43 protein-coding genes and 4 tRNA genes are annotated in these 47,785 nt (G+C 60.0%); 28 read left to right on the forward strand and 19 right to left on the reverse strand.

Annotated elements, in window-relative coordinates:
* Nucleotides 1-30 precede the first annotated feature (30 nt).
* From acs (U9R81_RS01805) to U9R81_RS01820, 4 genes are all read right to left on the reverse strand, one after another.
* Nucleotides 31-1,965: an acetate--CoA ligase gene (gene acs / locus U9R81_RS01805; RefSeq protein ID WP_322493831.1), complete on the reverse strand. Its 1,935-nt coding sequence runs from the start codon at nt 1,963-1,965 to the stop codon at nt 31-33.
* A gap of 218 nt (nt 1,966-2,183) precedes the next feature.
* A complete protein-coding gene (gene prpE / locus U9R81_RS01810) occupies nt 2,184-4,082 on the reverse strand; it encodes a propionate--CoA ligase (protein WP_322493832.1) in 1,899 nt (632 codons plus the stop codon).
* A 269-nt stretch (nt 4,083-4,351) separates the two neighbouring features.
* Nucleotides 4,352-5,155 (reverse strand): universal stress protein, encoded by an 804-nt coding sequence (locus tag U9R81_RS01815; RefSeq protein ID WP_322493833.1) that lies wholly within the window; start codon nt 5,153-5,155, stop codon nt 4,352-4,354.
* Between the two features lie 77 nt (nt 5,156-5,232).
* A complete protein-coding gene (locus U9R81_RS01820; RefSeq protein WP_322493834.1) occupies nt 5,233-6,393 on the reverse strand; it encodes a hypothetical protein in 1,161 nt (386 codons plus the stop codon).
* Between the two features lie 98 nt (nt 6,394-6,491).
* On the opposite strand from U9R81_RS01820, the gene U9R81_RS01825 reads away from it, so the two are divergent.
* Nucleotides 6,492-6,980 (forward strand): MOSC domain-containing protein, encoded by a 489-nt coding sequence (locus U9R81_RS01825; RefSeq protein WP_322493835.1) that lies wholly within the window; start codon nt 6,492-6,494, stop codon nt 6,978-6,980.
* Between the two features lie 63 nt (nt 6,981-7,043).
* Here U9R81_RS01825 and U9R81_RS01830 read toward each other — a convergent pair whose 3' ends face one another.
* Together U9R81_RS01830 and U9R81_RS01835 are read right to left on the reverse strand one after the other, a co-directional pair.
* The gene (locus U9R81_RS01830) at nt 7,044-7,916 is read right to left on the reverse strand and encodes a universal stress protein (RefSeq protein ID WP_322493836.1); all 873 of its coding nucleotides are present in this window, start codon (nt 7,914-7,916) and stop codon (nt 7,044-7,046) included.
* Between the two features lie 25 nt (nt 7,917-7,941).
* Nucleotides 7,942-8,418: a hypothetical protein gene (locus tag U9R81_RS01835; RefSeq protein ID WP_322493837.1), complete on the reverse strand. Its 477-nt coding sequence runs from the start codon at nt 8,416-8,418 to the stop codon at nt 7,942-7,944.
* A 191-nt stretch (nt 8,419-8,609) separates the two neighbouring features.
* Between U9R81_RS01835 and U9R81_RS01840 the strand changes: the two genes are divergently transcribed.
* The 7 genes from U9R81_RS01840 (at nt 8,610) to U9R81_RS01870 (ending at nt 16,429) form a co-directional block, all read left to right on the forward strand.
* Nucleotides 8,610-9,863, forward strand: coding sequence for a glucose-1-phosphate adenylyltransferase (locus U9R81_RS01840; RefSeq protein ID WP_322493838.1), 1,254 nt, complete (start codon nt 8,610-8,612; stop codon nt 9,861-9,863).
* Nucleotides 9,864-9,904: 41 nt separating this feature from the next.
* Nucleotides 9,905-11,146 carry a glucose-1-phosphate adenylyltransferase family protein gene (locus U9R81_RS01845; protein ID WP_322493839.1) on the forward strand — a complete coding sequence of 414 codons (1,242 nt, stop codon included), beginning with the start codon at nt 9,905-9,907 and terminating at the stop codon, nt 11,144-11,146.
* Between the two features lie 129 nt (nt 11,147-11,275).
* Nucleotides 11,276-12,463, forward strand: a complete 1,188-nt coding sequence (locus tag U9R81_RS01850) for a class I SAM-dependent rRNA methyltransferase (RefSeq protein WP_322493840.1) — start codon at nt 11,276-11,278, stop codon at nt 12,461-12,463.
* A 41-nt stretch (nt 12,464-12,504) separates the two neighbouring features.
* Nucleotides 12,505-13,713 (forward strand): glycosyltransferase family 4 protein, encoded by a 1,209-nt coding sequence (locus U9R81_RS01855; protein ID WP_322493841.1) that lies wholly within the window; start codon nt 12,505-12,507, stop codon nt 13,711-13,713.
* Between the two features lie 42 nt (nt 13,714-13,755).
* Entirely contained in the window at nt 13,756-14,850 is a 1,095-nt protein-coding gene (aroC, locus tag U9R81_RS01860) for a chorismate synthase (RefSeq protein ID WP_322493842.1), read from the forward strand.
* On the forward strand, nt 14,843-15,445 hold the full coding sequence (locus tag U9R81_RS01865) for a hypothetical protein (protein WP_322493843.1): 603 nt from the start codon (nt 14,843-14,845) through the stop codon (nt 15,443-15,445). Before aroC ends, U9R81_RS01865 begins: the two co-directional genes overlap by 8 nt.
* 15 nt (nt 15,446-15,460) lie before the next feature.
* Nucleotides 15,461-16,429, forward strand: coding sequence for a prephenate dehydrogenase (locus U9R81_RS01870; RefSeq protein WP_322493844.1), 969 nt, complete (start codon nt 15,461-15,463; stop codon nt 16,427-16,429).
* A 203-nt stretch (nt 16,430-16,632) separates the two neighbouring features.
* Here the strand turns inward: U9R81_RS01870 and U9R81_RS01875 are convergent, their stop codons facing one another.
* Both U9R81_RS01875 and U9R81_RS01880 read right to left on the reverse strand, forming a co-directional pair.
* Nucleotides 16,633-16,815 (reverse strand): hypothetical protein, encoded by a 183-nt coding sequence (locus tag U9R81_RS01875; protein ID WP_322493845.1) that lies wholly within the window; start codon nt 16,813-16,815, stop codon nt 16,633-16,635.
* 51 nt (nt 16,816-16,866) lie between these two features.
* Complete coding sequence (locus tag U9R81_RS01880) at nt 16,867-17,598, reverse strand: hypothetical protein (protein ID WP_322493846.1); 732 nt, start codon at nt 17,596-17,598, stop codon at nt 16,867-16,869.
* 1,139 nt (nt 17,599-18,737) lie between these two features.
* On the opposite strand from U9R81_RS01880, the gene U9R81_RS01885 reads away from it, so the two are divergent.
* The 3 genes from U9R81_RS01885 to U9R81_RS01895 all read left to right on the forward strand — a co-directional run bounded on the left by U9R81_RS01885 (nt 18,738) and on the right by U9R81_RS01895 (nt 19,002).
* A tRNA-Leu gene (locus U9R81_RS01885) sits at nt 18,738-18,827 on the forward strand.
* A gap of 8 nt (nt 18,828-18,835) precedes the next feature.
* A tRNA-Val gene (locus U9R81_RS01890) sits at nt 18,836-18,910 on the forward strand.
* 16 nt (nt 18,911-18,926) lie between these two features.
* A tRNA-Phe gene (locus U9R81_RS01895) sits at nt 18,927-19,002 on the forward strand.
* 435 nt (nt 19,003-19,437) lie between these two features.
* Here the strand turns inward: U9R81_RS01895 and U9R81_RS01900 are convergent.
* Entirely contained in the window at nt 19,438-20,133 is a 696-nt protein-coding gene (locus U9R81_RS01900) for a CPBP family intramembrane glutamic endopeptidase (protein ID WP_322493847.1), read from the reverse strand.
* Nucleotides 20,134-20,291: 158 nt separating this feature from the next.
* Between U9R81_RS01900 and U9R81_RS01905 the strand changes: the two genes are divergently transcribed.
* The 3 genes from U9R81_RS01905 (at nt 20,292) to fahA (ending at nt 22,972) form a co-directional block, all read left to right on the forward strand.
* Nucleotides 20,292-20,367: transfer RNA gene (locus U9R81_RS01905), tRNA-Arg, on the forward strand.
* A gap of 68 nt (nt 20,368-20,435) precedes the next feature.
* Nucleotides 20,436-21,602, forward strand: coding sequence for a homogentisate 1,2-dioxygenase (locus U9R81_RS01910; protein WP_322493848.1), 1,167 nt, complete (start codon nt 20,436-20,438; stop codon nt 21,600-21,602).
* A gap of 113 nt (nt 21,603-21,715) precedes the next feature.
* Nucleotides 21,716-22,972 (forward strand): fumarylacetoacetase, encoded by a 1,257-nt coding sequence (gene fahA / locus U9R81_RS01915; RefSeq protein WP_322493849.1) that lies wholly within the window; start codon nt 21,716-21,718, stop codon nt 22,970-22,972.
* A gap of 574 nt (nt 22,973-23,546) precedes the next feature.
* Here the strand turns inward: fahA and U9R81_RS01920 are convergent.
* From U9R81_RS01920 to U9R81_RS01945, 6 genes are all read right to left on the reverse strand, one after another.
* Nucleotides 23,547-24,329 (reverse strand): APH(3') family aminoglycoside O-phosphotransferase, encoded by a 783-nt coding sequence (locus tag U9R81_RS01920; protein ID WP_322493850.1) that lies wholly within the window; start codon nt 24,327-24,329, stop codon nt 23,547-23,549.
* A 91-nt stretch (nt 24,330-24,420) separates the two neighbouring features.
* Nucleotides 24,421-26,109, reverse strand: coding sequence for an FAD-binding protein (locus U9R81_RS01925; RefSeq protein ID WP_322493851.1), 1,689 nt, complete (start codon nt 26,107-26,109; stop codon nt 24,421-24,423).
* A 127-nt stretch (nt 26,110-26,236) separates the two neighbouring features.
* On the reverse strand, nt 26,237-26,605 hold the full coding sequence (locus tag U9R81_RS01930) for a DUF2255 family protein (protein WP_322493852.1): 369 nt from the start codon (nt 26,603-26,605) through the stop codon (nt 26,237-26,239).
* Nucleotides 26,606-26,675: 70 nt separating this feature from the next.
* Nucleotides 26,676-28,757: a cation-translocating P-type ATPase gene (locus U9R81_RS01935; protein ID WP_322493853.1), complete on the reverse strand. Its 2,082-nt coding sequence runs from the start codon at nt 28,755-28,757 to the stop codon at nt 26,676-26,678.
* Nucleotides 28,750-29,100 (reverse strand): metalloregulator ArsR/SmtB family transcription factor, encoded by a 351-nt coding sequence (locus tag U9R81_RS01940; RefSeq protein ID WP_322493854.1) that lies wholly within the window; start codon nt 29,098-29,100, stop codon nt 28,750-28,752. The genes U9R81_RS01935 and U9R81_RS01940 overlap by 8 nt, the downstream gene beginning before the upstream one ends.
* A 741-nt stretch (nt 29,101-29,841) precedes the next feature.
* Nucleotides 29,842-30,978 carry a M20 family metallopeptidase gene (locus U9R81_RS01945; protein ID WP_322493855.1) on the reverse strand — a complete coding sequence of 379 codons (1,137 nt, stop codon included), beginning with the start codon at nt 30,976-30,978 and terminating at the stop codon, nt 29,842-29,844.
* A gap of 134 nt (nt 30,979-31,112) precedes the next feature.
* Between U9R81_RS01945 and U9R81_RS01950 the strand changes: the two genes are divergently transcribed.
* From U9R81_RS01950 to U9R81_RS02000, 11 genes are all read left to right on the forward strand, one after another.
* Complete coding sequence (locus U9R81_RS01950) at nt 31,113-31,610, forward strand: ferritin (protein WP_416180926.1); 498 nt, start codon at nt 31,113-31,115, stop codon at nt 31,608-31,610.
* Nucleotides 31,611-32,467: 857 nt separating this feature from the next.
* Nucleotides 32,468-33,232 (forward strand): putative photosynthetic complex assembly protein PuhE, encoded by a 765-nt coding sequence (puhE, locus tag U9R81_RS01955; RefSeq protein ID WP_322493857.1) that lies wholly within the window; start codon nt 32,468-32,470, stop codon nt 33,230-33,232.
* Nucleotides 33,233-33,507: 275 nt separating this feature from the next.
* Nucleotides 33,508-35,598 carry an acetate--CoA ligase alpha subunit gene (acs, locus tag U9R81_RS01960; RefSeq protein ID WP_322493858.1) on the forward strand — a complete coding sequence of 697 codons (2,091 nt, stop codon included), beginning with the start codon at nt 33,508-33,510 and terminating at the stop codon, nt 35,596-35,598.
* 12 nt (nt 35,599-35,610) lie between these two features.
* Nucleotides 35,611-36,681 carry a phosphotransacetylase family protein gene (locus U9R81_RS01965; RefSeq protein WP_322493859.1) on the forward strand — a complete coding sequence of 357 codons (1,071 nt, stop codon included), beginning with the start codon at nt 35,611-35,613 and terminating at the stop codon, nt 36,679-36,681.
* An 8-nt stretch (nt 36,682-36,689) separates the two neighbouring features.
* Nucleotides 36,690-37,040 carry a hypothetical protein gene (locus tag U9R81_RS01970; RefSeq protein ID WP_322493860.1) on the forward strand — a complete coding sequence of 117 codons (351 nt, stop codon included), beginning with the start codon at nt 36,690-36,692 and terminating at the stop codon, nt 37,038-37,040.
* Complete coding sequence (locus U9R81_RS01975; RefSeq protein WP_322493861.1) at nt 37,027-38,112, forward strand: quinone-dependent dihydroorotate dehydrogenase; 1,086 nt, start codon at nt 37,027-37,029, stop codon at nt 38,110-38,112. The genes U9R81_RS01970 and U9R81_RS01975 overlap by 14 nt, the downstream gene beginning before the upstream one ends.
* On the forward strand, nt 38,112-38,549 hold the full coding sequence (locus U9R81_RS01980) for a hypothetical protein (protein WP_322493862.1): 438 nt from the start codon (nt 38,112-38,114) through the stop codon (nt 38,547-38,549). Before U9R81_RS01975 ends, U9R81_RS01980 begins: the two co-directional genes overlap by 1 nt.
* Before the next feature lie 16 nt (nt 38,550-38,565).
* On the forward strand, nt 38,566-39,306 hold the full coding sequence (gene pyrF / locus U9R81_RS01985; protein ID WP_416180927.1) for an orotidine-5'-phosphate decarboxylase: 741 nt from the start codon (nt 38,566-38,568) through the stop codon (nt 39,304-39,306).
* A complete protein-coding gene (locus U9R81_RS01990; protein WP_322493864.1) occupies nt 39,303-39,932 on the forward strand; it encodes a phosphoribosyltransferase family protein in 630 nt (209 codons plus the stop codon). The genes pyrF and U9R81_RS01990 overlap by 4 nt, the downstream gene beginning before the upstream one ends.
* 43 nt (nt 39,933-39,975) lie before the next feature.
* Nucleotides 39,976-40,665: a Yip1 family protein gene (locus U9R81_RS01995; protein ID WP_322493865.1), complete on the forward strand. Its 690-nt coding sequence runs from the start codon at nt 39,976-39,978 to the stop codon at nt 40,663-40,665.
* Between the two features lie 10 nt (nt 40,666-40,675).
* A complete protein-coding gene (locus U9R81_RS02000) occupies nt 40,676-41,416 on the forward strand; it encodes a Yip1 family protein (RefSeq protein ID WP_322493866.1) in 741 nt (246 codons plus the stop codon).
* A gap of 56 nt (nt 41,417-41,472) precedes the next feature.
* On the opposite strand, the gene U9R81_RS02005 is transcribed toward U9R81_RS02000, so the two are convergent.
* The 3 genes from U9R81_RS02005 to U9R81_RS02015 are packed head-to-tail and all read right to left on the reverse strand — an operon-like array spanning nt 41,473 to nt 43,420.
* A complete protein-coding gene (locus U9R81_RS02005) occupies nt 41,473-42,420 on the reverse strand; it encodes a polymer-forming cytoskeletal protein (protein WP_322493867.1) in 948 nt (315 codons plus the stop codon).
* A complete protein-coding gene (locus tag U9R81_RS02010; RefSeq protein WP_322493868.1) occupies nt 42,417-42,866 on the reverse strand; it encodes a hypothetical protein in 450 nt (149 codons plus the stop codon). The genes U9R81_RS02005 and U9R81_RS02010 overlap by 4 nt, the downstream gene beginning before the upstream one ends.
* On the reverse strand, nt 42,839-43,420 hold the full coding sequence (locus U9R81_RS02015; RefSeq protein ID WP_322493869.1) for an RNA polymerase sigma factor: 582 nt from the start codon (nt 43,418-43,420) through the stop codon (nt 42,839-42,841). Before U9R81_RS02015 ends, U9R81_RS02010 begins: the two co-directional genes overlap by 28 nt.
* Before the next feature lie 140 nt (nt 43,421-43,560).
* Between U9R81_RS02015 and U9R81_RS02020 the strand changes: the two genes are divergently transcribed.
* Nucleotides 43,561-43,815, forward strand: coding sequence for a UPF0158 family protein (locus tag U9R81_RS02020; protein ID WP_066787381.1), 255 nt, complete (start codon nt 43,561-43,563; stop codon nt 43,813-43,815).
* A gap of 69 nt (nt 43,816-43,884) precedes the next feature.
* On the opposite strand, the gene U9R81_RS02025 is transcribed toward U9R81_RS02020, so the two are convergent.
* A complete protein-coding gene (locus U9R81_RS02025; protein WP_322493870.1) occupies nt 43,885-45,162 on the reverse strand; it encodes an ABC transporter permease in 1,278 nt (425 codons plus the stop codon).
* Nucleotides 45,163-45,252: 90 nt separating this feature from the next.
* Between U9R81_RS02025 and scpB the strand changes: the two genes are divergently transcribed.
* Both scpB and dnaA read left to right on the forward strand, forming a co-directional pair.
* Nucleotides 45,253-45,834, forward strand: a complete 582-nt coding sequence (gene scpB, locus U9R81_RS02030) for an SMC-Scp complex subunit ScpB (RefSeq protein WP_322493871.1) — start codon at nt 45,253-45,255, stop codon at nt 45,832-45,834.
* Nucleotides 45,835-46,311: 477 nt separating this feature from the next.
* Complete coding sequence (gene dnaA, locus U9R81_RS02035; protein ID WP_322493872.1) at nt 46,312-47,754, forward strand: chromosomal replication initiator protein DnaA; 1,443 nt, start codon at nt 46,312-46,314, stop codon at nt 47,752-47,754.
* Nucleotides 47,755-47,785: the final 31 nt, after the last annotated feature.

Genomic DNA, 47,785 nt, shown 5'->3' on the forward strand with positions numbered 1-47,785 from the left:
GATACGTCGCCCCCGCTACACTACTGATGTTTATTCCTCGAGGGTTGACACGTCGCCTTCGGGCAGGCCCAATGCGCGCGCCTTCAGCACGCGGCGCATAATCTTGCCCGACCGCGTCTTGGGCAGCGAGGTCACGAAGGTGATCGAGTCGGGGCGGGCAATCGGGCCAAGCTCGTGGCCGACATGCGCGCGCAGCTTCTCTTCCAGCTCGTGGCTCGGCTCGTGGCCGGCGCGCAGGATCACGAAGGCGTGGATCGCGTTGCCCTTCACCTCGTGCGGCAAGCCGATTGCCGCCGCCTCGGCCACCGCCGGGTGGCTGACCAGCGCGCTCTCGACCTCGGCGGTGCCCAGCCGGTAGCCCGAAACCTTAATCACGTCGTCGAGGCGGCCAATCACCCAAATGTAGCCGTCTTTGTCCTTGCGCGCGCTATCGCCAGCGGCGTAGTACGGCGGCACCTTCTGCCAGTAGCCCTCAACATAGCGTTGCGGATCGTTCAGCACCGTGCGCATCATGCCCGGCCATGGATTCTTAATCACCAACAGACCGTCTTCATCGGGAGCGCAAGGGGTGCCATCTTCATGCACCACATCAACATCAATACTGAGGAACGGGCGGGTGGCCGAACCGGGCTTGAGCGGCACCGCTGGGGTCGGCGTAATCATAAAGTGGCCAGTCTCAGTCTGCCACCACGTATCCATGATTGGGCAGCGGCTCTTGCCGATCTTTTCATAGAACCACTTCCACGCTTCAGGGTTAATCGGCTCGCCGACCGAACCGAGCAAGCGCAGCGTGCTAAGATCGTGGCGCGAGGGCCAGAGATCGCCAAAGCGCATGAGACCGCGGATCGCAGTGGGGGCAGTATAGAGGATGGTAATGCCGTGCTTGGCTACCATGCTCCACCAGCGATCAGGGTAGGGATAGTTGGGAGCACCCTCGTACATAAACGAGGTAGCGCCATTGATCAGCGGCGCGTAGACGATAAACGAGTGGCCAGTGATCCAACCGGGGTCGGCGGCGCACCAGTAGCGATCTTCGTCTTTAATGTCAAAGACGTACTTCAGCGCGGTATAGGTGCCGACCATATAGCCGCCGTGGGTATGCACCACCCCTTTGGGTTTGCCGGTCGTGCCCGAGGTGTAGAGGATAAACAGCATATCCTCGGCATCCATCTGCTCGGTGGGGCAATAGCCGTTGGCGATCGGCAGCCCAAGCAGATCGTGCATCCAGAAGTCGCGGCCCTGCTCCATTGGCGCGCCGTGGTTGGTGTGGCGGAAGACGAGACAGGTCTGTACCGTGGGAGTGCGCGACAGCGCCTCGTTGACGATCTTCTTCAGCTCGACCACCTTGCCGCGCATATAGCCGCCGTCGGCGGTGATCAGCACCTTGCTCTTGGCGTCGGCCAAGCGGTCGGCGAGGGCCGCTTCCGAAAAGCCGCCATAGACCACGCTGTGGGCGGCGCCGATCTTGGCGCAGGCCAGCATGCTGAACATCAGCTCAGGGATGCGGGGCATATAAATGGTGACAATATCGCCCTTCTTTACCCCCATGCTCTTCAGCACATTGGCAATCCGCGACACTTCGTAGTTAAGCTGGTAATAGGAATAGGTGCGCTGGCTGCCATCCTCGCCTTCCCAAATCAGCGCCAGCTTATTCTTGCGCCATGTCTTGAGATGACGGTCGATCGCGTTGTGAACGATATTGGTCTTAGCACCAACAAACCACTTGTAGAAGGGCTTGTTGCTGTCGTCAAGTACCTTCTCCCACGGCTGGAACCACTCCAGTTGATTGGCCATATCGGCCCAGAACTCCTCGCGGTTCGCGATTGTCCACTGGTACAGCTCGTCGTAAGAGCTGAAGCCCTTGTTGCGGGCATAGGCCATCACGTTCGATTGCTCAACCAGCGCCGGATCGGGATAATACATCTCGCTGGTGTCGGGCAGCGCCACATCGCGGGTCTCGGTCATGAGTCGAACCTCCTTGTTGCGTGTCTGCGCGGCAATGCGTTATCACAGCGGATACAACAATTATAGGCGTGGCCGCGCCGGCATGTCAAACCAATGCTATGTGGATATTTTCACGATAGCGAACAATTGTGAGCAGAGATTAAAGATCCGGTAAAGTTTTGCACAACCATTGTGCGGGCGCGCTACGCAACGCGATGCTAGGTGGCGCGCCGGAGCGACTAGAGATCGCCGCGCAACAGCTCGATCGCCTCGCGCACCATATCGACGGTGGCGTCGTCTTCGATCGTGCTCAGGTCGCCGATATTGTCGCCTTGGTACACGGCCCGGATAACGCGACGCATAATCTTGCCCGACCGCGTCTTAGGCAGCATACTGACGAAGTGAACGGCTTTCGGCGTTGCGATCGGGCCGATCCGCTCGCGCACCAGTTGCCGGATTTCGTTGGCGATGTCATCTTGCATTTGCGGCGTGATGTGCTGCTTGAGCACGGCAACGACTAGCACATCTTCGCCCTTCAGCTCGTCGCGCACGCCGATTACGCTCGCCTCAGCCACGGCTGGGTGGGCCGAGACCACCTCTTCGATCTCGCGGGTGCCGAGGCGGTGGCCGCTCACGTTGAGCACCTCATCGGCGCGGCCCAGCATGAACAGGTAGCCGTCCTCATCTTCGATGGCGTAGTCGCCGGTCATATAGAGCAGCTTGTCTTTGAAATAGCCCCAATAGCCCTTCACAAACCGCTCATCGTCATTCCACAGCGTAAGCAAGGTACCGGGGGGCAGCGGGCCATGTTCAACAAGGAAGCCTTTCTCGCCGGGAGGCACCCGGTTGCCATCGGCATCAACCACTTCGAGGCGATGGCCGAAGGCCGGCTTGGTCGGCGAGCCGGGTTTAATCGGCAGCAGCTCGACGCCGACCGGGTTGGTCACCATCGGCCAGCCGCTCTCGGTCTGCCAGTAGTGGTCGATCACCGGTACACCGAGGGCTTGTGTTGCCCACTCGTAGGTTGGCGCATCGAGCGGTTCGCCAGCAGCGTACAGAATCTTGAGCGAGCTAATGTCAGCGTTGCGCATCCACTGTTCGGGGAACTTGCGCAGGGCGCGCAGCGCCGTCGGCGCGGTGAAGACGTGGGTGACGCCGTATTTCTCGATCACCCGCCACCAGATACCGGGATCGGGGTGATCGGGACGGCCTTCGTAGACTACGGTGGGCACGCCTTTGAGCAACGGCGCGTAGACGATGTAAGAGTGGCCGACCACCCAACCGATGTCGCTCGTGCTCCAGAAGACATCGCCGTCGCCGCAATTGTAGATGGTGCTCATGCTGGCGTAGAGCGCCACCATATAGCCGCCGGTATCGCGCACCACACCCTTGGGCTTGCCGGTGGTGCCAGAGGTGTACAGGATGTACGAAGGATCGGTGCTAGCCATGCGGGCCGGCTCAACGTACCGTTCGCCGCGCTTGGCGAGTTGCTCGTGCCAATCGAGATCGCGTCCCTTCTTCATCTCAACCGGGACGATCCCGCGGTTGAGGATAAGCACATCGCGCACGCTATCGACATTCGCTTCGTCGAGCGCCTTATCGACCACCTCTTTTAGCGGCACCGGCTGGCCCTTGCGCATCCCGGCGTCGGCGGTGACAATCAACACCGGTTCGGCGTCGTCGATGCGCGAAGCGAGCGATGTAACCGAGAAGCCGCCGAAGACCACCGAGTGGATGGCGCCAATGCGCGCGCAGGCGAGCATCGCAAAGATCGCTTCGGGTACCATTGGCATGTAGATGATCACCCGATCGCCTTTGCGTACGCCAAGGTTGAGGAACAGACCGGCCAGCCGGTTGACTTCGCGGTACAGCTCGAAGTAGGTGAGCGTGCGCGATTGCCCGGTCTCGGCGCTTTCCCAGATGATGGCAGCCTGCCCACGCTTGCCGCCGAAGGCATGGCGGTCAACCGCGTTGTAGCAGAGATTCGTCTCGCCGCCGACAAACCAGCGCGTAAAGGGAGCGTTGCTGTTGTCGAGCACTTTATCCCATGGCTTATACCAGTGCAATTCAGCGGCGAATTCGGCCCAATATCCTTCGGGGTCTTCGATTGATCGGCGATAGACGGCTTCGTAGCCCACAGCGATCCTCCTCTGCGAGTGTACGCATCATAATGCGAGGGAGACAAATGGTTGCCTTATTATACCATCGCCGAGTCACAGATGGGTGACGATAAAAACGTATGGGGTATCATTGAGAAACCACAACGATGGTTGTTAGGGTGATACAACCTCCTACTAGTCTAGAACATACTGTGATTCCCCTCCCAACCTTCCCCTGCTGAGATTCTCGTCTTTGCGCCGGGCAGAGGGTGAAGCATTGGGCAACGCCTCCGTTTTGATCTGATGAGTTAGATCACGAGCACCGGGATCGGGCTGCGATCGAGCAAATCGTGGGTGACGTCTTGCAACGACAGGCGCTGGAGCAGACCCTGCCAGCTTCCTGCCGGCGTGGTTGGCGCGAGGGCGGCCTGATGGCTGCCGATCACCAGCAGGTCGTATTGGTGACATGCGGCCAGTATGGTCTCTTCAACCAGACCATACACCACCTCTAAGCGCGCCGTCGACCCTTGGTCGTTGATGGCTGCCACCAAGCGTCGCAAGGTGGTTGCCGCGGTTTCGTCACGGGGCGGTATTTCAGTGAACCCATCGAAATAGACTACTTCCTGCGACGTTACGTGCAGCACCGTCACCTCAGCTTGGCACGCGCGCGCCAATTGGCTGACCAGCGGCACGCAGCGCAGCGACTGCTCGCCACCGGCGCTAGCGGCCATGATCCGGCGGATGGGCGTGACCCGGCCATACACACGCAAAAACGGGATGGGGAGCGAACCGAGCAGGCTGAACTCGAGTTGCCGCCGGCGCCAGCTCATAGGGGTGATGTGGGCAGCGAAAGCCGGCACGAGCAGCAGATCGGGTCGCTCGCTGGCAATCGCCGTGAGAATAGCCGCGGCGAAGTTGTCACCCTGACACCAACGGCGCAACTGGATCGCTGGTGCGGGTTGGATCTGCGCAATGGTGTCATCGATCGTCGTTGCTTCGCTCACCGGCGCGATGAGGGTCAAGCGTTCAGCTAGCGCAGCGATGAGCGGCGCGGCAAAGCTCAGCAGCTCAGCGTGCTGCAAGCTGGTTCCGGCGTAGAGCGCAAGGTGCATAGGCATTCTCAAGCGGGGAGGAGGGATTGGGGAGTAGGGAGCAGGCCTCTTGACCAACTCCCGCTCGTCCGGCTTTCCTACCTCACCAGCAACAGCAAGAGTGGCACAATCAACATGACTCCTACAAAACCGATCAGGCGTGGCGTGGAACTAACAATCCATTCTTGCAAACCGAGCAGCACGCGCGCGAATGGGCGATAAAACAAGAGCAAGGCTAGCAGGGAAAAGAAGGCAACACAGAGCATTTCAACCAGCACAATCGTAAATGCGGCGGCGCCGCCGACGATCAGGGCTGCTACTAGCGTATCGATAAAGGTGGTGATGTTTGCTCCCATAATGTAGGGCAGCGCATTCTCGCGCCGAATAATTCCTCGCACGGTCAGCGGCACCAGCATCGACAGCGACACCGATACCGACAGGGTGAACGAAGTAATAGCTGCGCCGAGCAGAAACATCACCCATGGCCGGTAGAGCAATTGACCGGCCTTGCCAAACACCGCTTGCCCGCCGGGCATGTTGGGAATCGCGCGGTCGAGCAGGCTGAAGGCGCCGAGCAGCGTCAATGCGCCTACAATCAACAACGACCATTCCGGCAAGATGCTGACCAAGAGCGCCACGATCGAGTCAATGACCAGATCAATCACCGAGCTGAGCGGGCTATCGGCGCTGGCGGAAATGACTCCCACCAATTGCGAACTGAGCAGCCAATACCCTAATGCCAATGCCGGCAGATAAATAGCGGCAGTTGTTAACAACGCCAGCACGCCAATCGAGACGCTGGCGGCGCGCCGGTGGCCGCGCAGATGGTACAGAAAGCCAACGAAGAGCACAATGAACGAAGCCCCCAGCCGCGAACCGGTGATCATCGTAAAGGTTTGCAAGCCGTCGATCGTACCTGAAGCAAAAAACGCGACTGCGACGGCGGCCACCGGCGAACCGCTGAGAAAGATATAGGCCAGCAACCAGCCAAACCCAAGCGCGTTGGCTGCTGACGAGATGTCAAGCCACGCGATCAGGGTTTTCCCGTAGCCGGCAGCGCCGCGCTTGAGCAATTCGAGCGCCAGCACAAAGACCAATAACCCAATGAGGGCAAAAACGGTTCGTTGGGTTACGGCCCGCCAACGCGGTTGAACAGTTACCGGTGCTGCTTCACGGAGCTCCAGTTGGCCGGCAGCCGTAGGCTCGGTGAGCGTAGTGGCGGTTGGCGGGGTTGGTTTACGGGGTGGTGAGAGTTCCATAAAAGGTGTTTCCTTAGCCTGCAAACGGTTGGTGTGGAACGGAGTTGGTAATCTGGTATGATAGCCGATAGCCGTCTGTTTGAGAAGAGGTGAATCCCATGACTTCAGCGAATGCGCAGGGTCGAGTCGTTCAGATCAACATCAGTCCCAACGGTGGCGTTCCCAAGCATCCGGTGCCTGCGGCCGAAATCGCGATCGATGGCGTGCGTGGTGATCGCCAGCGCGACCGCGAACACCACGGCGGGCCGCGCCGCGCCGTTTCACTCTATTCAGCCGAACGGATTGCGGCGTTACAGGCTGAGGGCCATCCCATTGCGCCGGGCACAACCGGCGAAAATCTGACCATTAGCGGTCTCAATTGGGATCAATTGGCAATTGGCGATCGCTTGCTGATCGGTTCATGGGTTGAACTCGAAATTACTGAATACACCACGCCGTGCAACACGATCGCCGGTTCGTTTCAACGCGGCTGGTTCAGCCGGATCAGCCAGCGTCTCTACCCCGGCTGGAGCCGGCTCTATGCGCGGGTGATCAGCGAAGGTGAGGTGCGGGTGGGTGATCCGGTGATCCACCTGCGTGTCAGATGATATGGGGGGCATACCGACGTATGCCCCTACCGTATGCCCTTCTGGCCACGTCGCAGCAGGCGCCTACGGGCGCACGGCCAACACTGGGATCGGGCTGGCGCGGATAACCTTGTCGGCGGTGCTGCCGACCATGATCTGTCGCCAACCGCCTTGCCCGCGGGTCGCCAATGCAATCGCATCGACCTGCAAATCACGGCTGAGCGTGAGCAATGCGCGCGCCGGTTGTTCGGCAGCGCCAACTGCAATGTCGGCAGGCACGCCTTGCGCTTCAAGCCGGCTGGCGACCTCTTGCAGATATGCCTCAATCTGTTGTTTCTGCTCAGCGTCGCTCAGTTCCTCGCGACGCCGGCGGCGCATCATCACCCGCGCTAGGATCAGCCGCGCATCATCGAGTGACGCCAACGCTTGCGCGTGCGGCAACACCTGCTCAGATAGCGCAGAACCATCAAGCGGCACGAGGATGCGGCGGAGCGGTTGGGCGGCTCGTTGCGCCGGTTCACCCGGTCGCATCAACCAGAGCGGCGTGTGCGTCATCCGCAGGAGTGATTCAGCGACGCTGCCGAGCCAAAAGTGTTCAAACCCGCTCCAGCCATGGGTCGTCATAACGATCAGGTTAGCCTGAATCGCTTGGGCGTGCGCGGCTAAGGTCTCGGCGATCTCGCCTTCGAGTACAGTCGTTGCCGTCTGAATGCCCCGCATCACCGGTGCGGCGGCAATCTGTTCGAGGTAGAACTGCTCGTGCTGAGTGGCTAGCGAGTGCAGTTTGGCGTCAATGATCGGCAACGTCTCGATCACGATGGGCGTTAGTGAATTGGGGTAATGGACATGCGCCAGATGCACGGTTGCATGCACCGCGCGCGCCAGCCGGGCAGCGGCGGCCAAGGCTTGCTCGCCAACCGGCGAGCCGTCAAGCGGAACGAGAATGGTACGAAACATGGCGCGCCTCCTTATGCCGGTAATCTTAGCGAAAATTGATCCGGATCAATCGCCATTGGTCGTTCTCTTTTTGCAATTGGGCCGAAAACGCTTCGGTCGAACCATCAGCGTAGTTCAACTGGCCGGCAATCTCGGCGGTTGTGCCTTCGACATCGCTCTTGATATTGAAACTTCTGAGTGAAACGCTGCTAACCTCGCGGAAGAGTTGGCGGTTGGCAAACAGTCGTTCCAAATCGTTACGTGAAACGACGCTCTGCGCTGAATCGGCGAAGAGGGCGAGCGCCGCATCGGTATCGTTGCGCCTGCCGGCATCCATAAACTGCTTGATCACCTGCTCGATCGCTTGCGTTTCCCCCATCACCCCCGTGAAGAGGCGCCAGCCGCCGAAGACAAACAGGCCGCAACAGAGCGCGATGCTGAGCACGATGATCGCCATGCCGATCAATACCCAACGTTTCCAGCCGGTCGATTGCGGTTGAGGCGGGGCAGGGTAGAGAACCATGCCAGACTCCTGCATCCATGAGACAGTTAATTGTATGATAGCAAACCGCTGGCAGCCGTCTAGAGCATGTTCACGAATTGTTAGGCGGCAATTCACAACCTATCGCTGGCAATCAGCGCGCGTTGCGTGATTGCCAGCTTGGGTTTACAATCGATAGCGCAGCCGGATCTTAGCAATGTTACGGGGGGCGTATGCGCATTGTAGCGATGATTATGGCAGGCGGCGAAGGCACGCGCCTCAGTGTGCTCTCAGAAAAGCGCGCGAAACCATCAGTGCCCTTTGCCGGTAAGTTTCGCATTATCGATTTTACCCTCTCGAATTGCGTCAATTCCGGCATTTTCGATGTGGCGGTATTGACACAATACCGGCCCCATTCGCTCAATGAACATATCGGGATTGGCAAACCGTGGGATCTTGACCGGGCGCGGGGCGGGGTGCGGTTGCTGCAACCCTACCAAGGCCGGCGCGATGAGTCATGGTACCGGGGCACGGCTGATGCGATCTACCAAAATCTGAATTACATCCAAGAACGCCGCGCTGATCTGGTGCTGATCCTTTCTGGTGATCATATCTACAAGATGAACTACAACGACATCATCGACACCCATCTGCGCAAGCGTGCTGATCTGACGGTGGCGGTGATGGAGGTGCCGATTGAAGAGACCGATCGGTTCGGGATTATGACTACCGACGAGCACGATCGAGTGATTGAGTTTACTGAAAAGCCCAAAGCGCGCGATAAGGGCAATCTTGCTTCGATGGGCATCTACGTCTTCAACGCCGATATCTTGATCCGGCGGCTGTCGGAAGGCGGCCCGGAGAAGCCGCGGATCGATTTCGGCAAAGATGTGATTCCGGCGATGGTCACCGAGGATCGCGTCTTTGCCCACCGGTTCAAGGGCTATTGGGTTGATGTCGGCACCATCCAATCGTATTGGGAAACGAGCATGCAACTGCTCGATCCCTCGCTCGAATTTGATCTGTTCGACCCGAATTGGCTCGTCCGCACGCGCAGCGAAGAGCGCCCGCCAGCCAAGATCGGGCCGCAGGCGCGAGTTGCACAGTCGATCATCTGTAACGGCTGCACCATCCGCGGCACGGTGGTGCATTCGGTGCTGTCGCCGGGGGTGTATGTCTCGCCGGGGGCGATTGTGCGCGATAGCGTGGTGATGAACGATACATGGATCGGCCCCGGCGCGGTGCTTGATCGGGTGATCATTGATAAGAAGGTGGTGGTCGGCGCCGGCGCCCGCCTCGGTTTTGGCGATGATCTGACCGTGCCGAACCGCAAGCAGCCTGATAAGATTAACACGGGGATTACGGTGGTCGGCAAAGCGGCCCACATTCCAGCCGGCATAACGATCGGGCGCAATGTGGTGATCAACGCCGATCGCGACGCCGAGGATTTTCCGGCCGGTGATGTGCCTTCCGGCGAGACGATTTGATGTGCGGGTAGCGCACGCTATGCCCATACAGGGGAGTTGGTATGTTGCGTACGTTGGTGATGATATTGGCTGGTGGTGACTCACCGGCGTTGAGTGTGCTGACCGCGGAACGCACCGAGGCAGCGGTGCCGTTTGGCGGTAAGTATCGGATTATCGATTTCGCGCTCTCGAATTGTGTCAATTCGGGGTTGTACAATGTGGCGGTGCTCACCCAGTATCGCCCACGCTCGCTGCACGCGCACCTCGGCGTTGGCCGTCCGTGGGATCTCGACCGCGCGCAGGGTGGTTTGCGCCTGCTCCATCCCTCGCCGACGCCCGACGGTGGCGGCTGGCAGCGCGGCACGGCCGATGCGGTGCGCTACAATCTCGATGTGGTTGAAGATCAGCCGGTTGATGCCGTGCTGTTGTTGGCCGGCGATCACATTTATAAAATGGATTATCGCCCGCTGCTCGAATGGCATGAAGAGCGCAGGGCCGATCTGACCATGGCGGTGCGCAGCGTGAGTCCGCACGACGCTCATCGCTATGGGATCGTCTCGGTCGGCAGCGATGGCCGGATCGATCGGTTTGTCGAAAAGCCGCGCCGGGCCGACTCGAATCTCGCGTCAATGGGGATCTACGTCTTCCGCAAGCAATATTTGATAGACTTGCTCCGCTCGACTGATGCGGTTGATTTTGGCCGCCATCTGCTGCCCAAGATTGTCACGAGCGCTCGCGCCTTTGCCTACAATTTCCAAGGCTACTGGGCCGATGTCGGTACGGTGCAGGCCTATTATGAAGCCAATCTGGCTCTGCTGGCCGAAACGCCGGCGCTCGATTTGTACGATCCGGAGTGGGTCATCCATACTGTTAGTTCTGACCGGCCGGGAGCTGAGATTGGCGAACAGGCGCGGGTTGAGAATAGCCTGCTGAGCGATGGCTGCCGGGTGTATGGCGCTGTGATCGGGTCGGTGTTGTCGCCGGGTGTGGTCGTGGCGCCGGGGGCCGTAGTGCGCGATTCGGTGGTGCTCGGCGATGCGGTGATCGAGGCAGGCGCTGTCCTCGACCGTTGTATCGTCGATGAAGGGGTGCGGATCGAGGAGGGAGCGCGGGTTGGCGATGGCGATGACAACACGCCCAATGCCGAAGCCCCAGAACGGCTCAATACGGGGCTGACGATTGTTGGTCTGAAAGCGCATATTCCTGCCGGCGCGCGGATTGGGCGCAATGTGGCGATCCGGCCACGCACGCAGCCGGCTGCCTTCCCTGCCGATGGTTGCGTGCCGAGCGGGGCGACGATATAGCTCTTTAAAAAGCGGTGACATGTTGCATTGCGAGGGCGCGCAGCCCCCGAAGCAATCCCCCGCTTCAGCGGGAACATTGCCCTTCCCACCTTGTATAAAAGCGTCTTGGCATCTTTACACTGGTTCTTTATGCCGTCACTTGCCGACATCACGATTGATCCCGCCATTCGCGCGCGGCTGCAACAAGGCCATCCGTGGGTCTATCGCAACCATTTGATCGGAACGGAACGGTTGCGTTCCGGGCAATGGGTGCGCGCCCGCTGCGGCGGGTTGGCTGTCTATGGTCTGTACGACGAACAAAGCCCGATCGGGTTGCGAATCTTTAGCCGGAATGGCCCGCCCGATCAGGCGTGGTTCCGCGAACGGGTTTGGGAGGCATGGGAGTTGCGCGCGCCGCTCCGCGATAGCGGGCAGACAACAGCTTACCGTTGGATCTACGGCGAGGGCGATGGTCTGCCCGGTATCGTGGTCGATCGCTACGGCGATTACGCCGTTATCCAGACCTATGCCGAAAGTGTGCAGACCTTGGCGCCGGCCATTGCCGCGGCCCTGCGCGCTGTCGATCCTGAACTGCGCGGGGTGGTGCAGCGCCCCCGCCTTCACGATGATGATGAAGGCGAAGCGCAGCCGGTGTTGTTGTGGGGCGAAGCGCCGCCGCGCGATTTGGTGGTGCAAGAGAACGGCCTCTTCTTTCAGGTTGATATGCTCTATGGCCAAAAGACCGGCCTCTTTCTCGATCAGCGCGATAACCGGCGCACCGTCGAGGGTTTAGTAGCCGGCGCGAGCGTGCTCAACTGTTTTGCCTACACTGGCGGGTTTTCGCTCTATGCACTGCGGGGTGATGCGGCTGAGGTGGTGAGTTGCGATGTCGGACGTGGATTGGCTGAAGCAACGGCTGCCAATCTCGCCCTGAACCGGTTGCCGGCAGAGCGCCACCGGTTCGAGACGGAAGATTGTTTTGCCTTGCTCGATCGGTACGCCAAAGACGGGCGCACCTTTGACGTAGTGATTCTCGATCCGCCAAGTTTTGCCCGCACGCGGGCCAGCCAGCACGCGGCGCTGCGGGCTTATGTGCGCCTCAATGCGCTCGGTATCCGTTGCGTAGCGCCCGGTGGCTTGTTGGTGAGCGCCAGTTGCACGGCCCAGATTGGTCCCGAACAGTTTCGCGCCTTGCTTGGCGACGCGGCAGCGCAAGCGCACCGCCGCCTGCAAATCATTCACGAGGCCGGCCAGCCGCTGGATCATCCGGTGCCGGCCGGTTTTCCCGAAGGGCGCTATTTGAAATTCATTGTTGCGCGCGTGCAGTCGTTGGTGTAAGGCGCTGCCGGTTACGCCTCGGCTATGCTATAATTTCGACTATGCACATACTTCAGATTTCGTGGGAATACCCTCCTCATATTGTGGGTGGTTTGGGCCGGCATGTTGCCGATCTTGCGCCGGCGCTCATCGAACACAAAGCAACCGTTACCGTCATTACTCCGCAATTACGTGGCGGTGAGACGTTCGAGCGCCAGCACAACCTCACGATCTGCCGGGTTGCGATCCCGCCGTTTGATACCGATGATTTTCCTAGCTTTGTCCGTCATACCGGCCGTCACCTTGAACACGCCGCGCATGCGCTCTTTCCCGGCGGCAGGCCCGATCTCATTCACGTCCACGATTGGTTAACGGCTGAAGTAGGAATTGCGCTCAAACACCATTGGCGAGTACCGTTAATTGCGACCGTTCATGCGACTGAGCGGGGGCGTGGCCGGGGTGATCTCAATGGCCATCGATCACAGCAGATTAACGATCTCGAGTGGCGGCTCACGTATGAAGCGTGGCGGGTGATTGTCTGCTCGCACTTTATGGCCCGCCAAATCCGCGAGTACTTTGCCACCCCGCCTGATAAGATTGATGTTATCTCGAATGGCGTCCGCATCCCGCCGCAACCCTTCGCCACGCCGGCTGAATGGGTGGCGTTTCGACGCCGCTTTGCCGCCGACAATGAGGCGCTGGTGATCTTTGTCGGGCGGTTAGTGTATGAGAAAGGCGTCCATATTCTGCTCGAAGCGTGGCCGCGGGTAGTGGCGGAACTGCCGGCCCGGCTGGTGATTGCCGGCGCTGGCAGCGCCTCCGATGAATTTAGACTACGCGCCGCCGAATTGGGGGTCTCGGTTGAGTTTCTCGGCTTTATTAGCGATGAAGATCGCAATCGGTTGTACGCCGTCGGTGATGTCGCCGTCTTTCCCTCGCTCTACGAGCCGTTTGGGATTGTGGCGCTCGAGGCGTTCGCCGCCGGCTGCCCGGTGATCGTTTCAGATGCCGGCGGCTTGGCCGAGGTGGTACAACACGAGCTGAATGGGTTGGTGGTGCCGGCTGGCGATGCGGTGGCGCTTGCTAATGCGCTGTTAGCCAGCTTGCACGCCCCCGCCGAGTCGCGCCTGCGCGCTGCGCGGGGAGCGGCGCTGGCCCGCGCCTACTATACGTGGAACCGGATTGCCGGCGAGGTTAAAGCGGTGTACGATCGAGTGTGGACGGAGTGGAAGGCCGGCGCATGGGGCAAAGAGATTATGCGCCGGGCGTAAGGCAACGTAAAGGCGTTGCGGTGTCATTGGCGGAGTGTACAGATGCCCGGAAATAATTTTGGTCACGTTTTTCGTTTAACGACATGGGGCGAGTCACACGGCCCGGCTGTTGGTTGTACGGTTGACGGCTGCCCGGCCGGTTTGCCGCTCGATGTGGCCGATATTCAACGCGAACTCGACCGCCGTCGGGTTGGCCAGAGCCGGGTCAGCTCGCAGCGGCGTGAAGCCGATGAAGTGCAGATTCTCTCTGGTGTGTTCGAGGGCCGCACGACCGGTACGCCAATTACGATGGTGGTCTACAACACCGACGCGAAGTCGCACCATTACGAGAATATCAAAGACAGCTACCGGCCCGGTCATGCCGATTATACGTGGGACGTGAAATACGGCTTTCGCGATTGGCGTGGCGGCGGTCGTTCATCGGCGCGCGAGACGATCGGGCGGGTGGCCGGCGGTGCAATTGCACGCAAGCTGCTGGCAACGGTAGGGGTGAAGATTGTGGGCTATACCCTGCAACTGGCCGATCTGCGCGCCGAGGTCTTTGACGAAGGGGAGATCGAGCGCAATATCATGCGCTGTCCCGATGCGCGGGTGGCAGCGTTGATGGTCGAGCGGGTCGATCAGGCGCGGCGCGAACTCGATTCGCTGGGTGGGATTGTCGAAGTGCGGGCGCGTGGTGTGCCTCCCGGCCTCGGTGAGCCGGTCTTTGACAAGTTGCAAGCCGATATTGGCAAGGCAATGTTCTCCATTCCGGCAATCAAAGGCGTTGAAATCGGCGAGGGTTTTGGCGTAGCGATGCTGCGCGGCTCGCAAAATAACGATCCGTTTATTCGTCGTGACGATGGCACAATCGGCACGGCTTCCAACCATCACGGCGGCATTCTCGGCGGTATTTCCACTGGTGAGGAGATTGTGGTGCGGCTGGCCGCCAAACCGCCGGCCAGCATTGCCCGCCCGCAACAGACGGTGGATCGCGACGGCAATCCGGTGACGATCGAGGTGCATGGCCGTCACGATCCGACCGTGTTGCCGCGGTTGGTGCCGGTGGCTGAAGCAATGCTGGCGTTGGTGCTGGCCGATCATCTGCTGCGCCAGCGCCTTGCCCGCGTGGCATGGCCGGAGCAGCGCGATGGCTGAACACGAGCCGGTTGAGTCGCCAACGCGCTGGTTGCCGGCGCTTGGTCTGCTGGCGGGGTTGAGTTGGGCGCTCGTGATAGGGATGGTCATCGGCGTCGATCTGGCGCGCGGGCCAAACCTGTTGTCGCCGATCCATCTCATCTTTCACGCCATGGCCCTTATGACCGGCATCCTGACCTTCTGGCCGTTGGAAAAGTGGCTGGGTTTGGCTGGCCTCACGGTGGAAGGGACGCTCGGGGTCTGGTTATTGTTCACCGCCATCGCGATCATACCGGCTCCAACCGGTACCCTGCTCGACCCGCCGGATACGCCGGTCTATGCGCTGATGCTGTTTGCCGTCTTTCTCAGCGTGGCCGCAATCGCGCGTCCGGTGATCGCAGTGCTAAGCCGGCGCTGGCTGGCGCTCAAGGCATGGGCGCGCGACAATCGGCGCGTGCGGCGCGAGTCGTATGAGGCTGGCATCTTAGTCGCGGCAGCGCTGGCTTTAGCCGCGCTCCGCGCGCTCGATCCGATTAAGCTGATTGCATTGGCGGTGATTGTCGTGTTGGTTGAGATTCTCTTATTGTCGTTGATCGGCGTAGAACCGGCGGGTTAGGAGAAGAGGAAACCCATGATCCGCATTGCTATCATTGGTCTCGGCTTAATCGGCGCGTCACTCGGTATGGCGCTGCGCAACGCCGACCCCAAAGAGTCGCCGCTCGGCGCGGTCGAGGTGATCGGGTTCGACCGCGAGCCGCGCGTGATCCGCGAGGCGCGGGGGAGATTGGCGATCGATCGTGAAGCGCGCACGCTGGCCGAAGCGGTGCGTGAGGCGCAGATGGTGGTGGTGGCGACACCGGTGCGCGCGATGCAAGAGGTGTTTCGCGAATTGGCCACCCTCTTGCCCGCCGGTGCGGTCGTGACGGATGTCGCTAGCACCAAAGCGCAGGTCTGCCGCTGGGCCGCCGAACTCCTCCCGCGCACGGTCAGTTTTGTCGGCGGGCATCCCATGGCCGGGCGCGAGAAGTCGGGGCCGGCTGCCGCCGATCCTAATCTCTTCCGCGAGGCGATCTACTGCCTAACGGTGACTGGCGATACTGCGCCGCAGGCCATCGAAGCGGTTGAGGCGTTGGTGCGCGCGGTCGGTGCGAAACCGTACTACATCGACCCCGAAGAGCACGATGCGTATGTGGCTGGCATCTCGCACCTGCCGCTGCTGCTCTCGGTCGGCTTAGTGACGGTCACCGGCAACAGCCCGGCGTGGAAAGAGATGGCGCCGCTGGCTGCCACCGGATTCCGCGATGTCTCGCGTCTTGCCTCCGGCGATCCGCAGATGCAGCGTGACATCTTGCTCACCAACCCGCACGGCCTCACCCGCTGGATCGACGAGCTGATCCGTTTCCTCGTCACCGCGCGCGAACAGATCAATGCCGGCGATGCTGCGGCTATCGAGCAGATGCTGCGCCAAGCCAAAGCCACCCGCGATGCATGGCTAGAGAGCAAGCCGCACTTGCGCCCCGGCGAAGCCGATTTTAATGCTATGCCCACAGTCGAACGGCCCAGCCTGCTCGGTTTCCGCTTGCCGAAGCGGGAGAAGTGAGCGAGTTGAGATAGTTGCCGCAGACAGCATTGCTGGTTGAGCAACGTTGCAAAACGGTAGCTACCAACCTCCGCCTTCGGCTATGTGCAGTCGAAGGCGGAGGTTGGTGTGCTGAGCCTTGTTAGCGATAAGGTGTGGCTGATCGCAACACGCTACTCTTTTGTTGCTTGGACCCTCCTCAGTTATCTCCAGCTAGCTAGTGCTCACCGTGTCACCAACGGTATGTAGAGCATGCTATCTGGTGAACCCCAAAACCCGCCGTACAACGTATAGCTGCCGCCACTGGCCACACCTGCGTCAGCTTGGCCGATGGTGCTGCCAAGAGTATAGCTGCCGCCGGCGCTGAAGGTAGTTGCCGCCGCTATCCATCGTATCCATCGCTTCATCGTTGATCCTCCGTCGCCGGATACAGCGGCAATGGTGAAGCTGGGGTTTGGTTACTGCTCAGAGAGAGGCAAGCCATACGCTTCTGGTGCAAGATACAAACCGCGTTCAGGCACTGGTTTGACCGCTTCCGTCGTCACCGGATGCGCGCGCAGATAGGGATCGTTGCGGGTGGCAGTGACTTCCCATGACACTTGTGCGCCAGCGACACCGCCGGCAATGTGGAACAGATTGCCGGTGATGGGCTGCGCTTCGTGCAAATTGGGCATTGCTGCGCCGATCGGGGTGAGTTGGTAAAGAAACGGCTCAGCATTGATCGCGGCAAAGTAGTCTGGGAGCGTGACGATGGCGGCGCCGGTGGAGTCGAGGGTGACGATGCCATTATACACATTCTGAATAATCGGTCCTTCTTGGGCAAAGTGGTAGCGGTACTTATTGGCCGGATCGAGCGGATGATCGATGACAAAGGTCTTCACGCCAGTAGCCTGCAAATTGCCGATTACCCGCACGCCCTGCCCGCCCTCAAAATAGCCGGCATAACCGTTGGGACTCACAACTGTACCGCGCACGCCGAAGGTTGAGCCGCTGGTAGCAGTCGCTTGCCCAAACACACCAATACCGCTTGAACTTGCCGTTGTACCGCGGACACCATAGGCCAGACCGCTGGTCGCGGTTGCTGCCCCCAAGACGCCAGTGCCGCCACCATAAGGACTCTCACCCCATACCCCAATTGAGAAGCCAATCGTATCGGACAGCACCTTCCCATAGACGCCGACCCCGTGCACTGATATGCCGTAGACACCAACTCCGCCAGATGTGTGTTCGCCCTATACGCCGAAGCCAGCCGAAATGCTATTGCGATTAATGCCTCGCACACCGCTACCGCTTGATGGTGTAGCGGTCGGTGTAGCTTCACCGAGCACGCCAGCGGCATCTGTGCAGCCGATCGCGTTACGCCATACACGCCAATTGCTGGGCCGCTCGTCGCCCAAGCCTCGTCGGTGACGCCTCTGCCATTGCTACTAGCGGTAAGGCCAAAGACCCCTACGGCGTCACCACTGCTGGCGCTAGCAAATCCGGCTACGCCGCGACCGTTTGGACTGTCGCTGCGCCTATACATGCCATACGAAAGGCCGCTCGTAATGGTATTGTACGCGAATAGGCTGCTGTCGCCGCTGACATCGCCTACTATCTGCGCCCCCGGTCGCAAGCTAAGCGTATAGGGCGCTGCGGTTAAGGGTTGTCGTGGGGTCAGGATTGTGTACGAACCGCTGCCGGCAGGACAGCGTACGGCGACGTCGAGCCTGCGCGCCTGACCGGTAAAGGCATTACTACCGAAATCCAACGCCGGGATAGTAAACAACCCGCCGGTGACGGTTACGCCATTGATTGGCGTCGTTCCCAATGCGGTTCCCCCACTCGCGCTATCCCACAGCGTAAATTGAAAGTCACACACGCCTTGGACTGGTGCGCCATCTTTGCTAAGGCGACCTTGATAGGTAAATGCCGTGCCGGTATTTGCTGCCAACATCGCCCCGCCGGAAACACCCGGTTGCGCTTGCGCGATAGTGACCGCCAACGTATCCACCAGACCGATAATGACAATGTTCGACCACTGCCGTTGCATACGCTTCCTCACCTCAATTGAAATCCGAATGCCATGATGGCCACGCTTGACCGTTTCAACGGATGCGAGCCGTGCTTTACCGTTGCTTGTGTGGAACATAAGCGAAACGGCAGACTCGGCTCTATCATCCTTAGCCGGATAGCTGAGGGAGAGCTGGCGTATGCCATTCGATTGATTCGTGACAAGCGCAGAGAAAGCGCCTGTTATGATAATGACGCAACTCCGGCAGTGCAAGGATGTCGCTAGTCCTAATTTGACAAGTGGGCCGTCATTTCGTATAATAAAGAGGCGTTGAGCGCCCAGGTGGCGGAATTGGCAGACGCGCTAGGTTGAGGGCCTAGTGAGCTAACCACGCTCGTAAGGGTTCAAGTCCCTTCCTGGGCACCATACGTCGGGGGCGATTAGCTCAGCGGTAGAGCACCTCGCTTACACCGAGGGTGTCGGCGGTTCGAACCCGTCATCGCCCACCATTGTCAGCGGTGGCGGGCCAAGATAGCTCAGTTGGTAGAGCATCGCACTGAAAATGCGAGGGTCGCCGGTTCAAGTCCGGCTCTTGGCACCACGATACACAGTACCCGCTCTGCATTGCAGAGCGGGTACTGTGGTTTTGTAAGTCAGTGTCACTGCACGGGTGTCAGGAATGATGCGGCCTAGTATGGAGTGCGGCAGTACAATTGCCGCACCACATTGGCGGTCATGACGACGCACGGGCATCGGAAACGGCAGCGCCCCGCTGTGGAGTGCGGCAGTCGCACTGCCGCGCTCGATACGAAGGTTATGATGATGCACGGGCATCAGAAACGATGCGGCCTAGTAGGAAGTACGGCAGTTACACTGCCGCATTCGGCAATTGGCCTGTCTGCCTCTGCGGTTATCTTGCATTCGCGACTAGATATTGTGCCGTTTTCCACACCTCTCCACAAAATGTGGATATGGATTACTATTGGAGGGTTAAGCCACGTGAAGAGATTGCGGATTAATCCCTCCTCCCTATCCATCACCCGCGCGCCAGTGCCGGAATGATAAAGATATCGGCCACCATCGCTACAATGCTCAGGCCGTGCAACCACACCGCGGCCCAAACGTTGCGCGTGCGCAGCACCAGATAGCCTCCGATCACGCCAATCGGCAGCGCCATGCCCACCATCAGCCAGCGCTCGAACATTGGCACCGGCGCGACGAAGAGATGGTTGAGCGCGTAGAGTACGGTGGTAATAGCAACTGTCAGATGCGTGTTGAGACCGGCGTCGCGTAGGCCGAGCAGCAACACGCCGCGCCAGAGCAGTTCTTCAGCCAGCACCAGCACCGGGAAGAGGTAGAGTAACCCCATCCCGACCAGTATTGTCTCCATTGCTTCCATCGGTGCGCCGCCGCTGCGGTAGTAGAAGAAGGTGTTGACCCAGTCGAGCAGCATTAATGCTGCGCCGATCCCGCCGCCCCAGATCGTAGCGGCGCGCAGGTTGGCGCGCGTGACCCCAATCAAGGCCCAGCCGCCGGCGGTTTTCCCTAGCCAGATCGCGACTCCGAGCCCGCCTAACACGTAGAGGAACAAGGCCGGCCATTCGGTGAACCCGCTCAGCCCGCCGATCAAGCCCAAGACCCAGACTGCTGCTACCAGCCCGAACCCCCAGCGCAGGCGTGGATCTCGCAGCAATGCTCCTGATGATGATGGCGTCAATGCCGGTGCGCGCATACGCAACCTCCTTGCAGGTGTTTCTCAGCCGTGTCGCTGATCTCTCGCCATTGTACGCTGTTGGCATCAGGTTGCGGCAAAACATCGCGCAACCAAGGTTGTAGTCTGCTTACACGTTGCGCAAGCGGGCCAGCTATGCTACACTAATGGCGCCGAATGGCCCGGTAGCTCAATGGATAGAGCAACGGTCTTCGGAACCGTTGGTTGGGGGTTCGAGTCCCTCCCGGGTCGCCAGCTCGCCCGGCGCTGCCGCGTCGGGCGAATCTTTATCAGAACGACACCGCGGCACAAGGAGGTGTGCGATGCCGTTTTACCAGCGTCTCGGCCACGTTCCCCACAAGCGCCATACTCAGTTCCGTAAGCCTGATGGCAAGCTCTACCGCGAAGAGGTGATGGGGCTTGAAGGCTTTCACGGCATTCAGTCCATCCTCTACCACCACTTCTTGCCGCCACGAGTGCTCCGCGCCGAACTGGTCGGTTCCGCCAAGCCGGAATACGTCGAATTCGGCCCCATCCGCCACCGCGCGTTTGCCACGGCTAACGTGCCCGCCGGCGGCGATCCGGTGAGCGCTCGCGTTACCTTGCTCGGCAACAATGATGTGACGATCGGCGTGAGCCGGCCCACCGAGAGCATGGCCAGCTTTTACCGCAACGGCCAAGCCTACGAGGTGTGGTTTGTGCATGAAGGCAGCGGCGATCTGCTCTCGCAGTTTGGCCGGTTGCCGTTTAGCGCCGGTGATTACGTCGTCATCCCGTTTGGCGTGACGTGGCAGATGCAGCTCGCTGGCCCGGCCCGCTTTTTGGTGATGGAAGCGACCAGCCAGATCGCGCCCCCCAAACGCTACCGCAACCAGTTTGGCCAGTTGCTCGAGCACGCGCCCTATTGTGAGCGGGATATTCGCGGCCCTAGCGAGTTGCTCACGTTCACCGATACTGGCGAGTTTGAGGTGTTGGTCAAGGTGCGCGACCAGCTTACCCGCCATATCCTCGACCATCACCCCTTTGATGTCGTCGGCTGGGATGGCTACCTCTATCCGTGGGCCTTTTCCATTCACGACTTCGAGCCGATTACTGGCCGCATCCACCAGCCGCCACCGGTGCATCAGACCTTCGAGGGCCATAACTTTGTGATCTGTTCGTTCGTGCCGCGTCTGTTCGATTACCATCCCGAAGCGATTCCAGCACCGTACAATCACTCGAATGTCAATTCTGACGAGGTGATCTACTATTGCGACGGTAATTTCATGTCGCGCCGCGGGATCGAGCGCTGTGACATCACGCTTCACCCCGCCGGTTTGCCGCACGGCCCCCAGCCGGGCAGCACCGAGGCCAGCATCGGCGTGAAAGAGACCCGCGAGCTGGCGGTGATGATTGATACGTTCTACCCGCTGCACCTGACGACCGCCGCCCTTGAGCTAGAGAAGGCGGGCTATATGGATACGTGGAGCGTTGGCGGGCCGGAGGGGTAGAAGATAGGTGTTTCCTGCCTCCTTACTCCCGGCGTTGAGAGTAGGGAGGTAGGGAAGAGGGAGTAGGGATCTCGTTGAGACACGATGATGAAGCCGCTTGCATAACAAACCCTATGCCACTGCAAAGCTTTCTGCCAATCGCATCTGACAGTGATTTTCCGCTCGAGAATCTGCCCTACGGTGTTTTCCGCCCGCGTCGTGGCGGGCCGGCCCGCGTTGGCGTTGCGATCGGCGAGTATGTGCTCGATCTGGCGGCGCTCGACGAGGCCGGTCTGCTGGCGATGACGCCGGTTGGCGGGCAAGAGATCTTTGCTCGCGATGCGCTCAACGCCTTTATGGCCGCTGGGCCGGCGGCATGGCAAGCGGTGCGCAACACGTTGCAACGCTTGCTCGCCGCCGATGAGCCAACGTTGCGCGATCACCAGCCGCTGCGTGACGCGGCGCTGATCCGGCAAAGCGAGGTTGAGTTGCTGCTGCCGGTGCAGATCGGCGATTTCACCGATTTCTACTCGTCACTCTACCACGCCACCAACACCGGCAAGATGCTACGGCCCGACAGTCCACCGCTCTTCCCCAACTGGCGGCACATGCCGGTCGCCTACCATGGCCGCGCCAGTACCGTGGTGGTCAGCGGCACCCCCATTCCCCGTCCGCATGGCCAGATCAAGCCGTCGAGCAGTCCAGCGCCATTCTTTTCACCGTCGCGGGCGCTCGATTTCGAGGTCGAGTTGGCGATGGTGATTGGCGTGGGCAGCGAGTTTGGGGCGCCGGTGCCGGTTGCCCAAGCCGAAGAGCGGATCTTTGGCTTGGTGATTCTCAATGACTGGAGCGCGCGCGATATTCAGGGGTGGGAATACCAGCCGCTTGGCCCATTCTTGTCGAAGAATTTCGCTACCACCATTAGCCCGTGGGTGGTGCCGCTCGCCGCGCTCGAACCGTTCCGCTGCGCCGGCGAGCCGCAAGATCCGCCGCCGTTGCCCTATCTGCACGCTCCCGGCCTTGGCCATTTCGACATCACGCTGGAGGTCTGGCTCAACGATACCCGCATCTGCCAGACCAATGCCCGCCACCTGTACTGGAGCTTTGCCCAGCAGCTTGCCCACCATACGGTGAATGGCTGCCGGCTGCGACCCGGCGATCTGATGGGGTCGGGCACGATCAGCGGCCCCACCAAGGAGGCGCGAGGGTGTCTGTTTGAGTTAACGTGGCGTGGCACCGAGCCGTTGCAACTAGCCGATGGCTCAAAGCGGCGCTGGCTGGAAGACGGCGATACGGTGACGATGCGGGCATGGGCACAGGGTGATGGCTACCGGATTGGGTTTGGCGAGGCGACAGGCACGATTGTGCCCGGTGTGGCGGTGAGCGGGTAGCCAAGCGGCGCAAAGCGAGCAAAGACGTTCAACGCAAAGGCGCAGAGCGAGCAAAGGCGCAAAGACGTTTAACGCAAAGGCGCAGAGCGAGCAAAGGCGCGAAGGACGCAGAGCGCGCGAAGTGGTTTGGGATGGTTGTCAATCCCTGCCTTGACACGACCCCCTCCCCCAGCGGGGGAGGGGCTGGGGGCGGGGGCCACACAACCCAGCGAGGGGTTGGGGGTGGGGGCAGATCTCCCCCGGTGGGGGAGGGGTAAGAACACGTGGATAACCACAACAAGACTCAAAAAGCACAAAACTTCTCTGTGCTATTTGTGTCTTTTCGTGGCTATTCCCTACCCGCCCGCGGCTCCCCCGCTCCCGCCGTCAGGGGGGAGCGGGGGTTGGGGGTGAGGGCCAGCAGCCCGCGTAGCGGGCTTCGTAACCCCAGCCCGGCCCTTCAGGGCCGGGTAGACATTCCCCACCCCCAGCGGAGGAGGGACTGGGGGTGGGGGCAAGGCTATATACATCACCACAACCAGCCGCAAAAAGCACAAAGATTTTTGTGCTATGTGTGTCTTGTTGTGGCTATTCCTCAAAACAACTCATCTAACAGTTGGTAATAGGCAATCTTCTTCAGATCGACCTGCTCGATCCCGTATGAGGTAAAAAAGAGCGGTTCATATTCCTCACCTAGATTGTAGCGAATGCTGCGCGACGCGAGGGCTAGATCGTGGTAGCGGTCGGCAATCCCGGCCCGGCCCCAATCGACAAACCCGCTCAGCGCGCCAGCTTGCACGATCACGTTGGGCAAGCAATAGTCGCCGTGGGTAAAGACCAGATCATCTTCCGGCGGCTGGTCGCGCTCGACTGCTGCCAGCACCTCTCGCGCCGTCATCACCCCGCGCCGCTCGTCGTCAAAATCGTCTTCATCAATCAGATCATGTTCGACATTGTAGCGCGCCTGTGCCAAACGGTGAATGAGCCGGGCATCGAAGGGGCAGTTTGTCACGTCAATGGTGTGGATCATGCGCAACCCCTGGGCCAGTATCCGCACAATCGCTTCGGGCGCTAATTCATATTGGGCGGCAACGCAATTCACGCCGGCCACTTCCGCGAGCAACAGATACTCTTGTCGCTCATCGCACTCGTAATGCACCACCGCCGGCGCCGGTAGTTTGCCCTCCAACCACCGCAACACCTGCACTTCTGGTAGCAGCGACGCATGCGGTGTCACCGGTTGTAGCTTAAGGTAGAGGGTGCGTTCGTCTTGAATCAGTTGATAGACGCTGGCCGGCGAGCAACCGATCGTCACTTCGCTGACGATGCTGCCGGCGAGCAGAGTTTGGATGGCTGGCGGTAGGTGAAGGCCGGTCATATTCCACGAGCTACATCATACAAAACCCGGCCTGATCCGCCACGTTACGATCAGGCCGGATGGTAAGCTGGTGATGGACTACTCTTCTATTTTACGGTAATTTCCCAATCGGGCGAATCTTGCCGCCGGCAATATGCTTTGCTGCGACGTACCCAAATGTCATCGCCGGGCCGATGGTGCTGCCGGGGCCGGGATAGGTGTTTCCCATCACCGAGGCCGAGCTGTTGCCGATGGCGTACAAACCCGGAATCGGTGCGCCATCAGCGCGCAAGACGCGGGCGCACTCGTCGATGACCAACCCGCCTTTTGTGCCAAGATCACCCGGCACCATCGGCACTGCATAAAACGGCGGTTGCTCGATCGGCGCAAGGCACGGGTTGGGTTTCACCGTCGGATCGCCATAGTAGCGGTCGTAGGCGCTATCGCCACGGTGAAAATCCTCATCGACGCCGCGGCGAGCAAAGGCATTGAAGCGTTCGATCGTCTCAACTAGATTTGTTGGATCGATCCCGCATTGCTGGGCTAATCCAGCAATGGTGTCGGCCTTGCGGAAATAACCGCTCTCAAAATAGACTGGCGGGATCGGCTGGCCGGGGAAGAGCGTGCCAAAGATGTACTTGCTCCGGTAGCGCTGATCCATAATGAAAAAGGCCGGAATATGCGGAACTGCGGCAGAGTGCTTTTCGTACATCGCATGCACCACATCGACATACGAGGCCGATTCGTTCGTAAATCGTTTGCCAGCCGCATTGACCATAATCCCGCCGGGGTACGAGCGCTCGCCGACGTGGAACATCACCGGCTGGTTCGGTGGTACGCTCGACGGCCCCCACCAAGCGTCATCCATCAAATCAAGCTTGGCTCCAATCTTCATACCGGCCTGAATCGCATCGCCGGTATTGCCCGGACTGCCCGAACTCCATTCGTGGTTGACCGGCGGTTGTTGGAATGCCTCGCGCATTGCTTGATTGTGCTCGAAGCCGCCGGCGCCGAGAACGACGCCTTTGCGCGCCGCAATCCGCATCGTCCGGCCCTCGCGTTCAGCCACTACTCCCACAACTGCGCCATCTTCCAGCACCAGATCTTTGAGTGGTGTGTTGAGCCAGATCGGGACGTTTTCCTCTTTCAGCGAGAGGCGGAGGCGGGCAATCAGGGCTTGGCCGAGCGTCAAATAGCGCACACCAGTGATAATGTTGAACACGGTGCGCACACTCACTTTCAGCGCCACCCACTTGCCGGCCCACGTCGAGGTGATCATACCGAGCTTGTTGTACTCGCTGGCGGTAAAGGCCAACCCTGCCGGAACCTTGATGCTCATCGGGCGGAGTTGGGCTAAGTCAGGTCCCAATTTCTTGCCATTGAACGGCGATGCCTCCAATGCGCGGCCATCGACCATCCCGCCGGGCCGTTCAGGGTAATAATCGGCATAACCGACCGAGCGGTGAAAGCGGACATGCGAGTTGCTGACGAGGTATTTCACCATTTCGGGGGCATGCACCAGATACGACTCTTGCAGCGCCGGTGGGGTGCGATCGCTAACAGTATGTTTGAGATAGGTGCGCGCCTTCTCGAACGAGTCTGCTAAACCATCGCGTTGCAGCAGATAGTTGTTGGGGATCCACAACCCGCCGCCAGAGATGGCCGTTGAGCCGCCGTAGTACTCCGTCTTCTCGATCATCAGCACATCAAGACCGGCCTGCTTCGCCACCAGCGCCGCCGTCATTGCCCCGCCGCCTGCGCCAACGACAACCACGTCGGTGGTGTGATCCCAGTGGGCCATCGCTTCCTCCTTGAAGCTAGGAATGGTTTTTTGAGCAAGGAACTATTTGTTTGTTGAATTGCTGAATAGTCAGATATGTCTCATGGCACGAGACATTTGTCAAGGATGGCCGGCAGGTGGCGTTTTTCTAGCGGGGCAGCAGTTTGAGCGTCGTTGTGCGCACTTCAGGCGCTACCATCGCCCCCGCATAGGGTGAGTGACCGTATTTCGTGCCATACGCCGCGTCAATCTGGTCATTAATGACCGGATCGGTCTCGGCGACAAAGGCGACATCTCTAGCTTCATCGCCGGCCCAGATCCGGCCCTGCCCGCTGGCCTGCGCGGCGCGGAACCATGCTCCGACGTGGCCACGGTACGAGCGCACATAGAGGTTGTCGTTGACCCGCACCACCCAAACTGGAACCGGTTTGGTAAGCTGGCCGCTCGCATGCGCCGCTACCTCGATCGCGTCCGTATCGCCAATCAGCGCAAGGTCGTCGGTTTTCCAGCCCTCCATGCCATCGCTCCCTTCTTTCCGCAGGCAGGTTTGCGAGCGGCTAAGTGATTCCGCAAGGCATCCCCAACCATCACCGTTGGCGCAACAGCCGCGCCGAATTGGCGAGAATGCCGAGATCGGGCAACGATTGCGCGGCGGCGGCGAGGGTGAGTGGCAGCAATCCAACCGCGGCCAGCGTAAGCCCGATCAGATTGTAGACGGCGGTAAATCCGATATTGAGCTTGACCACTCCCATCGTGCGCCGGGCAATGCGCAAAACCTGCGGCGCCAGCGTCCAATCATCGCGCATCAGCACGATATGGGCGGCTTCGATCGCGATGTCGGTTCCGGCAGCACCCATCGCGATGCCGATGTCAGCCTGCGCCAGCGCCGGCGCGTCGTTTACCCCGTCGCCAACCATAACCACGGTATGGCCGCGCGCCTGATAATCCTTCACCACCGCGATTTTATCTTCCGGCAGCAATTGCGCCCGGTACTGCACCCCAAGCTGGCCAGCCAAGGCGGCAGCCGTGCGTTCGTTGTCGCCGGTGAGCAATTCGATGTGTTTGATGCCTAGCGCGCGCAGTTCGGCAATGGCCGCCGGCGTTTCGGGACGGAGCGTATCGGCGGCAGCGAGGAGCGCAATCGGTTCATCGTTGCGCGCCACGACCAAGAGCGTTTTGCCTTCGGCTTCGAGTTGGACGGCCAGCGGTAGCGAGGCCGCCGCCGGGATCAACCGGCGATTGCCGACGGTAATCGTAGCGCCGTGTACCGTTGCCCGCACCCCCATACCGGGGATAGCCGTAAAGTGCTCTGGCTCGGCGAGGGTGAGGTTCTGCGCCCGCGCCAACTCTTGCACCGCCGCGGCCAGCGGATGCTCCGAATACCGTTCAGCCGTGGCGGCAAGCTGCAATGCCTCTGGCGCGGGCACCCCGTTGAGCGCGATCACATCAGTGATGCGGGGCCGGCCCAACGTCAGCGTGCCGGTTTTATCGATCAGCACTACATCGGCTTTCGCCAACGCTTCCAGATATTTGCCGCCTTTAATCAACAGGCCGCGCTTGGCGCTCGCGCCGATCGCGGCCAGCATCGCGACCGGGGTGGCCAACGCGAACGAACATGAACAGGCGACCACCAACACAGCGGCGGTTGCCAGCGGGTTACGGCTGATCAAGAAAGTCAGGACGGCAATCCCGGCCACCACCGGCAGATAATAGGCGCTAAACCGGTCAGCCAGCCGTTGCACCTCGCCCCGATGTGCTTCAGCCTCTTCGACCAGCTTGATCACGCGGCCAAAGGTAGTATCGGCCCCCACTCGCAACGCCTTGATCCGCAAACTGCCTAGTTTGGCAAGTGTCGCCGCAAACACATGCGAACCGGCGCTCACTTCCACCGGCATCGACTCGCCGGTGATCGCAGCTTGATCAATGGTGGCATAGCCGGCGATCACCTCGCCATCAACCGGAATCTGCTCGCCGGGCCGTACGATCACGGTATCGCCGGGTTGCACCTCGGCCACCGGCACTTCTACCTCTTCGCCGCCCCGTTCAACCCTCGCCGTTTGCGGCGCCAGTGCAGTCAATTCCTTCACCGCCCGGCGGGCGTTCTCGGCGGTAAACCGCTCGACATAATCGCCGACACGCATGAAAATGACCACGATCGCTGCCGCTACCCATTCACCCACGATCAACGCAGCAATCACGCCGAGCGTCATCAGAGTATGCGAGGTGATCTGGCGGCGGAGGGTCGCTCGCGCCACATTACGGAAGACCGGCCAGCCACCTGCCACCACCAGCGCGATGCCAATAGGCAGAGGGATTAATGCGTTGAGTTGATCAAACAAACCGAGCCACTCGCCGGCGACCACAATCCCCAACACAATCGCAAACACCACCGCCAGCAGGATCGTCATCTGGCGCGAGAATTGGTTGATCGAGGCATTGGCCGGCGTTGCCGTGTCAGGGACGGTATAGCCCGCGCTCTCGACTGCTTGCCGGATGGCAGATAGATCGACCCGGCCCGGATCGAGCCGGATCACAGCCTTCTCGGCAGCTAACAAGACATCAACCGCTTCGACGCCGTGTAATTTGGCAATAGCCTGTTGCACATGCTGGGCGCATTCGACGCAATCCATGCCCTTGACCGGCACTTCAAGTACATGGGAGTCACTCATCGCTCGTATCCTCGGCTTGGTAGCGCGTACACTCGTACACCCCTTTAGCGACATCGGCCAGCAATTCGTCAGCCAGCCGGAGCAACTGCTCCACCCGCCGGTCGCTCAATTCGTAATACACGAAGCGACCTTGGGGCGAAGCCGTCACCAACCCGCAATCGCGCAAGCAGCTCAGATGGTTCGAGACATTGGGTTGCGAGAGCCCGGTTGCTTGCACAATATCGCTCACGCTGCGCGCGCCGTTACGCAGCGCGATCAAGATGGCAAGGCGCGAAGGATCGGCAAACCCGCGAAAGAGCTTGGCTTGGCGTGCTAGCGCCGTTGGATTGGCAACCGTGAGCATAGTATGCTTCCTCATAAACATATCATTATCTGGTGATATGATAGACGGCGTAGCGATAGTTGTCAAGCGTCGCACATGCCTCTTCCCCGACAAGAGAGTGATCCGTGAATGGTCCCGAAACGACACACAAGGCACGAAAGAAGTTGTGAGTTTTTGTGGCTATCTCCCCTCCCCTGTTCCCACCGTCAGGCGGGAGCGAGGGCTGGGGGATAGGGCGAACAGCCCGCGCAGCGGGCTTCGTAACCGTAGCCCGGCCCTTCAGGGTCGGGCCGAAGCGTAGCCCCAAAAGACACAAAAGCCACAAAAGATGTTGGGTTTTTTGTGTCTTTTCGGGTCAATTCTCCATTTCCCCCTCTCCTACTGGCGTGAGAGAGGGGCTGGGGGTGGGGGCACAACGCTCCCCCAGCGGGAGAGGGGCCGGGGGTGAGGGCACAATGCTCCTCCAGCGGGGGAGGGGTGATGGGTTCCACTGGTGCCATGCTGTGAATAGCCACAAAGCGACGCAAAAGACACAAAAAAGGTTTGTGTTTCTGTGTCTTTTCGTGGCAATCCCCTCTTCCCCCTTTCCCCTCCCCCAACGGGGGAGGGGAAAGGGGGTGGGGCACAATACTCCCCTAGCGGGGAAGGGGTGATAGGTTCCACTGGTGCTATGCTGTGAATAGCCACAAAGAGACACAAAAGACACAAAAAAGTTTTTGCGTTTTTTGTGTCTTTTCGTGGCTATTCCCGTCTTTCCCACTCCTACACCTCACTTAACAACGCGCACAGCAGCGCAGTACGGTCGATCAACCCCTGCCGGCTAATCTGCTCGTGATCGGCGTGCGCACCGGCGCCGGGGCATCCCAACCCGTCGAGAGTAGGAATGCCGAGCGCAGCTGTGAAATTGCCGTCGCTGCCGCCGCCGGTGCTCCCCTCGCGGATGTCTAAACCCAACGCTGCACCCAGCTCTTGAGCGCGGGCAAAGAGCGCGGCGCTAGCCGGAGTGCGTTCCATCGGTGGACGGCGCACGTTGCCGCTAACCGCCACTTGCGTCCCCGGCGTTACCGGCTGTAGCGCCGCCATACCAGCTTCGATCCGCGCCGCTTCAGCCTGCGTCCACACCCGTACATCAACCTCCATCCACGCTTCGGCAGGCACCACGTTAGGCCGGGTGCCGCCGCCAACCACGCCAACATTAACCGTCGTGCCGATCGCGGGGTTAGCCAGCGCATTGACTGCCAAAATCTGATGGGCCAGCTCGGTGATCGCACTAGCCCCCTTCTCCGGTTCGACCCCAGCGTGGGCCGCCTTGCCGGTAATTGTCACCCGAAACGCGCCGCCGCCCTTGCGCGCCGTCTTCAGTGCGCCATCCGGCTCGGTTGGCGGTTCGATCACCAACACGTGCGCCGCTTGCGCTGCTGTCGCCTCGATCAGCGCCCGCGAGGTCGGGCTGCCGATCTCTTCATCAGAGGTCAACAGCACAATAACCGGACGGCGCAACCGCGGCGCTGGCTGGCCAAACCCACCAAGAGCGGCGTAAACCATCCCGATGCTAGCCTTCATATCATACGCCCCCGGCCCAAAAGCGCGGTCGGCAGTGACGGTAAAGGGTCGCTGCGCCACCGTTCCTGCTGTCCACACCGTATCGTAATGGCAGAGCACCAGCGCCGGCGGCAAAGCTGGCTCGGCGACATCAGTCACCGTGACGCGCAAATGGTCGCCGCCGGAAGGGTTAGTGATGCGCTCCACCTGACCAATGCCGGTAAAGAGCGCGGCCAATTCATCAGCGCAGGCATCAAGCAGGGCTTTATCCGTGCTCGGCGATTCGAGGTGGACGAGGCGGGCGATTAGGTCGAGCAACTTGGCTTCGTGGACGGCAATCGTTGCGCGGTCGAGCATTGCAGTCTCTCTAGACAAATCAATATAGTTGTGCGCGGTAGTATAGCGCATATCCGGTTAGTTTGGTTTGGAAGCGCTTGCGAAATAGGGTATCATACGGGTGTTTCCCGTCAATGGCGTGAAGGAGGGCAATGATGCTGAGCGAAACGATCCAACAGGCCGTAAACCGGCAAATCACCTACGAATATGCTGCATCGTACACCTATTTGGCAATGGCCGCTTACTTCGAGTCACTCTCGCTGACCGGATTTGCCCACTGGTTCCGCATCCAGAGCGAAGAAGAGCGTGAGCACGCGCTCCGCTTTTTCGATTACGTGAACGATCGGGGCGGGCGGGTGATGCTAGGGGCGATTGACGAACCGCAGAACGAGTTTGCCTCGCCGCTTGACGCCTTCGAGCGGGCGTTGGCCCACGAGCAGCGGGTGACTGCTGCGATCCACGCTATCTACTCGTTAGCGGCGCAAGAGAACGATTATGCCACGATGAGCATGCTGAAGTGGTTTATCGACGAACAAGTCGAAGAGGAAAAGAGCGCCGAGGAGATTATCCAGCACCTCAAGCTGATCGGCAACGATGGGGTTGGCTTGTTGATGCTCGATCGCAAACTGGGCGAACGGGCACAGGAAGAATAGCAATTCGTCTTGAAGCGCATGGAGTGCGGCAGTTTGACTGCCGCACTCCATGATCGCGGCAACCGCGGGCCCTCATGTCATTGCGAGAGCGGCGCGGCCCCAGCGCAGCGAGGAGTCGCCCGACCGCAGCAATGACAAATGGGAAGTGCCGCTTCCCAACCACCCTTTGCGTCCTCTGCGTGCTTCGCGCCATGGCGTTCCATCCTCTGCGTCTTTGCCCCCTTAGCGGCTTTGCGTTGACACCCTCACTCCCCAACCCCCTCTCCCACCGTCAGGTGGGAGAGGGGGAGCCGCGTGGTGGGCGGGAACGGTATCGTCGAACGAGTGACAGCAGCGCCCCTCTCCCGCGCCAGCGGGAGAGGGGCTGGGGGTGAGGGCCAACAGCCCGCGCAGCTGGCTTCGTAACCCAAGCCCGGCCCTTCAGGGCCGGGCCAAAGGATAACGTACCCCGCGCTCTCTGTGGTCACAGTTCTCTCTCTCGCTCCAGCGGAACAGATGCCTAATAGACTGTCATTGCGAGGGAGGTGCGGCCCCAGCGCAGCGAGGGGCCGCCCGATCGCGGCAATCTCCTGCTTCAGCGGAACCAGCCCGCTCAGGCATACCTCCCGTGCTCGTGGGGGATTGCTTCGCCGCGCTGCGCGCGGCTCGCAATGACAAGCGAAGAGCTGGGGCGTGCCCGTCTGTCATAGCGAGAGCGGTGCAGCGCAAAGCCACGCTGGCGCCGCCCGACCGCGGCAATCTCCTGCTTCAGCGGAACTAGCTCGCTCAGACATACCTCTTTTCACCAGACCTTCACGAACTGCTGCATTTCGTGTACAATTATGACATTAGTGCAAAAGTGGGTAGAAAGCTCAGCTATGAATTGGATAGACATCGCCTTCTACTATCTGTTGCCGCTCTTCACGGTCGTCACGTTGTGGCTAGGCCTGACCTTCGGCCTGATCTGGCTCAACCGGCGCGGGCAACGGGTAGCAGGTTGGGCGGTGTTCCTCAGTTTGCCGCTGCTCTTGTTCGCACATAGTGAATTGCTCGTAACGCGCCACGATCTGAGCGCGCTTGGCGCGTATCGCGCATTCACTGCCGGGTTGCTGGTGTGGGCATGGCACGAGCTTGCCTTCTACAGCGGTATACTGGCCGGGCCGCGCCGGCTGCCGTGCCCGCCCGATGCGCATGGCGTGCAGCGCTTCTTTTACGCCCTCGGCACCCACTTCTACCACCAGCTCGCCTTCTTGCTTGAGATGGGTTTGCTGATTTGGCTGTTGCAAGACGCCAGCCATTGGCTTGGCCCGCTCACTTTTGGGCTAAGCTGGGCCTTGCAGCAGAGCGCCAAGCTCAATGTGCTCTACGGTGTGCGGGCGCTGCAAGTCGAACTCTTCCCGGCGCACCTTGCCTTTCTTGCCAGCTACTGGCGGCCCGGCCCGCCGAGCGCGTTTTTCCGCCCCAGTGTGTCGGTCGCTACATTGCTGGCGATTATGCTCTGGTTTAGTATTGGCGCTCATCTTGGCGACCCGGCGGCCATTCGTTTAGCCCTCTTAGCCAGTCTTTTTACCCTTGGCGCGCTCGAACACTGGCTCCTGCTGCTTCCTGCTCCTGCTCCCGCCACTGCCACAGCCATTGATTAACTTCGCTATGCAGCCGCGCTTGTAACCTTGTGTGCTACCCTGCATATAGGGAGCTGTATGCTCCTTGGTCGTGTGTGCGATACGCTGGAATTGCCGGCAATCCTGCAACCTTCCCCGTATGCCGGTCGCATACTCGTCTGCACTACAGCAATTCACGATCGTCATATCTGCGCACCCTTGCATCATTGTGGCAGTTGCGCGAAACATCGCTTGTCGCAATGTCGCGTATCGGTTATGATGAATGGGCAAGGTGTGCGAAAAGGAGCACCCGCGCTATGTTAGAGGCCATTTTTGACCCTCAGTCGGTAGCTGTGCTTGGGGCGTCGCCTGAACCGGCGCGTCTGGGTCATCGTGTGCTGAAAAATATTATCGAACACGGCTATCAAGGTCGCATTTATCCAATCCATCCGCGCGCTACCGAAGTGCTTGGCTTGCGCGCCTACCGCTCAGTGCTCGAGGTTCCTGATCCAATTGACTTGGCGGTGATCGTTATTCCATCCCAACACGTCAACGCGGCGGTTGATGAGTGTGGCCGCAAAGGGATTCGTGGCTTGGTGGTGATTACCGCCGGTTTTAAAGAGGTCGGCGGCGCCGGACGCGAGCTTGAGCGCGAGTTGTTGGCAACCGTGCGCCGTTATGGGATGCGCATGATCGGCCCCAATTCGCTCGGTATTATCGATACGATCAGTAAGCTTAATGCCTCGTTCGCCAATGCGATGCCGTTGCCCGGCAACATTGCGTTGATGTCGCAATCGGGAGCGATCTGCACGGCTATTCTCGATTGGAGCTATCAGCAAGGGATTGGTTTTTCGCGTTTCGTCAGCCTCGGCAATAAGGCCGATGTTGACGAGGTAACGCTGCTTGAGGCGTGGAATCGTGACGAGCATAGCAAGGTGATTTTGGCCTATTGGGAAGCGATTGATGACGGCCCTAGCTTCATTCGCGTTGCGCGCGAGGTGACCAAGTGTACGCCAGTAGTGGCAATTAAGAGCGGCACTACTGCCGCCGGCACTCGCGCTGCGTCGTCCCATACCGGTTCGCTGGCCGGTTCTGAAACGGCGTATGAGGCCGCTTTTGCCCAAAGCGGTATCTTGCGCGCGCGCACGATGAATGAGTTGTTCGATCTGGCCTTGGTCTTCGCGTACCAGCCGATGATCCGCGGCAATCGGGTGGCGATTGTCACCAATGCCGGCGGCCCCGGTATTATCGCGACCGATGCGGTTGAGCGCAGCGGCTTGGCAATGGCCGAGTTCACCCCCGAAACCATCCGCCGCTTGCAAGAGAAATTGCCATCCAATGCTAATTTCTTTAACCCGATTGATGTCATTGGTGATGCAACACCAGATCGATACGCTTGGGCGATTGAAGCTGCGCTCGCCGATCCGAATGTTGATGGTTTGATTGTGCTGTTTACGCCCCAAGCGGTTTCCGATCCTTTAGTGACGGCGCGGCTGATTGCCGAACTCACCAAGCAGACCGATAAACCGGTGGTGACCAGCTTTATGGGTGGCGCGAGCCTCGGTGAAGCGGTGCGCGCGCTCAATGAGGCGTATATTCCGAATTACCCCTTCCCCGAACGCGCTGTCCAATCGTTGGCCGCAATGTATCGCCAATCACTCTGGCAACGACGTCCGGCTCCCACCTATCGCCATTTTGACGTTGATCGCGATCGCGTGGCACAATTATTCGCTGAAGTGCGTGCGGCTGGCCGGGTCGAGTTGGGCGAGGTTGAGGCGCGCCAAGTCATGGAGGCGTATGGGATGCGGTTGCCTAGAAGCCGGTTGGCCCATACCCCGGAAGAGGCGGTCGCGATTGCCAATGAGTTTGGCTATCCAGTGGTGATGAAGATTTCCAGCCCTGATATTCTTCACAAGAGCGATATTGGCGGCGTGCGCGTTGGTCTGAGCGATGCCACAGCGGTGCGCGATGCCTTCGAGCTGATCGAGTACCGCGCGCGCAAATATGTCCCCTCGGCGCGCATTTGGGGTATCCTTGTCCAAGAGATGGTGCGCAAAGGCCGTGAAGTCTTAGTCGGTGTCAGCCGCGATCCGCAATTTGGGCCGCTGATCGCGGTGGGAATGGGAGGCATCTATGTCGAGGCCTTGAAAGATGTTGCCTTCCGCCTCGCGCCGCTCAGTGTTGAAGAGGTGCGCGAGCAGATCCGTTCAATCCGCGCCTACCCGCTCTTGCGCGGCGTGCGTGGCGAACCGCCTGCCGACATTGCTGCGATCGAAGAGGCGGTGCTGCGGGTCAGCCAATTGGTCACCGACTTCCCGGAAATTGTCGAGATGGATATTAATCCGCTCGTCGTCCATCACGAAGGCGAGGGCGCGATCGTCCTCGATGCCCGGATCATCCTCAACTAAGTGGAGGCAATGATGGCAACACTGTATGTCGCCTCAACCGAAACCTACGTCGGCAAAAGCGCGGTCTGCGTCGGCTTGCTGCGCCGCATGAAGCAAGACGGCTTCCGCGTCGGCTATATGAAGCCGGTCAGCGTTTCGGTGACGCACACGCCCGATGCGGTGCTCGATGAAGATGCCGCCTTTATCCGCCAGACGATTGGCCTTGATGCGCCAATGGAGCAGGTCGCGCCGGTGTTGATTACGCCGGGGGTGATTGAGTCGATCCTGCGCGGGCAGCCCCATTCGTTCGCTAAGACGCTGCGCGATGCTTATCTGGCGGTGTCACGCCAAAAGGATGTGGTGGTGCTTGAGGGCACCAATACGTGGGCCGAGGGGGCGCTGGTCGACCTGACCGCCGATCAGGTGACGGATATTCTCCAAGCTCCCGGCTTGCTGGTGTGCCGCTATACCTCTACCTTGTCGGTTGATACCATCTTGAGCGTGCAACGCTACGTCGGCGATCGCTTGCTGGGGGTGCTGATCAATCAAGTCGAAGAGCCGCACCGCGAGTTTGTCCGCAATCGCGTCACGCCGTTCCTCGAAGGGCGGGGCATTCCGGTGTTTGGGATTATGCCGCGCGACCGGCTCTTGTCTGGGGTGAGCGTCAACGAGCTGGCCCAGCATTTGGGCGGGCAAATCATTGGCCGGCCTGAGTGGGGCGAGAAGATGCTCGATTCGCTGATGATCGGGGCAATGGGAGCCGAAGCGAGTCTGTCGTTCTTCCGCCGCCGCGCCAACAAGGCGGTGATTACCGGCGGCGATCGCAGCGATTTGCAACTGATTGCGCTGCAGACTAGCACCAATGCGCTGGTGCTGACCGGCAATATCCGCCCGACGATGCAGGTGATAGATCGCGCCGCCGAGCTGGAGGTGCCGATTATTCTGGTGGCTGATGATACCCTCAGCACGGTTGATCGGGCCGAGCGTCTGTTTGGTCGCGTGCGCTTCCATCAAGAAGCTAAGCTGCGCCGCTTTACCGAATTGCTCGATGCCCATTTTGATTTTGACCGTTTGTATCGCTTGCTGGGGTTGAAGATCCACTAGGACGCGCTATGACCACCGATCCGTTGCCCGAAAACGCTGAAGTGATGGGGCCATTGGTGTTTGTGCCTAATCCTGATTATCCCTATCCGTTTCCGGTCGCTCGTCCGCCCCGTTTCTGGATGGAAGAGACGACTGGGCGGCTGGCTACCGCGGTTGAACGCTATATGCAAGGCGAACCGCTGACTGCCGACCAGCTTGAGGTAATTAAGCTGTATCTCACCCAGTATTTGGAACGGGCAGTGATTGAGGGGAGCGCCGACCGGAAACGGTTGCTCAGCCGGATCGAGCGGCTCCGCACCACGCGCGATATCGAGCGTTTTGCCGATGAGTTGTCTGAGGTGGGTGTTGAACCGTTCTGATCTAACGATATACCGCTTCCTGCTGCGCCCAATCTTGTTCCGGCTTGGCGGTGGCGATGCCGAGACCGCTCACGAACGCACGTTGCATCTGTTGGCGTTGCTGAGCCGATCACGCTCGTTGTGCCGCACTCTGCAGTTGATTGCTGCGATCCGTGATCAACGCTTAGCGCGTACCGTCTTCGGGGTTCACTTTCCTAACCCGGTCGGGTTAGCCGCTGGCATGGACAAAGATGGCGTGGCGTTGCCGGCATGGGCTGCGCTTGGCTTTGGCTTTGTCGAGGTGGGCACTGTCACCTATCACCCGCAACCCGGCAATCCGCGTCCGCGCCTGTTTCGCTTGCCGGCGCGCGAGGCGCTGATTAATCGCATGGGGTTTAATAATGCCGGCGCGGCGGTCTTGGCGCAACGGCTGGCAGCGACGCCAGTTTCCATCCCGGTTGGCGTCTCGATCGGCAAATCGAAAGTGACGCCGCTCGATCAGGCGATCGACGATTATCGCGCCTCGTTCCGGCTGCTCTTCCCGTATGCCGCCTACGTGGCGATCAACGTCAGTTCACCCAATACTCCTGGCCTGCGCCAATTGCAAGACGCCGATCACTTGCGCGCGCTCTTGGCCGCGTTGCAGCGCGATAACGCCGAACTGGGCCGCGCCGATTCGTGCGGGCCGCGCCCGCTGCTGGTGAAAATTGCGCCGGATCTGAGCGATGCAGCGATCGAAGAGCTGTTGGCAGTGTGCGCCGATCACGCTGTCGCCGGTATAATTGCGACCAATACCACGATTGGGCGCAGTGGTCTTGAGGGCATCGATCTGGCGTTAGTGGCCGAGACCGGCGGTCTCAGCGGGCAACCGCTCGCCCAACGCTCTCGGCAGGTGGTACAGTTGATTGCGCGCGCCACTGGCGGCAAACTGCCGATTATCGGCGTCGGCGGCATCCATTCGCCTGATGATGCGCTGCGGATGTTCGAGGCCGGCGCGAGCTTGATCCAGCTCTACACCGGCTTGGTCTATCGCGGGCCGTTGCTGCCGCGCCGGATCAATCGCGCGTTGCTGGCTGCCGGCAAGGAGCGGTGATGAGCGGGTTTCTCGGCACCAAAGCCACTTTCGCCCAAGATGTGTCATTGGTAGGCAGTATCATCGTTGCGATCGCTTTTACCATTGGCGCTTATCTAGCGGTGAAAGGCTACTATAGCGCGCATCGTTGGCTGCAAACCGGCGCAGCGGCGGCTAATTTGGCGCTCGTGTTCGGTGTGATGATCCCGTCGCTGCTAGCGGTCACGCCTGATGAGAATCTCACGTTGCCGGTGGCAGCCTTTGTCGCGATGCCGGCTCACGAGGTGATTGGTACGGTGGCAATGCTCTTTGGGGTGTACGTGGTGTTCGTTGGTAATGGCTGGCTGCCGGCGCGCTGGCGCTTCACCAATTACAAGCCGTTTATGCGGATTGCCTTTGCGCTCTATTGGGTTGCGACGGTGGTGGGGGTTGCCGTGTATCTCTTGATCCATACGTGAGCGCATCATGGCGACGATGCCGTTATCTCCCCGCGAACGTATTCTGGTTGCTCTCGACACGCCCGATCTCGACCGCGCGGTTGCGCTGGCTGCTCAGTTGCGCGGGCAGGTGGGCGGGTTCAAGGTGGGGTTAGAGATTTGCACAGCGATTGGCACGCCGCAGGTGGTGCAGGCGATTGCGGCGGTTGGCGGCAGCGTGTTTCTCGATCTCAAGCTGCATGATATTCCCAATACGGTAGCTGGCGCGGTGCGCGCCGTCTGCGCGCTCGGCCCGGCGGTGCGGATGCTGACCTTGCATTGTACTGGCGGCAGTGCCATGCTGTGCGCGGCAGCGACCGCCGCGCACAGCATGCCGTATCGCCCCTTGCTGCTCGGCGTCACCGTCTTGACCAGCCTTGATGCGGCGGCGTTGACCGGCGAATTGCAGGTGCGGCAAGAAGTTGCCGAGTATGTGGTGCATCTAGCGCGGATGGCGCGCGATTGCGGTCTCGATGGCGTGGTTGCTTCGCCGCACGAGGTGGGTGCGATCCGCGCTGCTTGCCCCGATGTGCGGATTGTGACGCCGGGCATTCGCTCGCTGTGGGCCGGCGAAGGCGATCAACGGCGAGTGATGACCCCCGCTGCCGCGCTGCGGGCTGGGGCTGATTATCTGGTGATTGGCCGCCCGATTACCAACCCGCCGGCTGCGATCGGCGATCCGGCGGCGGCGGCGGCCCGCATTGTAACTGAACTTGAACAGGATAATGTTACGTTATGAGCGATACCAATCTCTTAGATGTCTTGCATCAACTGGGTGCGATTGTCACTAACGATCACATTGTCTATACCTCTGGCCGCCATGGCAGTAGCTATGTGAATAAGGACGCGCTCTATCCGCATACTGCTGCCGCTAGCATGGTCGGTGCGGCGTTGGCCCGTCACTTTGCCGATGCCGGCGTTGAGACGGTGGCCGGGCCAACCGTGGGTGGAGTGATTATGGCCCAGTGGACGGCACACCACCTGTCGCAACTGAACGGGCGGGAGGTGTTGGCGGTCTACGCTGAAGAAGAACAGGTCGAAACCGGTAAGCAGCGGGTGTTTCGCCGTGGCTACGATGCGCTGATCGCCGGCAAGCGGGTGTTGGTGGTCGAAGATGTCCTCACTACTGGCGGCTCAGCGCGGCTGGTGGTCGAGGCGGTGACGGCTGCCGGCGGGATTGTGGTCGGCGTTGGCGCACTCTGCAATCGCGGCGGTATAACGGCGCTCGATCTCGGCGCGCCGCGCCTCGTAGCGCTCACCGAATTGCCGCTTGAGAGCTATCCCGCCGAGGAGTGTCCACTCTGCGCTGCTGGCGTTCCCATCAATACCCGCCTCGGTAAAGGGGTGGTGTATCTGCGTGCGTAACCTGTCTCAGGATCCGGTTCCTTCGCTTAGCACGAGGAAAGCAATGGAATCACTCACTTACCTCTTCCGCCTCAGCACTGCCGGCCTATTTCTCGATCCCAACGCGTTTCGCGAACAGCGCGATAATCCGGCAACGTTACGCGACGGTTTTCTGGTTGTGGCGCTGGTGGGTATTCTGGTCGGGGCCGCGAGCGTTATCGGCAGCTTGCTCAGCACGCTGGCTAGCCCCGATCCGCTGGCTGTGCTTGATGTTGTTCAGCGCGGCATCGAACGTACGGCCTTGTTTGCCGAACTGCAACGGGTGGATCCGGCGCTCGAACTCGAACCGTTCTTTACCCAATTGGCCCAGATTGTGGCGCCACTCCAATGGAGTGGCTTGATCGGCGCGATTGCCACGCCGTTCGTCTATTTGTTCATCTGGCTGATCTACGGCTTTGTGGCCCATCTCGCCGCCCGCTCGCTTGGCGGTGAAGGCACCTTTGCCCAAACGCTCGGTTGCATGGCGTTAGCAAGTGGCGCGAATTGGCTGGCGGTGGTGCAGATTGTGCCATTCGCGCAAGTCGCCGGCACGACCCTGCTTGGCTTGATCGGGTGTTATCTTGGCCTGCGCGCAGCGCATAATCTGCCGGCATGGCGGGCGTTTTGGGCGGCGCTGATCGGGCCGATTGCATTGGTTGTGTTGCTGATGCTGTTCGGTTGTGGCGCTTTGGCAGTACTGGTTGCCACTGCGTAGGGGAGATGATATGTCGTTGATCGATACCTTTAATGGGGCTTTGACCCTCAACCAACGGGTATTCACTGAGATGCGCGACGCGCCTGACGGGGTTCGGCGTGGATTTCTAATCATTCTGATGGTGGGATTGCTTGTCGGCGCAATCCAGAGCGCAAGTACGCTGATCAGCGTCACTGACCCAGAGCGTGTTGTGCAAGAGGTGATGCTGGGCTACCGCCAGTCACTAGAACTGCAGCAGGAGACAGCAAGTACGCCCCAGGAACGTGAAGTCGTGCGCTTGCTGCAAGAGAGCGAAGATGAGATAGCGCAGATGGTGCGTGATATTATTACGATCCCTACCGCCTTGCCACGACCGGTTGCGCTCGTCTTGCGGGCGCTCGGCCAAACTGTTTCGACGCCGCTCACCTACTTGAGCGGTATGTTGCTAGCGGTGACGTTCACCCATCTCGCCGCCCGCCAACTCGGCGGGCAAGGCGGCATTCGCGCAATGGTCGCCGTTGGATCGCTCTCGGTTGCGCCCCATGCGCTCGATGCGCTCACCTTTATTCCGGTCTTGAACTTGCCGCTCTTGATAATCGCGTGGGTGTGGGGGCTTATCATTCTCGTGAGCGGCACCGCTGTGGTGCATCGGCTCGGTAGCGGCAAGGCCACGCTGGCCGTATTGCTCTACCCCAGCCTGCTCATCGTGTTGGGGATATTGCTGGGTTGTGTGCTTGGCCTCTTATTTGTTGCGCTGGCGGCTAGCGTATAGGAGCGACGTTACTATCAAATGTCGCTACGACCTGATTGGGTCTTTTCGTAGCCATGCTAACCAGTGTGCTTTACTGCCGGCCACTCGTCGCGCCAAATCGGTAGCGCGCCGCCGCGGCTAATCAACGCTGCGCCCAACCCCCAGCTCGCCACGGCGTAGCCTAACCCCAACGCGAGCGCCGGCGCAACGATGCCGATAACGAGCAGCGGTACGAGCACAATGAGCGCGCCGAGTGCGGCGGCCAGCGGCGGCTTGAGCGCCCAGCCGGGTGGCCATGTGGCTGCGATCGCGCGCGCGACGCCGGTGAGTCCGATGGCATACGGCACGTGCAGCAGGATGATCAATGGCAGGAGGAGGAACAGACCGGCGAGGCTGAGGGTCAATACCCCCACGACAAGCGGCAATGCCGAGAGTGCCAGTATGTTTGAGAGTAACCCAACCACGGCGCTGCGCAATGGCGCGGCGCGCAACGCTCGCCCGATCCCGGCTGTGCGGCGCGGCCAGATGAGCGCGATCGCCACACAGAGCATTGCCGAAATCAGCGCACCGAGCACTCCGGTAGTTCCCGGCAGCAACCAACGGCGGACGATGGTTTGGCCGCTCAGCGTGCCAATCAACGCGGTGGCTACCGCCGATCCAGCCAGCGGTTCGACCCCGATTGCGGTGCCATGCAAGCCGGCGCGCGATCCAATCTCTATGCCGCCAGCGATTGAAAGGACGTTTCCTTCGACAATGGCGCCGGGAGCTAACGTAATCGTACCGGTGTAGCTCACCACATCGCCGCGCACAATGCCTTGCACGGTGATCGAACCGGCCCAACTCGTTACGTCGCCGTCAACTTCGCCCAGTATCACAATTGGTTGATCGAACGTGGCGACGTGGCCACGGTACTGCTCGCCGGCAGCAATGATCAGCGCCGCTGGCCCTTGCGCGAACGCGCGCGCTGGCGTAGCGAGCATGACCAACCAGAGCATAACTGCAAACAACCAGCTTCGTCGTATCACTGCAAAACCTCAGCCAACGGTGCATCAAGAATCAAGCGCCACCAAAGCCAGCCAGCGGCGAAAAGGACGAACAATCCGAGCAGCCACCACCCGGCGTTGACCAGCCATAGGTGCCAGAGCGGTTTGGCGACGAGGGTGAGTCCCAACACATACCGCCCGGCGCCGGTGGCTGGATCGCCGAACAGCGAGGCGGGGCCGTTGCTGTCAATGCTCAATCCCCAGACCCCCAGCACCAGCGCGACGAGCGGCGCAGCCAGCCAGAGTGGCCGCCAGCGCCAACCACGGCGCGCAGGAGCGGCGGAGAGGCGCCGTACCACGCGCGCCGATAGATCGGCTGGCGGTGATGCCATCGTTGGTTCACCCCATCGCGCCAGTAACGCGCGCGTCTCGGCTTCGACCGCAGCCAGCTCGGCATCGGTCAACTCGCCATCCCTTCCGTGTTCCATACCTCCTCCTCAGCGGCCAGCGCCTCTTGCAGCATTTTGCGCGCTCGATGCAGCCGGGTCTTGACGGTCGCTTCGGTTAAGCCCAAGATAGCACCGATCCTGTCATACGAGAGATCGTGCCAGTAGCGGAGCACGGTCACGCCGCGATAACTCTCAGGCAGCCGTTGCAAGGCTCGTTGCACCGCTTCACGCTGCGCGCTCTGCAAGGCGCTTCGTTCTGGCCCCGGCTGCGTGCTCGGCAGCCAAAAGGCGACATCTTCCAACGTTAACCAGTTGAATCGCCGCCGGCGCAGGCGATCAATGCAGTAGTTCGATCCGATCGTTAACAGCCACGTGACGAGCCGGCGCGACGGATCATAGCTCTGCAGATGGCGAAAGGCGCGCAAGAAGACTTCCTGCACCGCGTCTTCCGCCTCGGACGCATCGCCGAGCATGCGATAGGCCTGATTATACAAAACGCCGGTATAGCGCTGGACAATCGTGGCGCATGCCGATTGGTCGCCGGCGCAAGCCCGGTTGATGAGGTCGAGCTCGTCAGATGATGGATCGCTCACAAGCGCTCCTCACAGATACTATACGATTCATTACGATAAACGTTACCACTCCGTCAACTTGCAAGAGCGGGCAGGTTCGTGTACCATCATTATGGTTCGGCGGTCGTTCGTATGCCGTCGTTAATCCACTGGAGGATGCTGTGGCCGCTAACATCAATCGTGAGCAAATTCGCGCCGCGCTGGCCGAGACTGACCCGGCTGTGAGCTTTTATCTCGACCTAAACTCCGGTGAGGTGTTGCGGGTGCCCGACACCGATCCAAGCGCCGAGGCGGAAGCGCTGCGCAATCAGGTGATGGAAGGGTATGGCGATCGGTTCCGGTATATTCCCGGCGGCAAGGCCAGCCCTACCGATGCCGATGTGCAGGAATGGCTCGAAGCGGAAGGGCTGGTCTAAATTGGGCATGTTCGGCAAGGTGAGATGATCATTCATCTCTGCCTTGCCGATGCTATCGCTGCTGTGCGGTTATTGTTTCTCATACGGTTTGCCTACCGCCGCCGGCCCGACAGCGCGGCCAATCAATCCGGCCAGTACAATCATCGTTACGACGTAAGGTGTAACTTGCAAAAATTGCACTGGCACCGGGCCGCCCAAGACCTGTACCTGCAAGATTTGGAAGCGCGTGCCTAAGGCCTCGGCAAAGCCAAACAGCATTGCGCCGCCAAAGGCGCCAAACGGCATCCATTTACCGAAGATCATCGCCGCCAGCGCGATAAAGCCCTTACCGGCCGTCATCCCGTCGTCAAATTGGCCCACTGTTTCCAACGAAAACCATGCGCCGCCGAGCCCAGCAATGCACCCGCTGATGAAGACGTTGAAATAGCGTGTTCGGTTGACTGCAATGCCAACCGTGTCAGCGGCTTTGGGATTCTCGCCTACGGCCCGCGTACGCAAGCCCCAACGGGTCATGAAGAGCACGATGTGGGTCATGATCACAAGGAGCAGCATGGCAAAAAAGATTGGCTTGCCGCTGAAGATCAACGTCCCCAACACTGGAATGGATTCGAGCGAGCGGGCAAGGTCGGGAAAACCGGCGTTAGCGAGCAAGCCGGAAAGCGACGGGAGCGTGATCCGTCCGCCGCCTTCCACGACGATATATTGCCGTCTGAGGTAGCCGGTCACGCCAATCGCTAGAATGTTGACCACCGTACCGCTAATAATCTGGTCGGTGCGGAATGAAATCGAGAGTGCGCCGTGCAAGAGCGCCATGACGCCGCCGATGACAACTGCGCCAATCACGCCGGCCCAGATATCGCCGGTGAAGATAAAGATGGCGAAGCCAAAGGCGGCTCCCATCAGCATCATGCCCTCGATAGCGATATTGATCACGCCTGAACGTTCGGCCCAGATCCCGGCCAATGCGCCGAGCGCTAGCGGTGTGCCGAGGCGTAGTGATTCGCTGAGCATCACGGTCGCATTGGTCTGTTTCCCGGCTGCGGCCCAGATCAGAATGGCTGGAAACAAGAGCACCGCACTCGTCCACAGCAGACCGTCGGCCCAACGGTGGGCGCGGTTGCTCAGACCCAGTACGCCGGCAATCAGTGCGATCAAACCGATAACGGTCAGGCTCCACGCCGTGGGGAAGGCTATCACCGGTTGCGGCACCGCTAACGCAATGCGGGTCACCACGGTATCGCCCGCTAGTGCCAGCGGTACGTAGTTGAACAACATCAAAAAGCCCAAGAGGGTAAAGAAACCAGCAATCACTTGTCGGCGGGAAATGCCACGACGGCGCTCACTCATTGGCAACGTCCTTTCCTGCTTGCACTTGCAGCCGTTATGATACCATAAGCAATCATTTTCTGGATAGCGTCTAGTGTCCGAACATAACCCATGACCGAGTCTGACCACGTTTTACCGACAACCAATGCCGGTTCGCCCTACCAGCCGGCGCTCTTTCCTGATACAGCGCCACCTTCGTTGGCGCAACTGATCGAAGCTGTGCTCTTTGTTGCCGGCGAACCGGTGACGATTGAGCAATTAGCGCGAGTGTTAGAGGCGACACAGGAGCAAGTTGCCGCGGCCATCGATGAATTGAGCCAAAGCTATGCGCAGCGCGGGATTCGCCTTCAGCGCCACGGTGATCAGGTGATGTTGGTCAGCGCGCCGGAAGCGGCGCCGGCCATCCGGCGCTTGCTCGGTGCGCAACACGGCCAGCGCCTGTCACATGCCGCGCTCGAGACGCTCGCGATTATTGCCTATCGCCAACCTATCACGCGTGCCCAGATCGATGCTATTCGCGGCGTTGATAGCAGTGCCGCGCTGCGCGCGTTGCTAGCGCGCGATCTGATCTGTGAGGCTGGTCGTCTCGAGACGTTGGGCCGGCCTATCCTCTACGCCACGACCCCGGCCTTTCTCCAACAATTTGGTTTAACGAGCCTTGCCGATCTGCCGCCGGTTGATCTCCCGGAATAATGGCGCAGTGGCCGTCATCACTGCGCCATGACTCTATCCACGTCCTTCTCCCCGCCTGTCCACGCATTATCCACATGAAAGGCAGGGTGATCGCGCTCGTTGTGCGATCGGTGACGAGCGCACCACGATGCGCTAAAATCGAAGCTGCCCGGCAAATAGTTTGCCACTTTATCCACAATTATCCACAGTTTAATCTCAACATAACGCAGTCTCTATCTCGCTACGATCACAAGAAACAAACGCCTACCACATTGCATCACTATAAGGAACATTTATAGATCTCCCGCATTATGTTGCTTGAAATATGGGGACAGATCGAGTATGATCTCACCACGTCAATTGAAGACTTGCTGCCCGCTCTCACCACAAGCGCACTGCGACTCAGATGTCAAACGACTGCGTTGCTGATCCCGCGTTTCGGCGCGGGTGATTGATTATGTGCGCGATGGTTAAGCGCGGCTCGCAAGGAGGCGCAGCGTGAACCTAACTCAAATCTGGAAAGCAACACTGACCGCCCTGCAATCGCAAATTTCGCGCCATGATTACGATGCGCTGCTGCGCTCGGCAACGCTGTTGTCGCTTGACAACGGGGTGGCGCGGATTGGGGTTTCGTCGCCGGCTCAGAAAGAAGGGCTGGAAAACCGGTTACTCATGCCGCTCCGCAACGCGCTGACGCGGGTTGTCGGCTACTCGGTGCAAGTGCAGGTGCTGATTGCTAGCCCATCGTTGCGCCCTGAATTGCTCCCTGCTTCGTTCAAGGGGTCGCGGTTTGCTGCTGAACCTGAACCGATGATCGCCGAATCTGCCGTGCCGGCTTTTGCGCCCGGCAATGGCGCCAGCGAACGCGCTGTCCAACTCGATTTGGCCAGCGCAATGCGTTCGGGGATGCTGAATCCCAAATATACGTTTTCCAGCTTTATTGTCGGTTCGAGTAACCGCTTGGCCCACGCCGCTTGTCTCGCCGTGGCTGATAATCCCGGCCAAGCCTATAACCCGCTCTTCCTGTATGGCGGCGTCGGCTTGGGCAAGACCCACTTGCTCCACGCGATCGGCAATCGCGTGCTCGATCGCGATCCCGAAATTAATGTGCTGTACGTTTCGTCTGAGAAATTTACCAACGACTTGATCAATGCCATTCGTCGCCAGCAGACCGAAGAGTTCCGCATGCGCTACCGGAATATCGACGTGCTGCTGATCGACGATATTCAATTTATCGCTGGCAAAGACGCCACCCAAGAAGAGTTTTTCCATACCTTCAATACGCTCCATTCGGCGGCGAAGCATATTGTGATTAGCTCTGATCGTCCGCCCAAGGCGATTCTAACTCTCGAAGAGCGATTGCGTTCGCGCTTCGAGTGGGGCTTGATCGTCGATGTCCAGCCCCCCGACCTTGAAACGCGCACCGCGATTCTGCGCGCGAAGGCTGAGCAGATGAGCGTGCATGTGCCCGATGAGGTGATCGATTTTCTGGCTCACAAGATTCAGAGCAATATCCGCGAACTTGAAGGCAGCCTCAACCGGGTTGCGGCTTACGCCGAACTCAACCGGTTGCCGATTACGATCGATACGGCAACGGCTGCCCTTGCCGATCTGTTGGGCAATCAGCGCCGCCGCCGCGTCAGCGCCGAGGCGATTTTGCAGGTGGTGAGCGAACATTACGGGATCGAAGTCGAACAGTTACGCGCTCGCAATCGCTCGCGCCACGTGGTGGTGCCGCGCCAAGTTGCGATGTATCTGCTGCGCGAAGAGACCGAGAGTTCGTTGGTTGATATCGGTAATCTGCTCGGCGGGCGCGACCATACCACGGTGATGTATGGCTGCGAGAAGATTGCTGAGGAGATTAATACCGATAGCCATTTGCGCAGCGAAGTGATGACGATCCGGGAACGGATCCAGATGATGCGCGGCGTGTCGTCGTAGGGACATAGCAACGATATGCTCCTACGACGAC

The sequence above is a fragment of the Chloroflexus sp. genome (assembly GCF_034435895.1).
In the GTDB taxonomy this organism is placed as follows: domain Bacteria; phylum Chloroflexota; class Chloroflexia; order Chloroflexales; family Chloroflexaceae; genus Chloroflexus.

Coding starts and splice junctions, on each gene's coding strand:
- acs (WP_322493831.1), bottom strand. CDS start 1,965: ATGACCGAGACCCGCGATGTGGCGCTGCCCGACACCAGCGAGATGTAT.
- U9R81_RS01815 (WP_322493833.1), bottom strand. CDS start 5,155: ATGCACCTTGCGCTCTACGCCGGAACCAGCTTGCAGCACGCTGAGCTG.
- U9R81_RS01820 (WP_322493834.1), bottom strand. CDS start 6,393: ATGGAACTCTCACCACCCCGTAAACCAACCCCGCCAACCGCCACTACG.
- U9R81_RS01825 (WP_322493835.1), top strand. CDS start 6,492: ATGACTTCAGCGAATGCGCAGGGTCGAGTCGTTCAGATCAACATCAGT.
- U9R81_RS01830 (WP_322493836.1), bottom strand. CDS start 7,916: ATGTTTCGTACCATTCTCGTTCCGCTTGACGGCTCGCCGGTTGGCGAG.
- U9R81_RS01835 (WP_322493837.1), bottom strand. CDS start 8,418: ATGGTTCTCTACCCTGCCCCGCCTCAACCGCAATCGACCGGCTGGAAA.
- U9R81_RS01840 (WP_322493838.1), top strand. CDS start 8,610: ATGCGCATTGTAGCGATGATTATGGCAGGCGGCGAAGGCACGCGCCTC.
- U9R81_RS01845 (WP_322493839.1), top strand. CDS start 9,905: ATGTTGCGTACGTTGGTGATGATATTGGCTGGTGGTGACTCACCGGCG.
- U9R81_RS01850 (WP_322493840.1), top strand. CDS start 11,276: ATGCCGTCACTTGCCGACATCACGATTGATCCCGCCATTCGCGCGCGG.
- U9R81_RS01855 (WP_322493841.1), top strand. CDS start 12,505: ATGCACATACTTCAGATTTCGTGGGAATACCCTCCTCATATTGTGGGT.
- aroC (WP_322493842.1), top strand. CDS start 13,756: ATGCCCGGAAATAATTTTGGTCACGTTTTTCGTTTAACGACATGGGGC.
- U9R81_RS01865 (WP_322493843.1), top strand. CDS start 14,843: ATGGCTGAACACGAGCCGGTTGAGTCGCCAACGCGCTGGTTGCCGGCG.
- U9R81_RS01870 (WP_322493844.1), top strand. CDS start 15,461: ATGATCCGCATTGCTATCATTGGTCTCGGCTTAATCGGCGCGTCACTC.
- U9R81_RS01875 (WP_322493845.1), bottom strand. CDS start 16,815: ATGAAGCGATGGATACGATGGATAGCGGCGGCAACTACCTTCAGCGCC.
- U9R81_RS01900 (WP_322493847.1), bottom strand. CDS start 20,133: ATGCGCGCACCGGCATTGACGCCATCATCATCAGGAGCATTGCTGCGA.
- U9R81_RS01910 (WP_322493848.1), top strand. CDS start 20,436: ATGCCGTTTTACCAGCGTCTCGGCCACGTTCCCCACAAGCGCCATACT.
- fahA (WP_322493849.1), top strand. CDS start 21,716: ATGCCACTGCAAAGCTTTCTGCCAATCGCATCTGACAGTGATTTTCCG.
- U9R81_RS01920 (WP_322493850.1), bottom strand. CDS start 24,329: ATGACCGGCCTTCACCTACCGCCAGCCATCCAAACTCTGCTCGCCGGC.
- U9R81_RS01925 (WP_322493851.1), bottom strand. CDS start 26,109: ATGGCCCACTGGGATCACACCACCGACGTGGTTGTCGTTGGCGCAGGC.
- U9R81_RS01930 (WP_322493852.1), bottom strand. CDS start 26,605: ATGGAGGGCTGGAAAACCGACGACCTTGCGCTGATTGGCGATACGGAC.
- U9R81_RS01935 (WP_322493853.1), bottom strand. CDS start 28,757: ATGAGTGACTCCCATGTACTTGAAGTGCCGGTCAAGGGCATGGATTGC.
- U9R81_RS01940 (WP_322493854.1), bottom strand. CDS start 29,100: ATGCTCACGGTTGCCAATCCAACGGCGCTAGCACGCCAAGCCAAGCTC.
- U9R81_RS01945 (WP_322493855.1), bottom strand. CDS start 30,978: ATGCTCGACCGCGCAACGATTGCCGTCCACGAAGCCAAGTTGCTCGAC.
- U9R81_RS01950 (WP_416180926.1), top strand. CDS start 31,113: ATGCTGAGCGAAACGATCCAACAGGCCGTAAACCGGCAAATCACCTAC.
- puhE (WP_322493857.1), top strand. CDS start 32,468: ATGAATTGGATAGACATCGCCTTCTACTATCTGTTGCCGCTCTTCACG.
- acs (WP_322493858.1), top strand. CDS start 33,508: ATGTTAGAGGCCATTTTTGACCCTCAGTCGGTAGCTGTGCTTGGGGCG.
- U9R81_RS01965 (WP_322493859.1), top strand. CDS start 35,611: ATGGCAACACTGTATGTCGCCTCAACCGAAACCTACGTCGGCAAAAGC.
- U9R81_RS01970 (WP_322493860.1), top strand. CDS start 36,690: ATGACCACCGATCCGTTGCCCGAAAACGCTGAAGTGATGGGGCCATTG.
- U9R81_RS01980 (WP_322493862.1), top strand. CDS start 38,112: ATGAGCGGGTTTCTCGGCACCAAAGCCACTTTCGCCCAAGATGTGTCA.
- pyrF (WP_416180927.1), top strand. CDS start 38,566: ATGCCGTTATCTCCCCGCGAACGTATTCTGGTTGCTCTCGACACGCCC.
- U9R81_RS01990 (WP_322493864.1), top strand. CDS start 39,303: ATGAGCGATACCAATCTCTTAGATGTCTTGCATCAACTGGGTGCGATT.
- U9R81_RS01995 (WP_322493865.1), top strand. CDS start 39,976: ATGGAATCACTCACTTACCTCTTCCGCCTCAGCACTGCCGGCCTATTT.
- U9R81_RS02000 (WP_322493866.1), top strand. CDS start 40,676: ATGTCGTTGATCGATACCTTTAATGGGGCTTTGACCCTCAACCAACGG.
- U9R81_RS02010 (WP_322493868.1), bottom strand. CDS start 42,866: ATGGAACACGGAAGGGATGGCGAGTTGACCGATGCCGAGCTGGCTGCG.
- U9R81_RS02025 (WP_322493870.1), bottom strand. CDS start 45,162: ATGAGTGAGCGCCGTCGTGGCATTTCCCGCCGACAAGTGATTGCTGGT.
- scpB (WP_322493871.1), top strand. CDS start 45,253: ATGACCGAGTCTGACCACGTTTTACCGACAACCAATGCCGGTTCGCCC.